57 protein-coding genes (2 of these 57 cut by a window edge) are annotated in these 55,544 nt (G+C 58.7%); 28 read left to right on the top strand and 29 right to left on the bottom strand.

The genetic code is table 11. The features are described from left to right. Both ABLU96_RS01795 and ABLU96_RS01790 read left to right on the top strand, forming a co-directional pair. Positions 1-1,522, top strand: partial view of a hypothetical protein gene (locus tag ABLU96_RS01795; RefSeq protein ID WP_217076745.1) — the 3' portion only. Its footprint begins 92 nt before the window's first position; the window shows 1,522 of its 1,614 coding nt (coding positions 93-1,614); the start codon falls outside the window, past its left edge; the stop codon is at positions 1,520-1,522. Continuing rightward, positions 1,491-2,195: a fimbria/pilus periplasmic chaperone gene (locus ABLU96_RS01790; protein ID WP_064405128.1), complete on the top strand. Its 705-nt coding sequence runs from the start codon at positions 1,491-1,493 to the stop codon at positions 2,193-2,195. Before ABLU96_RS01795 ends, ABLU96_RS01790 begins: the two co-directional genes overlap by 32 nt. 27 nt (positions 2,196-2,222) lie before the next feature. On the opposite strand, the gene ABLU96_RS01785 is transcribed toward ABLU96_RS01790, so the two are convergent. From ABLU96_RS01785 to ABLU96_RS01770, 4 genes are read right to left on the bottom strand one after another with little or no spacing between them, the layout of a single operon-like run. Next, the gene (locus ABLU96_RS01785) at positions 2,223-2,906 is read right to left on the bottom strand and encodes an amino acid ABC transporter permease (protein WP_025107213.1); all 684 of its coding nucleotides are present in this window, start codon (positions 2,904-2,906) and stop codon (positions 2,223-2,225) included. Then, positions 2,896-3,648, bottom strand: a complete 753-nt coding sequence (locus tag ABLU96_RS01780; RefSeq protein ID WP_014228108.1) for an amino acid ABC transporter permease — start codon at positions 3,646-3,648, stop codon at positions 2,896-2,898. Before ABLU96_RS01780 ends, ABLU96_RS01785 begins: the two co-directional genes overlap by 11 nt. Beyond that, positions 3,645-4,463, bottom strand: a complete 819-nt coding sequence (locus tag ABLU96_RS01775; RefSeq protein WP_014837542.1) for an amino acid ABC transporter ATP-binding protein — start codon at positions 4,461-4,463, stop codon at positions 3,645-3,647. Before ABLU96_RS01775 ends, ABLU96_RS01780 begins: the two co-directional genes overlap by 4 nt. A gap of 13 nt (positions 4,464-4,476) precedes the next feature. Next, on the bottom strand, positions 4,477-5,286 hold the full coding sequence (locus tag ABLU96_RS01770) for an ABC transporter substrate-binding protein (protein ID WP_014228110.1): 810 nt from the start codon (positions 5,284-5,286) through the stop codon (positions 4,477-4,479). A gap of 722 nt (positions 5,287-6,008) precedes the next feature. Here ABLU96_RS01770 and ABLU96_RS01765 point away from each other — a divergent pair. Continuing rightward, the gene (locus ABLU96_RS01765) at positions 6,009-6,191 is read left to right on the top strand and encodes a hypothetical protein (RefSeq protein WP_004129481.1); all 183 of its coding nucleotides are present in this window, start codon (positions 6,009-6,011) and stop codon (positions 6,189-6,191) included. Positions 6,192-6,298: 107 nt separating this feature from the next. On the opposite strand, the gene ABLU96_RS01760 is transcribed toward ABLU96_RS01765, so the two are convergent. From ABLU96_RS01760 to ABLU96_RS01740, 5 genes are read right to left on the bottom strand one after another with little or no spacing between them, the layout of a single operon-like run. After that, entirely contained in the window at positions 6,299-6,994 is a 696-nt protein-coding gene (locus ABLU96_RS01760; RefSeq protein ID WP_048261359.1) for an ABC transporter ATP-binding protein, read from the bottom strand. After that, on the bottom strand, positions 6,987-7,769 hold the full coding sequence (locus tag ABLU96_RS01755) for an ABC transporter ATP-binding protein (protein ID WP_014228113.1): 783 nt from the start codon (positions 7,767-7,769) through the stop codon (positions 6,987-6,989). Before ABLU96_RS01755 ends, ABLU96_RS01760 begins: the two co-directional genes overlap by 8 nt. Next, the gene (locus ABLU96_RS01750) at positions 7,756-8,805 is read right to left on the bottom strand and encodes a branched-chain amino acid ABC transporter permease (protein WP_048261361.1); all 1,050 of its coding nucleotides are present in this window, start codon (positions 8,803-8,805) and stop codon (positions 7,756-7,758) included. The genes ABLU96_RS01755 and ABLU96_RS01750 overlap by 14 nt, the downstream gene beginning before the upstream one ends. Beyond that, complete coding sequence (locus ABLU96_RS01745; RefSeq protein WP_004099333.1) at positions 8,805-9,704, bottom strand: branched-chain amino acid ABC transporter permease; 900 nt, start codon at positions 9,702-9,704, stop codon at positions 8,805-8,807. Before ABLU96_RS01745 ends, ABLU96_RS01750 begins: the two co-directional genes overlap by 1 nt. Before the next feature lie 20 nt (positions 9,705-9,724). After that, positions 9,725-10,831: an ABC transporter substrate-binding protein gene (locus ABLU96_RS01740; RefSeq protein WP_024359092.1), complete on the bottom strand. Its 1,107-nt coding sequence runs from the start codon at positions 10,829-10,831 to the stop codon at positions 9,725-9,727. On the opposite strand from ABLU96_RS01740, the gene ABLU96_RS01735 reads away from it, so the two are divergent. After that, positions 10,824-10,967, top strand: coding sequence for a hypothetical protein (locus tag ABLU96_RS01735; protein WP_163520509.1), 144 nt, complete (start codon positions 10,824-10,826; stop codon positions 10,965-10,967). The genes ABLU96_RS01740 and ABLU96_RS01735 overlap by 8 nt on opposite strands. A 260-nt stretch (positions 10,968-11,227) precedes the next feature. On the opposite strand, the gene eutC is transcribed toward ABLU96_RS01735, so the two are convergent. The 3 genes from eutC to eat are packed head-to-tail and all read right to left on the bottom strand — an operon-like array spanning position 11,228 to position 14,780. Further along, entirely contained in the window at positions 11,228-12,004 is a 777-nt protein-coding gene (gene eutC / locus ABLU96_RS01730; RefSeq protein ID WP_004099335.1) for an ethanolamine ammonia-lyase subunit EutC, read from the bottom strand. Further along, entirely contained in the window at positions 12,001-13,389 is a 1,389-nt protein-coding gene (locus ABLU96_RS01725) for an ethanolamine ammonia-lyase subunit EutB (RefSeq protein WP_032748165.1), read from the bottom strand. The genes eutC and ABLU96_RS01725 overlap by 4 nt, the downstream gene beginning before the upstream one ends. 11 nt (positions 13,390-13,400) lie before the next feature. Further along, positions 13,401-14,780 (bottom strand): ethanolamine permease, encoded by a 1,380-nt coding sequence (eat, locus tag ABLU96_RS01720; RefSeq protein WP_004129501.1) that lies wholly within the window; start codon positions 14,778-14,780, stop codon positions 13,401-13,403. A 290-nt stretch (positions 14,781-15,070) separates the two neighbouring features. Here eat and mmuP point away from each other — a divergent pair, with 290 nt between their 5' ends. Both mmuP and mmuM read left to right on the top strand, forming a co-directional pair. Continuing rightward, positions 15,071-16,477: an S-methylmethionine permease gene (gene mmuP / locus ABLU96_RS01715; RefSeq protein ID WP_032748168.1), complete on the top strand. Its 1,407-nt coding sequence runs from the start codon at positions 15,071-15,073 to the stop codon at positions 16,475-16,477. Continuing rightward, on the top strand, positions 16,464-17,396 hold the full coding sequence (mmuM, locus tag ABLU96_RS01710) for a homocysteine S-methyltransferase (protein WP_032748170.1): 933 nt from the start codon (positions 16,464-16,466) through the stop codon (positions 17,394-17,396). Before mmuP ends, mmuM begins: the two co-directional genes overlap by 14 nt. An 89-nt stretch (positions 17,397-17,485) precedes the next feature. Here the strand turns inward: mmuM and fbpC are convergent, their stop codons facing one another. The 6 genes from fbpC to ABLU96_RS01680 all read right to left on the bottom strand — a co-directional run bounded on the left by fbpC (position 17,486) and on the right by ABLU96_RS01680 (position 25,273). Further along, entirely contained in the window at positions 17,486-18,532 is a 1,047-nt protein-coding gene (gene fbpC / locus ABLU96_RS01705) for a ferric ABC transporter ATP-binding protein (RefSeq protein WP_064405127.1), read from the bottom strand. 11 nt (positions 18,533-18,543) lie between these two features. Next, positions 18,544-20,622 carry an iron ABC transporter permease gene (locus ABLU96_RS01700; protein WP_064405124.1) on the bottom strand — a complete coding sequence of 693 codons (2,079 nt, stop codon included), beginning with the start codon at positions 20,620-20,622 and terminating at the stop codon, positions 18,544-18,546. 69 nt (positions 20,623-20,691) lie between these two features. Next, positions 20,692-21,723 carry an ABC transporter substrate-binding protein gene (locus ABLU96_RS01695; protein WP_064405122.1) on the bottom strand — a complete coding sequence of 344 codons (1,032 nt, stop codon included), beginning with the start codon at positions 21,721-21,723 and terminating at the stop codon, positions 20,692-20,694. Then, positions 21,723-23,042 carry an MFS transporter family glucose-6-phosphate receptor UhpC gene (gene uhpC, locus ABLU96_RS01690; protein ID WP_223852531.1) on the bottom strand — a complete coding sequence of 440 codons (1,320 nt, stop codon included), beginning with the start codon at positions 23,040-23,042 and terminating at the stop codon, positions 21,723-21,725. The genes ABLU96_RS01695 and uhpC overlap by 1 nt, the downstream gene beginning before the upstream one ends. 60 nt (positions 23,043-23,102) lie before the next feature. Continuing rightward, positions 23,103-24,644, bottom strand: coding sequence for an MASE1 domain-containing protein (locus ABLU96_RS01685; protein WP_064405121.1), 1,542 nt, complete (start codon positions 24,642-24,644; stop codon positions 23,103-23,105). Continuing rightward, positions 24,644-25,273 carry a response regulator transcription factor gene (locus ABLU96_RS01680; protein ID WP_064405119.1) on the bottom strand — a complete coding sequence of 210 codons (630 nt, stop codon included), beginning with the start codon at positions 25,271-25,273 and terminating at the stop codon, positions 24,644-24,646. Before ABLU96_RS01680 ends, ABLU96_RS01685 begins: the two co-directional genes overlap by 1 nt. 341 nt (positions 25,274-25,614) lie before the next feature. Between ABLU96_RS01680 and tauA the strand changes: the two genes are divergently transcribed. Genes tauA through tauD form a run of 4 tightly spaced genes read left to right on the top strand, consistent with a single transcriptional unit; the run spans position 25,615 to position 29,028 of the window. Continuing rightward, positions 25,615-26,577 carry a taurine ABC transporter substrate-binding protein gene (gene tauA / locus ABLU96_RS01675; RefSeq protein WP_348862282.1) on the top strand — a complete coding sequence of 321 codons (963 nt, stop codon included), beginning with the start codon at positions 25,615-25,617 and terminating at the stop codon, positions 26,575-26,577. Between the two features lie 11 nt (positions 26,578-26,588). Then, complete coding sequence (tauB, locus tag ABLU96_RS01670; RefSeq protein ID WP_004848135.1) at positions 26,589-27,356, top strand: taurine ABC transporter ATP-binding subunit; 768 nt, start codon at positions 26,589-26,591, stop codon at positions 27,354-27,356. After that, positions 27,353-28,180 carry a taurine ABC transporter permease TauC gene (gene tauC / locus ABLU96_RS01665; RefSeq protein WP_004848136.1) on the top strand — a complete coding sequence of 276 codons (828 nt, stop codon included), beginning with the start codon at positions 27,353-27,355 and terminating at the stop codon, positions 28,178-28,180. Before tauB ends, tauC begins: the two co-directional genes overlap by 4 nt. Further along, positions 28,177-29,028: a taurine dioxygenase gene (tauD, locus tag ABLU96_RS01660; protein WP_032694131.1), complete on the top strand. Its 852-nt coding sequence runs from the start codon at positions 28,177-28,179 to the stop codon at positions 29,026-29,028. Before tauC ends, tauD begins: the two co-directional genes overlap by 4 nt. Positions 29,029-29,224: 196 nt before the next feature. Here the strand turns inward: tauD and ABLU96_RS01655 are convergent, their stop codons facing one another. The 4 genes from ABLU96_RS01655 to ampH all read right to left on the bottom strand — a co-directional run bounded on the left by ABLU96_RS01655 (position 29,225) and on the right by ampH (position 34,049). Further along, complete coding sequence (locus tag ABLU96_RS01655) at positions 29,225-30,943, bottom strand: lysophospholipid acyltransferase family protein (RefSeq protein WP_049079349.1); 1,719 nt, start codon at positions 30,941-30,943, stop codon at positions 29,225-29,227. 160 nt (positions 30,944-31,103) lie between these two features. After that, positions 31,104-31,595 carry a transposase gene (locus ABLU96_RS01650; RefSeq protein ID WP_032748194.1) on the bottom strand — a complete coding sequence of 164 codons (492 nt, stop codon included), beginning with the start codon at positions 31,593-31,595 and terminating at the stop codon, positions 31,104-31,106. Between the two features lie 212 nt (positions 31,596-31,807). Beyond that, the gene (gene hemB, locus ABLU96_RS01645) at positions 31,808-32,782 is read right to left on the bottom strand and encodes a porphobilinogen synthase (RefSeq protein WP_004848143.1); all 975 of its coding nucleotides are present in this window, start codon (positions 32,780-32,782) and stop codon (positions 31,808-31,810) included. 106 nt (positions 32,783-32,888) lie between these two features. Next, positions 32,889-34,049, bottom strand: coding sequence for a D-alanyl-D-alanine-carboxypeptidase/endopeptidase AmpH (gene ampH, locus ABLU96_RS01640; RefSeq protein WP_049070317.1), 1,161 nt, complete (start codon positions 34,047-34,049; stop codon positions 32,889-32,891). A 220-nt stretch (positions 34,050-34,269) separates the two neighbouring features. Here ampH and ABLU96_RS01635 point away from each other — a divergent pair, with 220 nt between their 5' ends. The 3 genes from ABLU96_RS01635 to ABLU96_RS01625 all read left to right on the top strand — a co-directional run bounded on the left by ABLU96_RS01635 (position 34,270) and on the right by ABLU96_RS01625 (position 37,245). After that, positions 34,270-34,782: an isochorismatase family protein gene (locus ABLU96_RS01635; protein ID WP_160741885.1), complete on the top strand. Its 513-nt coding sequence runs from the start codon at positions 34,270-34,272 to the stop codon at positions 34,780-34,782. 117 nt (positions 34,783-34,899) lie between these two features. Further along, positions 34,900-36,120 (top strand): peptide antibiotic transporter SbmA, encoded by a 1,221-nt coding sequence (sbmA, locus tag ABLU96_RS01630; RefSeq protein ID WP_348862291.1) that lies wholly within the window; start codon positions 34,900-34,902, stop codon positions 36,118-36,120. 18 nt (positions 36,121-36,138) lie between these two features. Continuing rightward, positions 36,139-37,245: a DUF1615 domain-containing protein gene (locus ABLU96_RS01625; protein ID WP_049083009.1), complete on the top strand. Its 1,107-nt coding sequence runs from the start codon at positions 36,139-36,141 to the stop codon at positions 37,243-37,245. Here the strand turns inward: ABLU96_RS01625 and ABLU96_RS01620 are convergent. After that, a complete protein-coding gene (locus tag ABLU96_RS01620) occupies positions 37,242-37,544 on the bottom strand; it encodes a DUF2755 family protein (RefSeq protein WP_009653569.1) in 303 nt (100 codons plus the stop codon). The two genes, ABLU96_RS01625 and ABLU96_RS01620, sit on opposite strands and share 4 nt — an antisense overlap. 255 nt (positions 37,545-37,799) lie before the next feature. On the opposite strand from ABLU96_RS01620, the gene ABLU96_RS01615 reads away from it, so the two are divergent. Further along, the gene (locus ABLU96_RS01615) at positions 37,800-38,003 is read left to right on the top strand and encodes a DUF2754 family protein (RefSeq protein WP_004132489.1); all 204 of its coding nucleotides are present in this window, start codon (positions 37,800-37,802) and stop codon (positions 38,001-38,003) included. A gap of 115 nt (positions 38,004-38,118) precedes the next feature. On the opposite strand, the gene ddlA is transcribed toward ABLU96_RS01615, so the two are convergent. Further along, positions 38,119-39,216, bottom strand: a complete 1,098-nt coding sequence (gene ddlA, locus ABLU96_RS01610) for a D-alanine--D-alanine ligase (RefSeq protein WP_048261558.1) — start codon at positions 39,214-39,216, stop codon at positions 38,119-38,121. Between the two features lie 101 nt (positions 39,217-39,317). Here ddlA and ABLU96_RS01605 point away from each other — a divergent pair, with 101 nt between their 5' ends. The 8 genes from ABLU96_RS01605 to psiF all read left to right on the top strand — a co-directional run bounded on the left by ABLU96_RS01605 (position 39,318) and on the right by psiF (position 47,170). Then, a complete protein-coding gene (locus ABLU96_RS01605) occupies positions 39,318-40,001 on the top strand; it encodes an extensin family protein (protein WP_014228135.1) in 684 nt (227 codons plus the stop codon). A gap of 169 nt (positions 40,002-40,170) precedes the next feature. Beyond that, positions 40,171-41,370 (top strand): multidrug efflux MFS transporter, encoded by a 1,200-nt coding sequence (locus ABLU96_RS01600; RefSeq protein ID WP_014228136.1) that lies wholly within the window; start codon positions 40,171-40,173, stop codon positions 41,368-41,370. A gap of 177 nt (positions 41,371-41,547) precedes the next feature. Continuing rightward, entirely contained in the window at positions 41,548-42,312 is a 765-nt protein-coding gene (gene idnO / locus ABLU96_RS01595) for a gluconate 5-dehydrogenase (protein WP_014228137.1), read from the top strand. A 94-nt stretch (positions 42,313-42,406) separates the two neighbouring features. Beyond that, a complete protein-coding gene (locus ABLU96_RS01590) occupies positions 42,407-43,693 on the top strand; it encodes an MFS transporter (protein ID WP_004848153.1) in 1,287 nt (428 codons plus the stop codon). A gap of 66 nt (positions 43,694-43,759) precedes the next feature. Next, on the top strand, positions 43,760-44,752 hold the full coding sequence (locus tag ABLU96_RS01585; RefSeq protein ID WP_014837560.1) for a substrate-binding domain-containing protein: 993 nt from the start codon (positions 43,760-43,762) through the stop codon (positions 44,750-44,752). Positions 44,753-44,979: 227 nt separating this feature from the next. After that, positions 44,980-45,240 (top strand): anti-adapter protein IraP, encoded by a 261-nt coding sequence (gene iraP / locus ABLU96_RS01580; protein ID WP_004848155.1) that lies wholly within the window; start codon positions 44,980-44,982, stop codon positions 45,238-45,240. A gap of 88 nt (positions 45,241-45,328) precedes the next feature. Next, the gene (gene phoA, locus ABLU96_RS01575) at positions 45,329-46,759 is read left to right on the top strand and encodes an alkaline phosphatase (RefSeq protein ID WP_025107196.1); all 1,431 of its coding nucleotides are present in this window, start codon (positions 45,329-45,331) and stop codon (positions 46,757-46,759) included. Between the two features lie 90 nt (positions 46,760-46,849). Next, positions 46,850-47,170: a phosphate starvation-inducible protein PsiF gene (gene psiF, locus ABLU96_RS01570; protein WP_004132478.1), complete on the top strand. Its 321-nt coding sequence runs from the start codon at positions 46,850-46,852 to the stop codon at positions 47,168-47,170. A gap of 46 nt (positions 47,171-47,216) precedes the next feature. Here the strand turns inward: psiF and proC are convergent, their stop codons facing one another. Beyond that, positions 47,217-48,026 carry a pyrroline-5-carboxylate reductase gene (gene proC / locus ABLU96_RS01565; protein WP_004848157.1) on the bottom strand — a complete coding sequence of 270 codons (810 nt, stop codon included), beginning with the start codon at positions 48,024-48,026 and terminating at the stop codon, positions 47,217-47,219. Positions 48,027-48,142: 116 nt separating this feature from the next. Here proC and ABLU96_RS01560 point away from each other — a divergent pair, with 116 nt between their 5' ends. Beyond that, positions 48,143-48,601, top strand: a complete 459-nt coding sequence (locus tag ABLU96_RS01560; protein WP_009653579.1) for a YaiI/YqxD family protein — start codon at positions 48,143-48,145, stop codon at positions 48,599-48,601. Here the strand turns inward: ABLU96_RS01560 and ABLU96_RS01555 are convergent. Continuing rightward, positions 48,598-49,296, bottom strand: a complete 699-nt coding sequence (locus tag ABLU96_RS01555) for a DUF2076 domain-containing protein (protein WP_048261381.1) — start codon at positions 49,294-49,296, stop codon at positions 48,598-48,600. The two genes, ABLU96_RS01560 and ABLU96_RS01555, sit on opposite strands and share 4 nt — an antisense overlap. 334 nt (positions 49,297-49,630) lie before the next feature. Between ABLU96_RS01555 and aroL the strand changes: the two genes are divergently transcribed. The 4 genes from aroL to ppnP all read left to right on the top strand — a co-directional run bounded on the left by aroL (position 49,631) and on the right by ppnP (position 51,726). Continuing rightward, positions 49,631-50,158 carry a shikimate kinase AroL gene (gene aroL / locus ABLU96_RS01550; protein WP_004848163.1) on the top strand — a complete coding sequence of 176 codons (528 nt, stop codon included), beginning with the start codon at positions 49,631-49,633 and terminating at the stop codon, positions 50,156-50,158. Positions 50,159-50,229: 71 nt separating this feature from the next. Next, positions 50,230-50,421 carry a YaiA family protein gene (locus ABLU96_RS01545; RefSeq protein ID WP_004129622.1) on the top strand — a complete coding sequence of 64 codons (192 nt, stop codon included), beginning with the start codon at positions 50,230-50,232 and terminating at the stop codon, positions 50,419-50,421. A gap of 252 nt (positions 50,422-50,673) precedes the next feature. Next, positions 50,674-51,354 carry an AroM family protein gene (locus ABLU96_RS01540; protein ID WP_165795123.1) on the top strand — a complete coding sequence of 227 codons (681 nt, stop codon included), beginning with the start codon at positions 50,674-50,676 and terminating at the stop codon, positions 51,352-51,354. Between the two features lie 87 nt (positions 51,355-51,441). After that, a complete protein-coding gene (gene ppnP / locus ABLU96_RS01535; RefSeq protein ID WP_004099395.1) occupies positions 51,442-51,726 on the top strand; it encodes a pyrimidine/purine nucleoside phosphorylase in 285 nt (94 codons plus the stop codon). A gap of 42 nt (positions 51,727-51,768) precedes the next feature. Here the strand turns inward: ppnP and rdgC are convergent, their stop codons facing one another. Further along, positions 51,769-52,680 (bottom strand): recombination-associated protein RdgC, encoded by a 912-nt coding sequence (gene rdgC / locus ABLU96_RS01530; RefSeq protein ID WP_348862278.1) that lies wholly within the window; start codon positions 52,678-52,680, stop codon positions 51,769-51,771. A gap of 90 nt (positions 52,681-52,770) precedes the next feature. On the opposite strand from rdgC, the gene mak reads away from it, so the two are divergent. Further along, on the top strand, positions 52,771-53,676 hold the full coding sequence (gene mak / locus ABLU96_RS01525; RefSeq protein ID WP_014228144.1) for a fructokinase: 906 nt from the start codon (positions 52,771-52,773) through the stop codon (positions 53,674-53,676). Between the two features lie 47 nt (positions 53,677-53,723). Here the strand turns inward: mak and ABLU96_RS01520 are convergent, their stop codons facing one another. Next, positions 53,724-54,086, bottom strand: a complete 363-nt coding sequence (locus ABLU96_RS01520) for an NUDIX hydrolase (protein ID WP_048261384.1) — start codon at positions 54,084-54,086, stop codon at positions 53,724-53,726. 289 nt (positions 54,087-54,375) lie between these two features. Beyond that, positions 54,376-55,544 carry the 3' portion of an exonuclease subunit SbcC gene (sbcC, locus tag ABLU96_RS01515; protein WP_348862275.1) on the bottom strand. Its footprint extends 1,966 nt past the window's final position, so only the last 1,169 of its 3,135 coding nucleotides appear in the window; its start codon lies off the right edge, out of view; it ends in the stop codon at positions 54,376-54,378.

The following is a 55,544-nucleotide window of genomic DNA, read 5'->3' as shown; positions in this document are numbered from 1 at the left end:
GGAAAACAACTCGGACGATAACTTCTTTGTCACCCCGGGCGGCGGGCTGGACCCGCGCATGACCGGGGCTAACCGCTGGACCGGGCTGAAATATAACGGCTCGGGCACCATTTATCAGCAGAGCCTGGGCTATATCGACAATGGCTATAACACCGGTCTGTACGCCAACTGGTTCTTCGATATGTGGCTGGATAACTCTCCCGCATCTCATCCGTTACAGGGGCTGCGCTGTATCAACTGGTATGCGGGCTGCGATATGGCCACCAGCCTGATTCTGCCGCAAACCAGCGATGCCAGCGGCTTCTACGGCGCGACGGTGACCCCCGGCGGACAAAAGTGGATGCACGGCATGATGTCCGACGCTTTCTACCAGTATCTGCAGCAGATGTCGGTGGGCAGCAGCTTCTCGATGACCATCAACTCCTGCATGACGTCGGTGAGCTACGACGCCAGCAGCGGCGCGCGCTGTAAAGATCAGGCTTCAGGTTACTGGTACGTGCGCAAAGTCACCCATACTAAAGCGGCAAACCTGAAGCTGATTAACACCCATGCGCTGGCGGAAGTCTTTATCAACAGCGACGGGGTCCCGACGCTGGGCGAGGGGAACGCCGACTGCCGCACCCAGACTATCGGCTCCCGTTCCGGTCTGAGCTGCAAAATGGTGAACTATAATTTGCAGCACAATGGCCTGAGTAATACCTCAATTCATATTTTTCCGGCAATCAGCAACTCGGCGCTGGCTTCCGCGGTCGGAAGTTATGATATGCAGTTCAGCCTGGATGGGAATTCATGGAAGCCGGTGAGCGGCATCTCCCAGTACTATACGTTTAATGAGATGAAATCATCTGACTCGGTTTACGTATTTTTCTCGAGCAACTTTTTTAAGCAGATGGTCACGCTGGGCATCAGCGACGTGAACACCAAAGACCTGTTTAATTTCCGTTTCTATAACACCACCTCGCCGGAGTCAGGCTGGTACGAGTTTTCGACCTCCAACACCCTGATTATTAAACCGCGCGACTTCAGCATCAGCATTATTTCCGATGAGTACATTTCGGCGCCGACGCGCGAAGGCTACGTGGGCAGCGGCGAGCCGTCGCTGGACTTTGGCTATATTGTCACCACCAGCGGCAAAACCGCCGCCGATGAAGTGCTCATTAAAGTGACCGGGCCAACGCAGGCGATCGGCGGACGTTCATACTGTATTTTTAGTTCACCCGACGGCACGTCGAGAGTACCGTTCCCGGCGACGCTGGCGTTTACCACCCAGACCGGGACCATCAAAACCTACGATGCCGGATGCGATGATACCTGGCGCGATATGACCGACGCCCTGTGGTTAACCACGCCGTGGACGGATATTTCCGGCGACGTCGGGCAGATGGACAAAACGACGGTGACGTTTTCCATTCCGATGGATAACCCGATATCGCTGCGCACGGTGGAAGATAACGGCTGGTTTGGTGAAGTGAGTGCTTCAGGAGAAATTCATGTTCAGGCGACGTGGCGTAACATTAACTAATTTGCTGCGGATGCTTATCTGCCTGCTGTCGCTCGGCTTCGCGACCGCGGCGCAGGCCATCTCGGTGGGTAATTTAACTTTCTCGCTGGCGGCGGAAGATAACTTCGCGTCTAAACGGGTGATTAATAACAATAAAAGCGCCCGGTTGTATCGGGTTTCTATTGTCGCTATCGACCGCCCCGGCGGCAAAGAGGTGCGTTCTCGCCCGGCGGACGGCGAGCTGCTGTTTGCCCCGCGTCAGCTTACCCTGCAGGCGGGGGAGAGCGAGTATTTTAAGTTTTACTACCACGGCCCGAAAGATGACCGTGAGCGCTATTACCGGGTCTCCTTTCGTGAAATACCCACCCGCAATTACGTGATGCGCAATAAAAGCGGTACCGAGGTGAGTATGGATCCGGTGGTGGTGATGGACACGATTCTGGTTGTGCGCCCGCGCGAGATACGGTTCAAGTGGGCCTACGATCGGGCGGCGGGCACCGTCAGCAATACCGGGAATACCTGGTTTAAGCTGCTGATCAAGCCCGGGTGCGATACGACGGAAGAGGAAGGGGATGCATGGTATTTACGGCCCGGGGACGTTGTTCGCCAGGCCTCGCTGCGCCAACCGGGGAACCATTACATCATCTATAACGATAAATTTATAAAAATGACCAAAGACTGCCCGGTGAACTAACCGGGCAGCTTTTTTCGCGCTTCGTCGCTAAACCGTACGCCCGGCATAGCGGCGGTTCGCCAGCAGGCTCAGGCCGCAGCACAGCAGATAATAAACCGCGCCGGTAAAGACAAATATCGCCAGCGGGTAAATCTGCACCCGGTTATTGACCTGCCCGGCGACGGTGGTCAGTTCCGGCACGTTGACGATAAACGCCAGCGACGTGTCTTTGAGCAGCCCGATAAATATCCCTACCAGCGAGGGCTGAACGTTGCGCAGAGCCTGCGGCAGCAGAATAAGGCGCAGCGTCTGTCCGGGGGCAAAACCCTGGGTCAGCGCCGCTTCGTACTGCCCGCGGGGCAGCGATTGCAGGCCCGCCAGCACCGAGTGCATCACCGACGCGGCGGTAAACCACGCCAGCGCCACCGTGACGGTGACCGCGCCCGGCAGGTCGCTGCCGGTGAGCATGGGGAGCAGATACCACAGCCAGAAAATGACGAAGATCAGCGGGATGCCGCGAATAATCTCCGCCCACAGGAAGAGCAACCGCCGCACGATCCCGTCGTAGCGCCAGGCGATGGCCGCCAGCAGCACGCCCCCCGGCAGCGCCAGCGCGGCGGCGCCGACTGCCATCAGCAGCGTCAGCACCACGCCGCCGGGAATACCGTCCGCCAGCCGTCCCCACAGCAGATAATCGAGGTTATCAACGATAACCGCCAGGTTAGCGTTCATAGCCGGCTCTCCTTTGCTGATCCCTTCCCGGACCGAGACGCGTCAGCGCCACGCCCATGAGCACTCCAAGCGCCAGATACAGCGCGGTGCCGACGGCAAACGCCTCCAGCGCATGCGCGTTGTAGCTCTCGATTTGCCGTACCTGATAGGTCAGTTCGGCGAAGCCGATACCGCTCGCCAGCGAGGAGAGCTTCATCAGGTTCAGATACTGGCCGATAATCGGCTGCCAGGCGTTAGCCAGCCCCTGCGGCAGCAGAATGTGGCGCAGCTCCTGCCACGGCGTAAACCCCTGCGACAGCGCCGCTTCCCGCTGGCCGTGGCTAACGGCGCGCAGCCCGGAGGCGATCTCTTCGATCAGAAACGCCGAAGTAAAGACCCCGAGTCCCCACATTGAGCAGAGAAACTCCGGCGTCAGCCACCAGACGTTGCCCGGCAGAATCGACCAGCTGTGGTCGTCGTTGATAAAATCTCGCGCCCCCAGCGGCAGCAGATTCCAGGCGGCAAAATACCAGAACAGCAGCTGGACCAGCAGCGGCGTATTGCGGAACAGTGAAACCCAGGCCGCCACCAGCCAGCGGCCGGGCCTGCCGCCCCCGAGACGCAGCGCCAGCAGCAGGACGGCCAGCACGGTCGCCAGAATCATCCCCGCGACGCTGACCCAGACGGTGGTGAGAAAACCGGAGATGATCCACTGCAGCGGCTGCCCGCTCAGCACGCCATGCCAGTCGAGATGTGGGATCACGCCTCACTCTCCTGGTGCAGCGGATCGAGCACCTTCTGCAGGAAACGGCGGGTGCGGGCGTGCTGCGGCCGGGCGAAAAACTCGGCCGGCGGCGCGACTTCGAGAATATCGCCGCCGTCGATAAACACCACCCGATCGGCAATCTCGCGGGCGAACTGCATCTCGTGGGTCACCACCACCATGGTGATCCCGCTGTGGGCGAGGGTTTTCATGACCTGCAGCACTTCGCCGATCATCTCCGGGTCCAGCGCCGACGTGGGTTCATCGAACAGAATGATCTGCGGCGAGGAGGCGAGGGCGCGGGCGATCGCCACCCGCTGCTGCTGACCGCCCGAGAGCTGGGCAGGCATCTGCCGGGCTTTATCCGCCAGGCCAACCTGGCTGAGCAGCGCCAGCGAGCGCTCGCGGGCGGCGCTTTTGCTCCAGCCGTGAACGCGTTCCAGCGCGAGGGTAATATTCTCCTGCGCCGTCAGGTGGGCGTAGAGATTAAACTGCTGAAAAACGAAGCCGACCCGGCTGCGCAGCTGGCGCAGGGCGCTGCCGGTAAGCTGGCGCGTCGGTTTGCCGTCGATCAGAATCTCGCCGCCGCTAAGGGATTCCAGCTGATTGATCAGGCGGATCAGGGTTGATTTGCCCGATCCCGAAGGGCCGAGGATCGCCACTACTTCGCCGGGTTCAACCTGTAAATTTACGCCGTTCAGCACCCGATGGTCGCCGTAGCTTTTGGCGACATCGCGAAACTCAATGCTGGCGCGCTGCAGATGCGAAAAATCCGCGGACGATGCCGCGGAGCGTGAAAATAGAGCCGATAACATCATCTTTCTCTGCTTATTTCGCTTCGATAGTAAAGGCGCGCGGCTGCGGGGTTTTGGTGCTCGGGCCAAACCAGACGTCGTAAATTTTGGCCGCTTCACCGGTTTTTTCCAGCTTGACCAGCTCGTCATTGACCGCTTTCAGCAGGGCCGGTTCGCCTTTCTTCACGCCGACGCCAATCTCTTCTTTGCTCAGCAGGTCGGGGATGATTTTGAAGTTTGCCTTGTCCGGCGCTTCCGCCAGCAGTCCGGCGAGGATGGTGCTGTCCTGGGTGATGGCCTGCACGTTGCCGTTGCGCAGGGCGGTCAGCGCCAGCGGAATATCGTCATAAGAGAGCACGCGCGACTGCGGGAAACGCTGATGCAGCGCCTGTTCGCCGGTGGTGCCTTTTACCGCGCCGATGCGCGCTTTGCTGTAATCATCGAGCTTATCCGGCGATTTTGCCGGGACGAGGAACTGCTGGCCGGTCACGAAGTAAGGCGTTGAGAAATCAATCACCTGGGCGCGTTCCGGGGTGATGGTGATATCGGCGACGATCAGGTCGGCCTTACCGGATTGCAGCAGCGGAATGCGGTTGGCCGGGTTGGTGGCGACCAGCTCCAGCTTGACGCCGAGCGATTTTGCCAGCGCTTCGGCGAAGTCCACGTCGTAGCCGACGATTTTATGCGTTTTCGGGTCTACCGAGCCGAACGGCGGGTTGGCGTCGAAGGTGGCGACTTTGACCACGCCGGCGGCTTTGATATCGGCTAGTTGATCGGCCTGAGCCTGCGCGGCGAGCACCAGCATGCCCAGCGCCAGCGCGATTTTTGTTTTTGCAATGCGCATTGTTATTCCCCTGAATCCCTGTTTTGTTTTGTGTTTATCACGCTCCCACAAATCGCCCGTCGGCGGCAAAGAAGAAAAAGTTCTTATCTATAACGAAAAAGAACTTAACAAAGTTGTGGATATTGTTTACCCGGCTCTGTGCCACCAAACTGGGGAGACATTCCGTCAGCTATTGGTATCTTTCTGAAATCACAAGACTCGCAGCGATGCCCTGGTGCCCGCTGAAATCGGCGAACCGGAGGTCGGAAGACAAGGGCTGGCCGCCAGGGATGGCGGCCAGAGGCGAATCGAGACAGCGATGTCGAGTTGAGCCGACCGCAGGCTGAGGACCGGGAGGTGAGCGCAGTGCGCAGCACCGATTTCTTTGCGGGACCGCGGGGATTGTAAAGGGGGAGACGGTTTTCTCCCCCCTTTACCCGTTCACGGGTAGCGGTGAGGCATTTTCTGCAGATTGCGAGTGAACGGAACCCTTACGCATAGAATTACAAATCAGGCTTCGGCAAACGCTGCGGGTCCTTCCCAGCCTGCGCTGCGCTTGGCTGGGCTACGGGGCCTCAGTCGTCTGGGGTCGTGTAGCCCGGATAAGACGTTTACGTCGCAATCCGGGAAAGGCCCCAATATGCATCCCACAGAATTACAAATCCGGAATTGATATTTCCTGCCCGCCGTCAACTGTGGTTGAAATAGACACAGGCAAAAATGCTTCCCGACGGAGGAGAAAAATGAAAGTGGCGCTGTGGCAACGCATAACGGGCTGGCTGGCTTCTTTATCTGGATCCGGCGGTGAAGCCGGTCAGCAGGATACCCAACGCATCATGGAGGCAATATTACCGGTCGCCAGTCTCTACGGAATTGAGCTCGGCAACGTTGAAACAAGGTGGTTTCGCCATGATAAAACATACTGAGCGGCGCAGGACGCGTGAAGCCTACTGGAACGAGGTGTGCTTTGTGTAGCGCGAGGCTGTTTGCGGTTGCGGCGACGCAGGAAGCGAAGCCGCAGCCCTGAACAGCTTTACCCCCCCAGATACATCCGTTTGATTTCCGGATTCGCCAGCACCTCCGGCGCCGGACCAGAGAGCATAATCTTCCCATTCTCCAGCACATAGGCGCGATCGGCGATGGTCAACGCCGCCGTGGCGTTCTGCTCTACCAGCAGCACGGTAATATTCTCTTCCCGCAGCTGCTTAATCGTCGCAAACAGCTCCCCGACAATTTTCGGCGCCAGGCCGAGGCTTGGCTCATCGAGCATCAGCAGTACCGGCTCGCTCATCAACGCTCTGGCGATCGCCAGCATCTGCTGCTCGCCGCCGCTCATGGTTCCCGCCATCTGGCCGCGCCGCTCTTTCAGCCGGGGAAACAGGCTGTACATGCGATCGCGCAGGCGGGTAAAGCCGGCGAGATTGTTGTAGGCCCCCATGCGCAGATTTTCTTCGATGGTCAGGTTGGTAAAGATGCGCCGTCCTTCTGGCACCAGCGCCAGCCCCTTACGCACAATCTGATGCGTCTGGCTGCGGGAAATATCCTCGTTGAGAAAATTGACCCGCCCCGTGGAACGCACCAGGTTGACGATCCCGTTGAGGGTGGAGGTTTTCCCGGCACCGTTGCTGCCGATAAGAGTCACAATCTCCCGATCGTGAATATCAATGTCCACCCCTTTCAGCCCCTGAATCACGCCGTAAAACACTTTTAACTCGCGCGCGCTAAGCATAACGAACGTCCCCCAGGTAGGCGGAAATCACGTCCGGATCCTGAATGGCTTCGGACATCAGGCCGCTAAACAGCGGTTTGCCGTACTCCAGCACCATCACCCGCTCGCACAGCTTGTTGACGAACGGCATATCGTGCTCGATCAGCAGTACGCTGAGCTGATAGTCGTTACGCATGCGGAAGATCAGATCCGCCAGATCCTCCGTCTCTTTCGGGTTCATCCCGGCGGCGGGCTCGTCGAGCAGCAGCAATTTTGGCGACGTCGCCAGCGCGCGGGCGATCTCCACCTTGCGCTGGTTGCCGTAGCTGAGGTTGGTGGCCTGCACGTCGGCGAAATGGGCGATACCGATATCGTCCAGAATCGCCATCGCTTTGGCCTTTGCCGCCCGCTCGGCGGGGAAGTAGCGGCCAATATGCAGCGCCGCTTCCAGCAGCGAATAGCGGCTGGCGCTGTCGAGGCCGACCATCACGTTTTCTAATACCGTCATCGAGTTGAACAGGCGGATATTCTGAAAGGTGCGGGCAATCCCGGCGTTGACCACCCGGTTCGGCTTCAGCCCCTTCAGCGACTTTCCCGCCAGGGTCACGCTGCCGCTGGTCGGCTTATAGTTGGCGGTGATGACGTTGAACATCGTGGTTTTGCCCGCGCCGTTGGGGCCAATCAGGCCAAAAATTTCCGCTTCGTCGACGTGGAAACTGACGCTGTCGATGGCCCGCAGGCCGCCGAACTGCATGGTCACGTCCTGCACCTGTAAAATGACCTTATTTTGCGCCATAGCCGCGGCCCCTTTTGCCCACTTGCCAAATCTCTTTTTTGCCCAGCAGACCTTCGCGGGCGAACAGCATGATGATCAGCAGCAGCAGCGAGAACACCACCATCCGCAGGCCCGGATACGCGCCGAGATCGTGACCGAAGAACTGGAGCGGCTGGTCGAGAAAGCGCAGCCACTCGCCGCTGCCGACCACCAGTACGGTGCCGAGCAGCGCGCCGGTGGTGCTGCCCAGGCCGCCGAGCACGATAATAATCAGCAGCTGGAAGGTGAGCATAAAGTCGAACAGACCCGGCGAGATGGTGGTCAGCAGCGAGGCCAGCAGGCCGCCGCCGATCCCTTCGAAGAAGGCGCTGGTGGCGAAGGCGTAGGTTTTAATGCGAAACGTGTTCACGCCCATGGCGATAGCGGCGTCTTCGTCGTCGCGCACCGCTTTCATCATTCGCCCGTACTTCGACCACACCAGCTGCAAAATCATCCCGGTCGCCAGCAGGGCGAACAGCCCGCACCAGAACAGGAGATGCGGCTGCTGCGGAATATCGTTGAGGCCAATCGCGCCGTTGGTGATCTGCGGATTGTTGATAGCGAGGATTTTAATGATAAAGCCGAAGCCGAGGGTCACAATCGCCAGGTAGTCGCCGCGCACGCGGAAGACCGGCAGGGCAAGGCAAACCGCCAGCGCCGCCGCGCACAGGCCGCTAATGAGCAGCGCGGGCAGGAACCCGGCGTGCAGCACGAGGATCCACGGGCTGGGGGCGGCCATCTCAAACATATCCAGCTTGCTGTCGCTGGGGAGGATCAGCAGGGCGGTGACGTAAGCACCGACCGCCACAAAGCCGTTGGGCTCCAGCGACAGCTGGCCGGTCACGCCGTTGATCAGGTTATAGCTGACCGCGAGGATCATAAAGACGAAAATGGTGCTGATGACGCGAATAATGTAGTCGTTGAAGACGACGTTGATCCCGGCCAGCAGCGCGACGCAGAGAGCAATAATGACCAGGTTGCGCAGCTGCGCCCCGGCGGTAGTCGTAGCGTTGAGCATCAGAAACGGCTCCTTTCCAGACGTTCATCGCCCATAATGCCAACCGGGCGGAACAAGAGGACCAGAATCAAGAACATAAAGGCAAAGGCGTCTTTGTAACCGCCCAGCTCGGGAAACAGAGCGACCGCCACCACCTCGGTAAAGCCGAGAATAAAGCCGCCGAGCACCGCGCCGGTGACGCTGCCGATTCCGCCGAGCACCGCGGCGGCGAAGGCCTTCAGGCCGATCAGCACGCCCATCAGCGGGTCGATGGTCGGGTAGCTGATGGAGTAGAAAACCCCGCCCAGCGCCGCGAGGCTGCTGCCGAGGGCGAACACCAGCGAGATAATGCGGTTGGCGTCGATGCCCATCAGGCGCACGGTATTAACGTCGAAGGCCACCGCGCGGATCGCCATCCCGTAGCGGGTGCGGTACAGCAGCCAGAGGATCGCCAGCAGCAGCAGGACGGTGATCAGCGGCACGATCCACGCCACGTTGGTGATAATCACGTCACCAAAGGCGCGGGTGTTGTTGAAAAATTCCGGTGCGGAAAAGAAGCGCGAGCTGCCGCCAAACAGCACGTTGAACAGGTTTTCGAGGAAGAAGCTGACGCCGATGGCGGTGATCAGCATGGAGATTTTTGATGCCTGACGCAGCGGGCGATAGGCCACCCGGTCGATCAGCATGCCGAACAGGCCGCACAGCGCGAGGGTCAGGAAAACGGCTACCCCGAAGGGTAGCCCAATGGAAGAAAACAAAAACAGGGTGGTAAACGCCCCGACCATCATTACGTCCGCATGGGCGAAGTTGATCAGGCGCAGCACCCCATAAACCATCGTATAACCGATGGCAATCAGGGCGTACATGCCCCCAAGGCTCATTCCATTGACCACTTGCTGGAGAAAAATGGCACCATCCATCTGATATCCCTTATAAAACCTTAAGGATTAACCACGGTACGAAACGCCAGCTTGCCATCCTTCACTTCGTTGATGACCGCGCTGCGGATAGCGTCGCCGTTTTGTAACGTCAGCGTGCCGGTTACGCCCTGGAAGTCCTTAGTGGCGCGAATTTTTTCGTTAACGCAAACCCGGTCGTGCGGGTCGCTGCACTGGTTCATGGCGTTGATAATGACGTTATAGGCGTCCGCAGCCATCGCGCCCCAGGTGTGGGTCGGCTGCTGGTATTTGGCTTCCCAGGCTTTGATAAACACCTCGCCCGCCGGCGTTTGCTCTTTGGCGTTCGGCGAGTAGTAGTCGGTGGTCATATAGCCGTTGACCGCGTCTTTGCCGACGTCAAAAAAGACCTGATCCGCCGCCAGCCCGTCGCCGCCGACCACCGGCTTGCTCAGCCCCAGCTGCTTCGCCTGTACGGCGATCAGCGCCCCTTCGGTGTAGTAGATCGGCATATAGATCATGTCGACGTTCTTCGCCTTCACGCTGGCCAGCTGGGCCTTAAAGTCTTTGCTGCCGCCGGGAGCCTGAACTTCGATAGGAATGGTGCCGCCGTTTTTCAGGAACTGCGTGCGAAAGGCCTTCGCCAGGCCGACGGAGTAGTCGTTGCTGCTGTCGAAGACGATGGCGGCGGTTTTGGCTTTCAGATCGCGCGAGGCGAGGTTAGCGCCGACCACGCCCTGGAAGCTGTCGGAGAAGCAGACCCGGCTGACGTAAGGGTGGTTGCGGGTAACGCGGTCGTTGGTCGCGGTTGAGGAGACCAGCGGCGTTTTGCTGTCGTCGGCGATTTTGGTCATCGCCAGGGTATTGGAGGAGGTGACTTCGCCGATCACCGCATCGACTTTATCGCTGGAAACCAGGCGCTGCATGGCGTTAGCGGCTTCGACCTTATCGCTCTTATCGTCGATCACGATAAGCTTCACGGTGTCGCCGTTTTTTAACGTCGGCGTAATGCTCTGGATAATATCCAGCCCTTTTTGCGAAGGCTGACCGTAGCCGCTCAGCGCGCCGCTCAGCGGTAAGACCACGCCGATTTTAATTTCAGCCGCCTGCGCGCTGCTGGCACCGACCCACGCGGCAACCAGCGTGGCCATTAAAGACGCTTTCCCGGAAAACTTGTTCATTGTTACCTCACCGTCGGTCGATTATTTATCTTTAACCATCAATGACTGCATAACATTGAGACATAATTCGCCAACGTATCCGGCGAATTATTGGCTGTTATGTTGAATAGATAACGAGATATATTTGGTATGCGGATTTACCTTACAACGTCCGTTTCGTTTTTACTCATGCAATATTCTTATTACCTCCAGGAGAGGGCATAAGGCTGATGTAAATACTGTTTTTGGTACGGTTAACGCATTTTGCCAGGTGGCGGCTGACGCCTTACCCGGCCTGGAAAACCCGCAATTTTAGCGCGCACCCGAATATAATATTCAGGTGCGCCAGATAATATTAAAAATCTATTCTGCTGCCTTCGTGACTTATTATTTTAACTGGCTCAACGGTTTTATTTTTCCATGCAGCGCCGGATTATCGCTTTCGTCTTTCAGGCGCACTCCGGTAAGCCGCCGCAAAAAGGCCTGCTCGAGTAGCCAGGCCAGTTTAAATGCGGCGGCATCAAAGCTCAGTCCTTCCGGACGGATATTAGAAATACAGTTGCGCTCCGACTCCAGCCGCTGACGATGCGGCTGCCAGGTTAAATACACCCCGAGGCTATCCGGCGAGGAGAGCCCGGGCCTTTCGCCAATCAATATCGCCACCGCTCTGGCCTTCAGCGTTTCGCCTATATCATCGCCCAGCGCGACCCGCGACTGGTGCGCCAGTACCACCGGGGCCAGGCTCAGGCCGAGGGTTTTCAGATAGGGCAGCAGGGCGCGAATCAGCGGCACCGCCTGGCGCTGCACGGCGTACGACGACAGCCCGTCGCCAATCACCAGCAGCAGGTCGGCGGGGCGCGCGCCGCTGGCGGCGAGGTCGGCGCGGCTCTCTTCGTTCAGCTGTCGCCCCAGATCCGGGCGATTCAGATAGACATGGCGATCGCTGGCGGCGCTGCGGACGGTCAGCGTCGACAGCCCCAGCTCCGCCAGCGGCTGGACTAACTGGTCGCTGGCGAAAGGCTGGTGAATGGCATCGCGCGCCCGGGCGTGGGCGAGGCCGAAATTCAGCACTTCGCGGGTCGGCAGGCTGGCGCCGCTGCGCCCCAGCGCAATCCGCGCATCGGTAAACTCACGCAGCGGGTTCCAGGCGTCGGGAGGATTCATACCGGTTCTCCTTGCGGCAGGACGGAAAGCAGCGGATGGCGGGCATCGGTCAGACGCAGCGCGCCGTGACGGTCAATAATTTGCATCTTCGTCAGCCAGTCGGCGAACTCAGGCGCATGCTGTAAACCCAGCAGTCGGCGGGCGTAAAGGGCATCGTGGAACGAGGTGCTTTGGTAGTTGAGCATAATATCGTCAGCCCCCGGAACGCCGATCAAAAAGGTCAGCCCGGCCGCGCAGAGCAGCGTCAGCAGGGTATCCATATCGTCCTGATCCGCTTCGGCGTGATTGGTGTAGCAAACGTCGCAGCCGATGGGCAGCCCCATCAGCTTGCCGCAGAAGTGATCTTCCAGCCCGGCGCGGATAATCTGCTTACCATCGTACAGATACTCCGGGCCGATAAAGCCCACCACCGTATTGACCAGCAGCGGCTCAAAATGGCGGGCGACGGCATAGGCCCGGGCTTCGCAGGTCTGCTGATCAACGCCGTGGTGGGCGTTGGCGGAAAGACAGCTGCCCTGGCCGGTTTCAAAATACATCACGTTGTTGCCCAGCGTGCCGCGGTTCAGGCTAAGCGCCGCTTCCCGCGCTTCCTGCAGCAGCGCCAGATTAATGCCGAAACCGCTGTTGGCGGCTTCGGTACCGGCCACCGACTGGAACACCAGATCCACCGGCGCGCCGCGCTCAATCAGCTGCAGGGTGTTGGTGACGTGGGTCAAAATGCACGACTGGGTGGGGATGGCGAAGCGCTGAATAATATCGTCAAGCATATGGTTCAGCTGCGCCAGCACCGGCAGGCTGTCGCTGGCCGGATTGATGCCGATCACCGCGTCCCCGGCGCCGTACAGCAGGCCGTCGAGCATGCTGGCGGCGATGCCTTTCATATCATCGGTCGGGTGATTGGGCTGCAGGCGCACGCTCAGGCGCCCCGGCAGGCCGATGGTATTGCGAAAACGGGTGACGACCCGGCATTTGCTGGCGGCGAGGATCAGATCCTGATTGCGCATCAGCTTGCTGACCGCGGCGGCCATCTCCGGGGTTATCGCGCGGGCGACCTGGCGCAGCGCCGCTTCATCGGTGGCGTCGTCGAGCAGCCAGTCGCGAAAATCGCCGACCGTAAGATGGCTAATCGCCGCGAAGCCCCGGGCGTCGTGGGTATCGAGGATCAGCCGGGTCACCTCATCCTGCTCGTAGGGAATCAGCGGATTATCGAGAATCTCCGTGAGCGGAACCTCCGCCAGCGCCATTTTTGCCGCCATCCGCTCTTCGGCGGAGCCGGCGATAACGCCCGCCAGCGCGTCGCCGGAACGCGCAGGGGAGGCCTTCGCCATCAAGGTTTTCAGACTATCAAAGCGCCATACCTGGCCCGATAGCGTGGTTTTATACATGTGTCGCCTCCTCAGGAGACCGTACGCAGCTGCGGATCCACCGCCGCGCGCTGGCGGGCCGCTGCGGTCTTGCGAAACCACAGGTAGCCGCCGAGCATCATGGCGGCGAAAATCAGCGCCAGCAGCGTGTTGTACCAGACCATCGCCACCAGGCAGAGTACCGCCATGGCCAGTGCGAAGGCCGGCGCCCACGGATAGAGCGGCGCGCGGAACGGTCGAATCAGCTTCGGCTCGCTGCGGCGCAGTTTAAACAGCGCCGCCATCGAGGTGATATACATAACAATAGCGCCAAATACCGACATCGTGACGATACAGGCGGTCAGCGGCATCCCGCTAATGGTGATCAGCGAATCGGAGAAAATGGCGGCGATGCCCACCACGCCCCCGGCGAGGATCGCCAGATGCGGCGTGCGGGTGCGGCGGTTCAGCGTCGCCAGGCTGGCGGGGAGATAGCCCGCGCGCGCCAGCGAGTAAATCTGCCGCGAGTAGCCCATGATAATCCCGTGGAACGAGGCCACCAGGCCGAAGAGCCCCAGCCACACCAGCATATGCAGCCAGCCGCTGCTGTTGCCGACCACCATTTTCATCGCCTGCGGCAGCGGGTCGTTAATATTGGCCAGGGTTCGCCAGTCGCCCACGCCGCCGGCAAAAATCATCACGCCAATCGCCAGCACGGTCAGGGTCAGGATGCCGCCGCCCAGCGCCCGGGGAATGGTGCGCTGCGGATCCTTCGCCTCTTCGGCGGCCATCGATGCGCCTTCAATCGCCAGAAAGAACCAGATAGCGAACGGGATGGCGGCAAACATCCCCGGCAGCGCCAGGCCGCTGAAGCTCTCCGCGCCCGCCCAGCCGTTAGCAGTAAAGTGGCTCCAGGAGAAGCCCGGCGCGACAACGCCCATAAACACCAGCAGTTCGAAAATCGCTAATAACGTCACCACCAGCTCAAAGGTCGCGGCGATACCCACGCCGAGAATATTCAGCGTCATAAAGATGATGTAGGCGCCGCAGGCCACCCATTTGGGGTCGAGCGCCGGAAACTGCACGTTAAGATAGGCGCCGATGGCCATGGCGATGGCGGGCGGGGCGAAGACGAATTCAATCAGGGTCGCGAAGCCGGCGATAAACCCGCCGGTCGGGCCAAAGGCGCGGTAGGCGTAGGCAAAAGGCCCGCCCGCATGCGGAATGGCGGTGGTCAGCTCGGTAAAGCTAAAAATAAAGGCGCAGTACATCGCGGCGATGGCCAGCGCGACGATCATAAAGCCCAGCGTCCCGGCCTGGGACCAGCCGTAGCTCCAGCCAAAATACTCTCCGGAAATAACCAGCCCAACGGCGATCCCCCATAAGCGGAAACTGCCGAGCGTTCTTTTTAGCGTTGTGGTTTGCTCTGTCATGTTCGTTGCCTCGCCAGATAAAGATATCGGGAGGGTTGCAAAGAGAATGCCAGGGCATACCACCGATAAACGCGGCGGTTTACGCCAACGAGGATCAAAAAAGGTGCAGACCGCGCCCGGCGGGAGAGTCGCGGTGGTGCAGCTGCCCGCAAATGTGGCGTTACTGGTGCATGAGGGCGCCAGCGTCTTTTTTGCGCCATCGCGCCAGGCCGCTTTGCAATTTGGCGATAGGCGGGGTATAAGGAATCTCTTATCTGGATGTTTAGATGTCTATACGCCCATGAGGTCAAATGCAAACAACACAACAACAAGGTGGGCAGCTTAAGCGCACCATGAAGACCCGCCACCTGATTATGCTGTCGCTGGGTGGCGTTATTGGCACAGGGCTATTTTTTAATACCGGCTATATCATCTCCACCACCGGAGCGGCGGGTACGCTGCTGGCCTATCTGATTGGCGCGCTGGTGGTCTGGCTGGTGATGCAGTGTCTGGGCGAACTGTCGGTGGCGATGCCGGAAACCGGGGCGTTTCACGTCTACGCCGCCCGCTATCTCGGCCCGGCGACCGGGTACACCGTCGCCTGGCTCTACTGGCTAACCTGGACCGTCGCGCTTGGCTCAAGCTTCACCGCCGCCGGATTCTGCATGCAGTACTGGTTCCCGCAGGTGCCGGTATGGGTCTGGTGCGTGGTGTTCTGCGCGGTGATTTTCGCCCTCAACGTTATCTCCACCCGCTTCTTTGCCGAAGGTGAATTCTGGTTCTCGCTGGTGAAGGTGGTCACCATTATTGCCTTTATTATTCTCGGCGGGGCGGCGATCTTCGGCATCATTCCGATGCAGGATGGCTCCCCGGCGCCGGGGCTGCGCAATATCACCGCCGAAGGCTGGTTCCCGCACGGCGGTCTGCCGATCCTGATGACCATGGTGGCGGTTAACTTCGCTTTCTCCGGCACCGAACTTATCGGCATCGCGGCGGGGGAAACGGAGAATCCGCACAAAGTCATTCCGGTGGCCATTCGCACCACCATCGCCCGGCTGATTATCTTTTTTATCGGCACCGTCTTCGTGCTGGCGGCGCTGATCCCGATGCAGCAGGCGGGAGTCGAAAAAAGCCCGTTTGTGCTGGTGTTCGAAAAGGTGGGGATCCCTTACGCGGCGGATATCTTTAACTTTGTGATCCTGACGGCGATTCTATCGGCGGCCAACTCTGGCCTCTACGCCTCCGGGCGGATGCTGTGGTCGCTCTCCAATGAAAAAACGCTGCCGGCCTGTTTTACTAAATTAACCAAGAACGGCGTGCCGCTGACGGCGATTTCGGTCAGCATGCTTGGCGGCGTGCTGGCGCTCTTCTCCAGCGTCGTGGCCCCGGATACGGTGTTTGTCGCGCTGTCGGCGATTTCCGGCTTCGCGGTGGTGGCGGTATGGCTGAGCATCTGCGCTTCGCACTTTATGTTCCGCCGTCGCCATCTGCAGCAGGGGAAGGCGCTAAGCGAACTGCACTACCGCGCGCCGTGGTATCCGCTGGTGCCGGCGCTGGGATTTGTGCTTTGCCTGGTGGCCTGCGTGGGTCTGGCGTTTGACCCGAGTCAGAGGATTGCGCTGTGGTGCGGGATCCCGTTCGTGGCACTGTGTTATGGTGCGTATTATCTGACTCGTTCACGGAAACTCACCCAGGAGCCTCAACATGTCGCAGAATAATCCGTTAACCGCCCTCCTTGACGCAAAGCCCTTTATCCTGCTGGACGGCGCGATGGCGACGGAGCTGGAAGCGCGCGGCTGCAATCTTGCCGACAGCCTGTGGTCGGCGAAAGTGCTGGTCGACAACCCGGAGCTTATCCGCGAAGTTCACCTCGACTATTTCCGCGCCGGCGCGCAGGTGGCGATCACCGCCAGCTATCAGGCGACGCCGGCGGGCTTTGCCGCCCGCGGCCTCGATGAAGCGCAGTCGAAAGCGCTGATCGGCAAAAGCGTTGAGCTGGCCCGCAAGGCGCGGGAGGCGTATCTGGCGGAAAACCCGCAGGCGGGGGCGCTGCTGGTTGCCGGTTCGGTCGGGCCGTACGGCGCCTTCCTGGCGGACGGTTCGGAGTATCGCGGCGATTATGTCCGCAGCCGTGAGGAATTTCAGGCGTTTCATCGTCCGCGCGTGGAAGCGCTGCTCGACGCCGGGGCCGATCTGCTGGCCTGCGAAACGATGCCGAATTTCGCCGAGATGAAGGCGCTGGCGGAGCTGCTGACCGCCTATCCGCGCGCGCGGGCGTGGTTCTCGTTTACCCTGCGCGATGCGCAGCATCTCAGCGACGGCACGCCGCTGCGGGAAGTGGTTGGTGTGCTGGCAAACTATCCGCAGGTGGTGGCGCTGGGCATTAACTGTATCGCGCTGGAGAACACCACCGCCGCGCTGGCGCATCTGCATAGCCTGACGGCGCTGCCGCTGGTGGTTTATCCTAATTCAGGGGAGCACTATGACCCGGTGTCCAAGACCTGGCATCACCACGGCGAAGCCTGTGCAACGCTGGCGGGATATTTACCCCAGTGGCTGGCGGCGGGGGCAAAGCTGATTGGCGGCTGCTGCCGCACGACGCCGAAGGATATTGCCGAACTGAACGCCCGGCGTTGAGTTTGCGCCGGGTGGCGGCTGATGCCTTACCCGGCGGACAACGTGCACGAATCGTAGGCCGGGTAAGCGTAAGCGCTACCCGGCATCAATCATCCGGCATCCGCTAACACAAACATCCCGTACGGGTGGATTTCGAGATAGTAATGCTCGCCGACGTCCGGCTGCAGCCGCGTCGCGTTCACCTGCAGCAAAATTTCCTGCCTGTGCCACTCTACCGTCACCTCGTACTGCGGCCCCATATAGGCCACGTGACGGATCGTGCAGCGCTGGCTCTCCTCGCCGCGATCGCTCAGGGTGATCGCCTCCGGGCGGACGCCGACGCTGCCCTCGCCGTGGGCGGCAAAATGCGGCGGCCTCGGCAGCCGATAGCCATAAATATCGACGAACCCCTCGCTGAAGGCGGCCGGGAACAGGTTGGCATCGCCCATAAAGCTCGCCATAAAGCGCGACGCGGGCTGGCGGTAAAGATCCTGCGGCGAGCCGATCTGCATGATATGCCCCTTATTCATCACCAGCACGGTATCGGAAACCGCAAAGGCTTCACTCTGATCGTGGGTCACGTACAGCGAGGTGATATCAAACTGCTTTTGCAGTTCGCGGATCTTATCGCGCATGCTGCGCCGCAGGTTGGCGTCGAGGTTGCTTAAGGGCTCATCAAACAGCAGCACCTTTGGCTTGAGGATCAGGGCGCGCGCCAGCGCTACGCGCTGCTGCTGGCCGCCGGAGATCTGATCGACATAGCGGTCTTCGAAGCCCTCCAGATCCACCATCGCCAGCGCCTCCTTCACCCGCGCTTTCACATCGCTGCGCGACGCGCCGAGCATCTTCAGACCGTAGCCGACGTTGTCCCCCAGCGACATATGCGGAAACAGGGCGTAAGACTGAAACACCATACAGATGTCGCGCTGCTGAATGGAGCGATGGGTCACGTCTTCGCCATCGATGAAAATCTGCCCTTCGCTCGGTTTTTCCAGCCCGGCGACCAGGCGCAGAATGGTGGTCTTACCGCAGCCGGAAGGGCCGAGCAGGGTCACCATTTGCCCCTGCGGGATGGTGAGATTGATATTGTCGATAACCGTGTTGCTGCCGAATCGCTTGGTGACGTTGCGCAGTTCAACAAAATTTTTCTGACTCATAGTGCGCTCCATTACGCCTGGTTTTTGGCTTTTGACCGGGAGATACGCGCTTCCCCGATCAGCCAGTCAAAGATAAAAATAATCGCCAGCATCACTACGATCAGAATCGATCCGTAGGCGATCGCCACGCCGTATTCGCCGTCTTCCACCCGGTTGAGGATATAGGCGGTAGCGACGCGGGTGTCCGGCGTCACGAGGAACACAATGGCGCTGACGGTGGTAATGGCGCGCACAAAGCTGTAGATCAGCGCCGAGAGGATCGCCGGGCGCAGCAGCGGCAGCAAGATATGCGTAATGGTGCGCAGGGAACCCGCGCGCAGGCTGAGCGACGCTTCGTCCAGCGATTTGTCGATCTGGCCTAAACCGGCAATGCCCGCCCGGATGCCCACCGGCACGTTACGCATCACCATCGAGATAATCACAATCGCCGCCGTTCCGGTGAGGTACACCGGCGCGCTGTTAAAGGCGAGAATATAGGAGACGCCTGCCACGGTGCCCGGTACCGCGAAGCACAGCATGGTGGTGAACTCGATGGTCTTTTTGCCTTTAAACTGCTGACGCACCACGATCCAGGCGATCAGCAGGCCGAAGGCGGCGGTGATCGGCGCGGCGATCCCGGCGTAGAGCAGGGTATCGAGCAGCGAAGGCCAGGCGCCGTCGCTCATCCCCTGGCCGAACAGCTTGATAAAGTTATCCAGCGTCAGGGTGTAGTCCACGCCCCAGTTAACGGTAAAGCTGCCGTAGAAAATGCTGCCGTAGAGCAGGGCGTTGAAGGCGATCCACACCGCCAGAATGGCGATCACGCTCCACACCAGGGTCACCGGCAGCGGCTGCACGTCGCCGCGATAGGACTTACCGGAAACCGTGACGTACGAGCGCTTGCCGATCCACATATACTGAATGCAGAACACCAGCAGCGAGAACAGCAGCAGGAACGCGCCCAGGGTACTGGCGGCCTGATAATCGAGCTGCGAACCGGTGATATAGAAGTAGATTTGCGTCGCCAGCACGTCGAAGTTGCCGCCGAGCACCAGCGGGTTGCTGAAGTCGGCCAGCGACTGGACGATGACAATTAAAAACGCGTTCGCCAGCGCCGGTTTCAGCAGCGGGACGAAGACGCCGTTAAAGGTCTGCCAGCGGCTGGCGCGCAGGGTGTACGACGCCTCCTCCAGCGACGGATGAATGGTTTTAATCGCGCCGTCGAGGATCATAAACGCCATCGGAGTGAACGCCAGCACCTGCGCCAGCCAGATGCCGGTAAACCCGTACAGCCAGTTGGTGTTGGTTAAGCCGAACCAGTCGACCATCAGCTCGGTGACGTAGCCGGAACGGCCCATCATCAGGGTAACGCCGAGGCCGACGACAAACGGCGGGGTGACGATCGGCAGAATCGAGAAAATGCGGCCAATAATCGCGCTGCGCTGGGCGATGCGGGTGGTGTAAATCGCCAGCACCAGGCCAAAGAAGGTGCAGCCGATGCCTACCGCAATCGACAGGGCGATGGAGTTGAGGATCACCTGGACAATATGCGCCTGCGACAGCACGGCCATAAACGCCAGCGGGGCAAACTCGCCGGCATCGTTGGTGAACATCGGGATGAAAATGGCGATGCTCGGCCAGACGATAAAGACGCCGATTAACGCCACGATGGTGACCAGCGAACCAATCACAAAGCGGTCGCCGCCCAGCCATTCCAGGCGGGTGAGCGCCAGGGTCATGATGGCGCCCAGCGCGACAAACAGCACGAGGGTGGCGTAGCCTAACCCGCGGCCTTCCACGGTGGCGCTGACGACGATAAACGCCATACAGAGGAGCGCCCAGCCGGCGTCGAGGTAGTGGCGGCTGCGCTGCTCCCGGCTGGCTTCCTGCCACGGACGAATCAGCAGCAGGCTCGGCAGGAGATACCACAGCCAGCTGATATTGAACTGTGACCAGCCGTAGGCCGCGAGAATTTCATCGCGCGTGGACTCCAGCAGACCGTAATCCAGGCTCCAGCTCGGCAGCAGGGCGAACGCCAGCCAGCCGAATAAAACCCAAAGGAATATCGCATCCCGCTTTTTCACGGGATGGAGTGCAAGTGTGTGTGACATAAGTTTTCCGGTGTCGTAGGCCGGGTAGGGCGTGGATGCCGCTACCCGGCAAATGAACGCAGTGCGGGCTTATTTACCCATCTTCACTTCGCTAACCCATTTATTGATGAGCGCTTTACGCACGTCCGTTGAGCCGTATTTATCCATGTCGTAGTTGATAAGCTTCAGGTCGTCGAGCTTCAGCGAGTTCGGCGAAGTTTCGGCGCTGGTGTTGGTCAGGATCTGATAGGACTTGCCTTTCTTCCACGCCAGCTCCTGGGCCTCTTTCGACAGCACCCAGTCGACGAAAAGTTTGGCGTTGTCGAGGTTGCGCGCGCCCTTCAGAATGCTCACGCCGCCAATTTCGTAGCCGGTGCCTTCGCACGGCGAGATCAGCTCCAGCGGCGCGCCCTGTTCTTTTTCCAGCGAATAGTCGTGCAGGAAGCCGATGCCGATGGCCGTTTCACCGCGGGCGGCGTTGCGCGCCGGGGCGATACCGGATTTCGTGTACTGGGAGACGTTAGCGTTGAGCTGTTTGAGAAAATCGAAAGCCTGATCGTCTCCCCACAGCTGGGCGAAGGTCGCCAGCGCGGTGTAGGCGGTGCCGGAGCTCTGCGGGTCGGCAATCTGGATTTCGCCTTTATATTCCGGTTTGGTCAGATCCTTCCAGCATTTTGGCACCGGCAGGTTTTTCTCTTTCAGGCGCTGGGTGTTCACGCCGAAGCCGAGAATGCCGACGTACACCGCCGAGGAGTAGTTGCCTTTCAGCTTCGCCGGATCGCGGAACTGCTCCATCACCTGCGTAAGATTCGGCGATTTATAGGGCTGCAGCAGGCCCATTTCGCCGGCCTGGGACTGCGGGTCGAGGGTGCCGCCGTACCAGACATCCGCCTGCGGGTTTTTCTTCTCGGCATCGACCTTCGCCAGCGTGCTGCCGGAGCCGTTGCGAATAAACGAGGTTTTTACGTCATATTTTTCGCCGAAGGCTTTAGTTTCCGCCTCACACATTTCGTTGGTGGCGCTGCAATAGACCACCAGACGACCTTTGGCGTGCGCCGCGCCGCTTAACGTCGCCAGCGCAATGCCGGAAGCAATCAGGGTAGTGACCAGCGTTTTTTTCATTATTTTATCCTTTGAGCAGCAGAGGTAGTAATGCTCGCCATCAGCAGCGGCATCAGCAATAAACCCATCAGAACTGCGGCGACCGAGAGTAAACTGAACATCCCCGACCAGCCGTAGCGTTCAATGACCAGCGACAGAGGCCAGCCCGCCAGCGCTGCCCCCAGATAGGCGAACAGGCCGAGAAATCCGCTGATTGACCCCGCCGCCGCTTTGTGTCCGCACTCCACCGCCGCGAGGCCAATCAGCATTTGCGGGCCAAAAACGAAGAAGCCCACCGTAAAGAAACACACCGCCAGCAGCGCGTAGTGGTGTACCGGCGCCAGCCAGAGCGCGGCGACGGAGACCATCAGCCCCAGCGTGAACAGTAAAATCATCGGAGCCCGCTGGCCGCTGAACAGCAGATCCGAGCCCCATCCGGCGAACAGCGCGCCGAGCAGGCCGCCCGCTTCAAACAGCATCACCGTGGCGTTGGCGCTGAGCAGATTGACGCCGTGGCTCTCCGTCAGCCAGATGTTGCCCCAGTCGTTGAGCGCGATGCGGATCAGGTAGACCAGCACATAAGAGACGCCCAGCAGCCAGATCATCGGGTTCTTCAGCATCGTGGTGCGCAGCATCTGCCACAGCCCCATCGGCGGGCTTTGCCGCTCCTGGCGCAGCTCCAGCGGGTCGTTACGCCAGGCGCCCACCGACGGCAATCCCTCTTCGCGGGGCGTTCCTTTCAGGTGCAGCGTTAACCAGATGCCTGATGCCATGCTGATCATCCCCGGTGCCAGCATCGCCGCCTGCCAGCCCCACCAGTGGGCGGCAAAGGCGCTAATCAGCGGGATAATCGCCCCGCCGATGTTGATCGACATATTCCAGCAGCCCCACCAGAAGCCGCGTTCGTTGCGCGAGTACCAGTGGGTCAGCAGGCGGGCGCAGGGAGGCCAGCCCCAGCCCTGAAAAAATCCGTTCAGCGTCCAGACCGCCAGCAGTAGCGTCAGCGACTCGCCGAAGGCGAACACCACGTTCAGCAGACCGGTGGCGAACAGGCCCGCGCCCATAAACCAGCGCTGCCCGTGGCTGTCGTGCCACAGCCCGGCGGTAAACTTCGACAGGCCGTAGGTCAGGTAAAATAGCGACCCCAGCAGGCCGATATCGCCTTTATCCAGGCCCAGATCCGTTTGCAGCGCCGGCAATACGTAGTTGACGCTTTTGCGCGTCAGGTAAAACGCCGCATACCCGATGACCATGTACATCAGCAGCTGCGGACGCAGCGTCCTGTAACGTTGATTAATGTCGGTTGCTGAGCGCATAGCCGTCTCCGTTTTGCTGACTATATGAAAGTGAAATCGAAAGGGGATGAGAGAAAGTCCGGAGTGACTAAGACTTTTTCCTGGTTAGCCGGCTGTTTGTTGCAAATTTGTGGGCAAGTTAACAATTACGCGTGTGCCGCGCTGCGACTCCAGAGTCAGCTCTCCGCCCAGGGCGCTGACCCGCTCACGCATGCCCTGAATGCCGAAGCCGGCCATTTTGTCGGGGCTGATGCCGATACCGTTGTCCTTCACCTCCAGGCGCAGCAGCGTCCCCTGCTGATACAGGGCAATGGCGACCTCGCTGGCGTCGGCGTGCTTACAGACGTTATTAAGCAGTTCCTGCAGCAGCCGATAGAGGGTGAAGCGCACCGTTTCGCTCTCCGGCGTGGCGATGAGCCGGTAGTCAAAGCGACAGCGGATACCGCGCTCGGCAAAGGCAAACTCATTGAGCAAATGGTGCAGCGCCTCTTTAAACGACAGCTCATCGAGGGCCGGCGGGCGTAGCTGGCGCAGCAGCTGGCGGGTGGAGTGGTGAATACGCCGGGCGAGATCGTTAATCTGGCTGGCGGCGGCCTGGGTTTGCGCCGGATCGCGCGCCCGCTTCACCAGCTGCGACTGGATCTGAATGGCGGTAATATTCTGGCCGATTTCGTCGTGCAGCTCGCGCGCCAGGCTTTTGCGCGTATCCTCTTCGGTATGGATCAGCTTTTCGGCCAGCGCCCGCCGGGCCGCCAGCTCCGCCTCCAGCCGCTGGCGATAGTGGTGCAGGTTTTGCGCCAGGTGCTGCTGGCGGCTGATGGCAATGCCCAGCCCGATGCCGAGCAGCGCCTGGGTGGCCAGAAAAATCTCCAGCTCCACCAGGTTGCTGAATCCAACGCCAACCTGGCGGGCGATGGTGATCATCATGCTACCCAGCAGGCCGGAAAGGACGCCGCCCTGCCAGCCGAACTTCCACGCCATCACCACGTTGGGCAGAAACACCACAATTAACAGCAGGCGCTCGATTTCCGGCGACAGTACCATCTGGGTGCCGATGCCGATGATAAAGAACAGGCTGCACCAGATGATCAGCGAGGTGCGCAGCGGTGGATTATTGGTATCCAGCCCCAGCAGATGGTAGCGGTGCTGCTGGCGCAGGAATTCAAAAATCAGATAGACAAACGGCGTCAGCAGCACCCCGCCGGTAAACGAGGCCAGGCCGAGCATCATCGCCGGGCTTTTCACAAACGGCGAGAGCAGCGCGGTGTTGAGCAGCGCGCTGGCGGTGACCGTAGCCAGCAGCAGCGTCAGCCGCTGCCAGTAAAGGGGAAAGCGGTGCCAGAACTGTTGGGCGATGCCGGCGGGAAGCAGGCCGATCAACGGCGCGGCCAGCAGAATATAGCCGTTCAGCAGCTGTTCGCCGTGCAGCCAGAGCAGCATCAGCACCGGAGGCAGCACCAGCGCGGGCCAGTAGCGGCGCGAAAGCAGGATCAGCAGCGCCAGATAGACGCCGTGCGGCAGGAACAGCGCCGCCTGCTGGCCGTTATGGGTCAGGTAAAACCCGAGCGTCCACAGCATCAGCCAGCCGCTTCCCCAGGCCAGCACGATGAACAGCGAGATGACGCTGTGGCGAAGGCTGCGCGACATTAATGACCCGCCAGCAGCTGGTGGTCGAGGGCGAAATGGACCAGATCAATGGTGCTGTGACACTGTAGTTTGCCCAGCACGTTGGCGCGATGGACGTGAACCGTTTTGTGGCTGAGCTCGAGCTTAAAGGCGATCTCCTTGACGCTGTCGCCTTTAACCAGCAAATCAAAGATTTCGCGTTCACGCGGGGTGAGCACTTCCAGCACCTGCGCCGGTTGTTCTCCGCCGCGCAGCGCCCGCAGCGCATCGGCGCACAGGTAGTGTCCGCCCATACCGACGGAACGCACCGCCTGGACCAACTCTTCCGGGCCGCAGCGTTTGGTCAGATAGCCGCTGGCGCCGGCATCGAGCGCGCTCTGCACGAAGGTGGGGGTGTCGTAAATACTGAGAATAATGGTGCGGAACTGCGGCTTTTGCGCGCGCAGGCGCTTTAGCAGGCTCAGGCCGTTCTCATCCGGCATGGCGATATCCATGACCGCCACGTCGACGTCGTCGCGCAGCAGCGCCGGCCAGGCTTCCGCCGCGCGGCTGAACTGGCCAACCACCTCGAGATCTTCTTCGAGGCTGAGTAACTGCGCAAAGCCTGAACGCACCACCACATGGTCATCGACCAGCACCACTCGAATCATGTTTCTTCTCTCTCAGCGCATCATGGTTCTATGATGCCTGCCGCCGCTGCGCTGGCAATCAATCAGGCGCAGTTATGCAACGAATGTAACAAAATCGCAATACACTTCATCCTTCAAGCTGCCTCTTTGTTGGCTTCGTTTGCCCGCCCCGGTCACTGACTTATGTCAGCTCCCGGGGACGAACAACCTTGCCGCCTCGATGCAGCATGAATGATTTTGTGTATAAGCATTGCCGCTTTTTTTCTAAAAACGCTTTGTTCTTAGCAAGATGTTTTAATTCCTTTATCAAATTCAGGCGCAACGAAATACTGCCCCCATAACAAGACAGGGGAGCAGACAACATGGTTTTTTCATCGCGTATCACACTCATTGCCGCGCTGGCGCTGGCGGCGTTCCAGGCCCAGGCGGTCAACGTTACCGTGGCGTATCAGACCTCCGCCGAGCCGGCGAAAGTCGCCCAGGCGGACAACACCTTCGCCAAAGCAAGCGGGGCGACCGTCGACTGGCGCAAGTTTGACAGCGGCGCGAGCATCGTGCGGGCGCTGGCTTCCGGCGACGTGCAGATCGGCAACCTCGGCTCCAGCCCGCTGGCGGTCGCCGCCACCCAGCAGGTGCCGATTGAAGTCTTTCTGCTGGCCTCAAAGCTCGGTAACTCCGAAGCGCTGGTAGTGAAAAAGAGCATCACCAAACCGCAGGACCTGATCGGCAAACGCATCGCCGTGCCATTTATCTCTACGACTCACTACAGCCTGCTGTCGGCGCTGAAGCACTGGGGGATTAAACCGGGTCAGGTGCAGATCCTCAACCTGCAGCCGCCGGCGATTATTGCCGCCTGGCAGCGTGGCGACATTAACGGCGCCTACGTCTGGGCGCCGGCGGTTAACGCGCTGGAAAAAGACGGCACGGTTCTCACCGACTCGTCGCAGGTGGGCGAGTGGGGCGCGCCGACGCTGGACGTGTGGGTGGTACGCAAAGACTTTGCCGAAAAGCATCCTGACATCGTCAAAGCCTTCGCCAAAAGCGCCATTGACGCGCAGCAGCCCTATATCGCCAACCCGGATGAGTGGCTGAAGCAGCCGGAGAACATCAGCAAGCTGGCGCGCTTAAGCGGCGTACCGGAAGCCGACGTCCCGGGGCTGGTGAAAGGCAATACCTACCTGACCGCCGCCCAGCAGGCGCAGGAGCTGAACGGGCCGGTGAATAAAGCCATCATCGACACCGCTAAATTCCTGAAAGAGCAGGGTAAAGTGCCCGCAGCGGGAAGCGACTACAGCCAGTACGTCACCGACCGTTTTGTGAAGTAAAGGAGGTCATGATGCTGCAAATCTCGCATCTTTCCGCCGATTACGGCGGTAAACCGGCGCTGGCGGATATCAACCTGACGCTGGACAGCGGCGAACTGCTGGTGGTCCTGGGGCCCTCCGGCTGCGGTAAAACCACGCTGCTGAACCTGATTGCCGGATTCGTGCCTTATCAGCACGGCAGCATCACCCTTGAAGGCCAGCGGGTTGAAGGGCCGGGCGCCGATCGCGGCGTGGTGTTTCAGCACGAAGGGCTGCTGCCGTGGCGCAACGTGCAGGATAACGTTGCGCTCGGGCTGCAGCTGGCCGGGGTCGACAAAACGCAGCGCCGGGCAACCGCCGCGCAGATGCTGAAAAAAGTGGGCCTCGAAGGGGCGGAAAAGCGCTTTATCTGGCAGCTCTCCGGCGGCCAGCGCCAGCGGGTAGGCATTGCCCGCGCGCTGGCGGCCAACCCGCAGCTGCTGCTGCTTGATGAACCGTTTGGCGCGCTGGATGCCTTTACCCGCGAGCAGATGCAAACCCTGTTGCTCAGCCTGTGGCACGAGACCGGTAAGAAGGTGCTGCTGATTACCCACGATATCGAAGAGGCGGTGTTTATGGCCACCGAACTGGTACTACTCTCGCCGGGGCCGGGCCGGGTGCTCGAACGGCTGCCGCTCGATTTTGGCCGCCGCTTCGTCGCCGGTGAATCCTGCCGCAGCATTAAATCGGACCCGCGGTTTATCGAACAGCGCGAATACGTCCTCAGCCGGGTATTTGAACAACGGGAGGCTTTCTCATGAGCGTGGTCATCAATGACAAACCGCGTCAGCGGGGGCTGAAGTGGCGCTGGCCGCTCTCGCGTCAGCTCAGCCTGAGCGTGGCGACCCTGGCGGTACTGCTGGCTATCTGGTGGGCCGTTGCCGCCCTGCAGCTGATTAGTCCGCTGTTTCTGCCGCCCCCGGGACAGGTATTGCAGAAACTTATCGCTATTGCCGGTCCGCAGGGTTTTATGGACGCCACCCTCTGGCAGCACCTGGCGGCGAGCCTGACGCGTATCGTTATCGCGCTGCTGGCGGCGGTACTGCTCGGCGTGCCGGTGGGGATCGCCATGGGGCTGAGCCCCACGGTACGCGGGATCCTCGACCCGCTGATCGAGCTTTATCGCCCGGTGCCCCCGCTGGCCTATTTACCGCTGATGGTGATCTGGTTCGGCATCGGCGAGACCTCGAAGATCCTGCTGATCTACCTGGCGATATTCGCGCCGGTGGCGATGTCGGCGCTGGCAGGGGTTAAGAGCGCTCAGCAGGTGCGCATTCGCGCCGCGCAATCTTTAGGGGCCAGCCGGGCGCAGGTGCTGTGGCTGGTGATCCTGCCCGGCGCGCTGCCGGAGATCCTCACCGGCCTGCGCATTGGGCTCGGCGTGGGCTGGTCGACGCTGGTGGCCGCGGAGCTGATTGCCGCCACTCGCGGGTTAGGTTTTATGGTGCAGTCCGCCGGTGAGTTCCTCGCCACCGACGTGGTGCTGGCCGGGATCGCGGTGATTGCCATCATCGCCTTTTTACTGGAACTGGGGCTGCGCGCGCTGCAGCGTCGCCTGACGCCCTGGCATGGAGAAGTACAATGAGCGAACGTTTAAGCATTACCCCGCTGGGGCCGTATATTGGCGCGCAGGTATCCGGGGTCGACATCACCCGCCCGCTGAGCGACAACCAGTTTGAGCAGCTGTATCACGCGGTGCTGCGTCACCAGGTGGTGTTCCTGCGTGAGCAAAACATCACTCCCGAGCAGCAGCGGGATCTCGCCCTGCGCTTTGGCGACCTGCATATTCATCCGGTCTATCCGCACGCGCCCGGCGTGGATGAGATTATCGTGCTTGATACCCATGACGATAATCCGCCGGATAATGATAACTGGCACACCGATGTCACCTTTATTGAGACGCCGCCCGCCGGGGCGATCCTCGCGGCAAAAGAGCTGCCGTCAACCGGCGGCGATACCCTGTGGACTAGCGGCATTGCGGCCTATGAGGCGCTCTCCGCGCCTTTGCGCCAGCTGTTAAGCGGCCTGCGCGCGGAGCATGATTTTCGCAAATCGTTTCAGGAGTACAAATACCGTAAAAGCGAAGAGGAGCATCAGCGCTGGCTGGAGGCGGTCGCGAAAAATCCGCCGCTGCTGCATCCGGTGGTGCGCACCCATCCGGTGACCGGGAAGCAGGCGCTGTTTGTCAATGAGGGCTTTACCACCCGCATCGTTGACGTCACGGAGAAAGAGAGCGAGGCGCTGCTCGGCTTCCTGTTTGCTCACGTTACTAAACCGGACTTCCAGGTGCGCTGGCGCTGGCAGCCGAACGACGTGGCGATTTGGGATAACCGCGTCACCCAGCACTACGCCAACGCCGATTACCTGCCGCAGCGGCGCATTATGCACCGGGCGACGATTCTCGGGGATAAACCCTATTACCGGGCGGGGTAATGCTTGTAGCCCGGCCGCGCGCCGTGGAGAACATCGGAAGCGGTATTGCGCGTGGCTTCCCGGAGGCGGCGCTTAACGCGCCTTGTCCGGGCTACTGGTCCGCAGAAAGCGGTAAACCCGTAGCCCGGCTAAGGCGCAATGCGCCGCAAGCCGGGAAACAACCTACGATAAACGCGCCGCCTCCGGGAAAAGGCTTTTATGCCGATTTTTGCGCGTCCAGATGTACCCCAATATAGCGCTGATAGCGGTTCGCCTTCAGGTAGGTCAAGTCCACCAGCACCAGACCATCCACGCAGTTGTTGAAATCCGGGTCGCTGCCGAAATCGATAAACTGTACGCCGCCCGGCTCGCAAACTTCCGAGTACTGCTTATACAGCGGCGGGATCGCGCAGCCGAGATTGCCGAGCAGGGACTTCAGCCGCGCCAGATCGTCGTTGTAATCTTCTCCGCCAAACTGCGCCAGCACATCGGGCAGCGAGGCCGGATAAGGGCGACGCGACTCCGCCAGCGGATGCGTCGCCGGGAACCACAGTCGATAGAACGCGACCAGCAGATCGCGCGCCGACGGCGGCAGCCCGCCGGAAATCGACACCGGGCCGAACAGATAGCGATAGTGCGGATAGCGCGCCAGATACGCGCCGATGCCGGACCACAGGTAGTCCAGTCCGCGGCGGCCCCAGTAGCGCGGCTGGATAAAGCTGCGCCCCAGCTCAATCCCGTGCTGCAGAATATCGTCCATGCGCGCGTCGTAATGGAACAGGCTGTAGCTATAGACGCCGTTCAGGCCGCGCTTTTCCAGCTGCATCGCGGTCGGCATAAAGCGGTAAGCGCCGACGATTTCCAGGTCTTCTTCATCCCACAGAATCAGATGCAGATAGTCGTCGTCGTAACCGTCAACGTCGCGACGTTTGCCGCTGCCTTCGCCCACCGCGCGGAAGGCGATTTCCCGCAGGCGGCCCAGTTCGCGCAGCACTGGCGCATCTTCCTGGCCGCGGCGCTGCCAGAGATAAATCACTTTGCCATCCGCCGTGCGCCCCAGCGTTTCCGCCCGTCCCAGTTCGCGCTTGAGCAGGGCGCGGTCTTCGGGCCGGGCGATAGCGCTTTCGCTTTTAAATACGCCGGGCTGCCCTTTTGCCAGCAGCTCCAGGTGGCAATAGCAGCGTTCGGTCAGCTCGCGAACAGAGCGCTGAGGATCGAACCAGCTTGACCAGGCAATCTGTTGGCCGAAATTAACCGGCAGGCTACCGTTGCGGCGGCGAAACATTTGCTGCATCAGCAGCAGCAGCGGCAGGCTATCGGAAATCAGCGTGCTGGCGTAAAACAGCGCGCTGTTGCGCGCGCGGATCCACGCCGGCAGCAGCGGGGCGCGGTATTTCGCCGCCAGCTTAATAAATCCGGAGTGCCATTTTTTATCGCGAATACCGCGCCGGGTGAGGCGTGAAACTTCACCCGCCGGGAAGAAAATCAGCACGCCGCCGTTTTGCAGCTGCTGGTCCATCTGCTGCAGCGCCGCTTTGGCGGTTCGGCCGTTGATATTATCGACCGGAATAAACAGCGAGCTCAGCGGCTCAAGGTGGGTCAGCATGCGGTTGGTGACCACTTTGACGTCGCGACGCACGCGGGACACCGCGTAGAGCAGGGCCAGGCCGTCAAGCGTACCGGTGGGGTGGTTGGCGATAATGACCAGCGGGCCATGTTCGGGGATTTGTTCGAGATCGTGCGCCGGGATAGCGCAGCGGATATTAAGATGTTCGAGCACCTGTTCGACCGTATCCAGTCCTTTCAGGTGATGATGACGCGCGGCAAACTGCTGAAACTCTTCCTCATGCAGGAGCTTTTTCAGCACCTTTTTCTGCCAGAGCGCTGGCTTTGCCTGAGGCCACAGGTCATCGATGACATTGTCGAGACTAAACATAGCGGCACCTCCTCCGTCCTGCCCAGACAGTAGAAGGCGCAGATGTCGCTCAGATTACAGTTGAGTGAAGATTTGGGATATTTCCCCGGGTTGCGGCTGGCGCCTTACCCGGGCTACCGGAGCAGATCGTAGCCCCGGTAAGCGTAGCGCGACCGGGGGGTTACTGGCGTTCGCCGCACAAAAAATCGTGAATTTCGCCACCCCAATTATCGGGATATAACCCGCGGCGTACATCCCGGTGAAAGGTTGAAAAAGGCCAATCACAAACCTGTCGTACCCAACCGTGTTTTACAGGATTAATGTAGGTGTAATCGATATGCCGGCGGTAGTCTTCTTCATCGCGGATTGCATGTTCCCAGAAACGCGGTTGCCAGACATTTTCTTGTTTTAATGCTTTGCTAAAGCAACCTTTTATGTCCCGCCATCTGGCGGAGAAATCGCTATCGTCTCCGGGTAATGTCCAGATGCAATGAAGATGTTCAGGAAGGATAACCCATGCATCAATGTAAAAGGGTTTTCGCCGTTTGATGGTGAGGATGGCGTGACGTAAAGTACCGATGTGCTCGGTCAGAAGTCTGCTTTTTCGGTTTCGCAAATTAACTGTAAAAAACCAGGTTCCACCCTTCAGGTAATAACGACGGTAGGCCACCATGCAGCGCTCCTTTGCAAAAGATAGCGTCTTAAGCGGCAGGGTAGAGTCGGGGTAACAGTCTGGCAAGAATCCAAAGATAATGGTGGAAAGAGTCTCGCAACTTTTTGCAGCAGAGAAATTCCCCGGGTTGCGGCTGACGCCTTACCCGGGCTACCGGAGCAGGTTTGTAGCCCCGGTAAGCGTAGCGCGACCGGGGAACGGTAATAGCCGAATTAACGCAGGATTTTCTTTTCGGCGAGATCGAGGGCGAAGTAGCTGAAGATCAGATCCGCGCCGGCGCGCTTGATTGCGCCGAGGCTTTCCAGCACCACTTTCTCTTCATCGATAGCGCCGGCCTGGGCGGCGAACTTAATCATCGCGTATTCACCGCTCACCTGGTACGCGCCGAGCGGCAGGTTGGTGCGCTCGCGCAGATCGCGCAGGATATCGAGATAGGGACCGGCCGGTTTGACCATCAGGCAGTCGGCGCCCTGGGCTTCGTCCAGCAGCGATTCGCGAATCGCTTCGCGGCGGTTCATAGGGCTCATCTGATAGGTTTTACGATCGCCTTTCAGCGCGGTACCCGCGGCTTCGCGGAACGGACCATAGAACGATGAAGCGAACTTAGTGGAGTAGGACATAATCGCCGTATCGGTAAATCCGGCGGCGTCCAGCGCCTGGCGAATGGCCTGCACCTGGCCGTCCATCGCGGCGGACGGGGCGATAAAATCCGCGCCTGCGGCAGCGGCGACCACCGCCTGCTTACCGAGGTTGGTAAGGGTTAAATCGTTATCGACACCGTGGTCGCACAGCACGCCGCAGTGGCCGTGGGAGGTGTATTCGCAGAAACAGGTGTCGGACATCACGATCATCTCCGGCACCGCCTCTTTACAGATGCGGGACATGCGCGCCACCAGGCCGTTTTCGTTCCAGGTATCGCTGCCTACGGCATCGGTATGATGGGAAATGCCGAAGGTCATCACCGAACGGATACCGGCGTTGGCAATGCGCTCGATTTCGCGCGCCAGGTGTCTTTCCGGAATACGCATCACGCCGGGCATCGCTTCGATGGCTTTGTAATCGTCGATTTCTTCTTCAACAAAGATCGGCAACACCAGGTCGTTCAAACTCAGTGTTGTCTCTTCAAACATGGCACGTAGCGAAGCGGACTTGCGCAGTCGGCGCGGGCGAGTGATTAAATCTGTCATGGTTTGCCTGATTTTGTGAAATGAAAAAAGCGAGTTTACCTCAATTGGCGGCGGGATGTTTCGCCAAAACGATCCTTATCTATCGTCGGCAAAACATCCCAACAGGTTACTGGCTGGCGGTCTCAATCCCTGGGCGGTCGCCGCTTAATTCGCTGACCAGCTCGTTGACGCCATCGCTCATGTTGTTGAAACGCGTCAATGAAGAGCGGGTGACCACCACGAAGGCGCCGACGTTAGCCTGCGGGTTCATCGCCATATAGGTGATAAAACCGCCGCCGCCGCCGGTCTTCTGAATAATGCCCGGCTGGCCGTTTTTCGGCTTCATGTAGACCCAGCCGAGACCCAGCGCATCGGCTTTGCCCGGCACGTCCATCCCGATCACCCTCGTCAGCTGGCTGCGTTGATAAATGAGCGTCTGCATCCGGTCCGCCTGCTGCCCGCGGGTGAAGAAATCGGAAGAGAGGAACTGCTGCATCCAGCGCATCATATCGCCAGGCGTGGAGTAAACGCCGCCGCTGCCGATGGCCGCCAGCGTATTGTTGCACGGGCTGGCCCCTTTCTCCGGGATCATCAGGCGCCGGCACTGATCGGGCGAAGGCGTAAAGGTGGTGTCTTTCATCCCCAGCGGACGGGTGATCTGCTCTTCAAACAGCTGCGGATAAGGCTTGCCCGCAGCGGTAGAGAGCGCATCGGCCAGTAAATCGAACGCCAGATTGGAGTAGGCGGCCTGGGTGCCCGGAGCGGTTTTCAGCGTTGCGGTGGATAACCAGTTCCAGCGCTGCTGGCGCGTCGGCCAGACGAACACCGGACGATGCGCCGCGCCGCCTGGCTGCTCGCGCGGCAGGGCGCTGGTATGGGTCGCCAGATTCACCAGCGTAATGGGCGCTCCCTGATATGTCGGCACGCGCGCGCCCGGCGGAGCGTATTTGCTCAGCGGATCGTTGAGCTTCACCACGCCCTGGTCGAGAAGTTTGACCAGCATTTCGCTGGTCATCAGCTTGCTCAGGGAGGCGATGCGAATCACCGAATCGAGCTGCGGGTGCTCATTATTGCCCGGGCGCGTCTCGCCGAAGCTGCGGAATACGCGCTGGTTACCATCGATAACCACCAGCGCCATGCCGATCGCGCCGCTGCCGTAGTAGATATGGTTAGCGTAACGGTCGACAACATCCGCAGCGAATTCCGGGTCGACGCTCGGCTGCGCGGCCTGGGCCGATGTCAACGACGCCGCGCACAGCGCAGCAAAAATGAGCAGACTACGTTTCAACGGGGGCATCCATCATGGTGAAGAAAAATATAGAGCGTATTTATACTACGAAGCGCCGCCGAGCAAAGCGCTAATAACGCCATTCTGTGCGGAAAAACGTAACCTGGCGTAAAAAATCCTTTTTTTGCTTTCGGATAGCGGCTTTCGCCTGCGGGCGCGTATGATATTCGTTTTGGCTAAACATGGGTGGCAAGAGACGATGGCGGCGAAACGGGTAGTGATGGTAGTGGATATGCAAAACGGCGTTTTCGCGACGCCGCGTATTGAACGCGAGCGCTGCGCGGCGCAAATTAACCGCCTGATAAACGCCGCGGATACCGTTATCTTCATTCAGCACTGCGAAGAGGGCGGTCTGGAAGAGGGGAGCGAAGGTTTTGCTTTGCTGCCTGAACTGCACCAGCCGGCAGGCGCGTTGTTCGTGACCAAGACCGCCTGCGACGCCTTTTACCGCACCCGCCTGGAAGAGGTGCTGCGCGAACATCACATCACGCAGTTTGTGATTTGCGGCTGCGCCACCGACTACTGCGTAGATACCACCATCAAAAACGGCGCCAGCCGGGGCTATGCGATTACCGTCGCTGAAGATGCCCATACCACAGCCAACCGCCCGGCGGCGCAGGCCGTCACGCTGATCGCCCACTACAACGAGGTGTGGCGTACGCTGACCGTTCCGGGCAATCCTTTACAGGTGAAATCGACAGAAACAATTCTGAACGGATGGTCGGCGAACTAAGCTGCTGATATCCGGTCTCATCATCCGCCCACTTTGCTTCGCTGCGACGGCTTTGCGGCGGGCGTCTTTGTGGTACACAGCACAGCAAAACGAAAAAGAAGTTAGCAGGAGAGCATGATGTTTAAATCCTTTTTCCCCAAACCGGGGCCGTTTTTTATTTCTGCCTTTATCTGGTCGCTGCTGGCGGTGATCTTTTGGCAGGCGGGCGGCGGCGACTGGCTGCTGCGGGTCACCGGCGCATCTCAGGATGTGGCGATTAGCGCGGCGCGCTTTTGGTCGCTCAACTACCTGGTGTTCTACGCGTTCTACGTATTCTGCGTGGGCGTTTTCGCCCTCTTTTGGTTTATTTACAGCCCCCACCGCTGGCAGTACTGGTCGATCCTCGGCACCTCGCTGATTATTTTCGTCACCTGGTTTCTGGTCGAGGTCGGGGTGGCGATAAACGCCTGGTACGCCCCGTTCTACGATCTTATTCAGGCCGCGCTGGCGACGCCGCATAAGGTCAGCATTAACCAGTTTTATCAGGAGATTGGCATCTTTCTCGGCATCGCGCTTATCGCGGTGGTCATCGGGGTGATGAACAACTTCTTCGTCAGCCACTACGTTTTCCGCTGGCGTACCGCCATGAACGAACACTATATGGCGCACTGGCAGCATCTGCGCCATATCGAAGGCGCCGCGCAGCGTGTGCAGGAAGATACCATGCGCTTTGCTTCCACCCTGGAGAGCATGGGCGTCAGCTTCCTTAACGCGGTGATGACCCTTATCGCCTTCCTGCCGGTGCTGGTGACGCTCTCCGCGCACGTCCCGGATTTACCGATTGTCGGCTACCTGCCTTACGGCCTGGTGATTGCCGCCATCATCTGGTCGTTAATGGGTACCGGCCTGCTGGCGGTGGTGGGGATCAAGCTGCCCGGCCTGGAGTTCAAAAACCAGCGCGTTGAGGCCGCCTATCGTAAAGAGCTGGTGTACGGCGAAGATGACGCCAACCGCGCGACGCCGCCGACGGTGCGTGAGCTGTTTGGCGCCGTGCGCCGCAACTATTTCCGCCTCTATTTCCACTACATGTATTTCAATATCGCCCGTATTCTGTATCTGCAGGTGGATAACGTTTTCGGTTTGTTCCTGCTGTTTCCGTCGATTGTTGCCGGTACGATTACGCTGGGCCTGATGACCCAGATCACCAACGTCTTTGGCCAGGTCCGCGGTTCATTCCAGTATCTGATTAGCTCATGGACTACACTGGTTGAGCTGATGTCTATCTACAAACGTCTGCGCAGCTTCGAGCGCGAGCTGGATGGCAAAGAGCTGCAGACCGTGACGCAAACATTAAGTTGATCAACGCAAGGATGAACCATGCCGGTAGCGCAATCCAGAATCACTTCTCTCACCCTGACGCTACTGGCAGGGATTGTCCTAAGCGCCTGCTCCAGCAAGCCGGAGCCGGAGCTGAAAAAGGGCGAAAAGGCGATTGATGTTGCCGCGGTGGTGCGGCAGAAAATGCCCGCCAGCGTGAAAGATCGCGAGGCATGGGCGCAGGCCATCGCCAAAACCTTTGCCAGCCAGAAGCTGGCGCCGACGGAAGAGAACGTCTGTTCGGTGCTGGCGGTGGCGCAGCAGGAGTCCAACTATCAGGCCGACCCGGCGGTGCCGGGGCTGAATAAAATCGCCTGGCAGGAGATTGACCGCCGGGCGGAGAAAATGCATATCCCGGTTTTTCTGGTGCATACCGCGCTGAAAATCAAATCGCCCAACGGCAAAAGCTATAGCGAACGCCTCGATAGCGTGAAAACCGAAAAGCAGCTGAGCGCGATTTTTGATGATTTTATCGGCATGGTGCCGATGGGGCAGAAGCTGTTCGGCTCGCTGAACCCGGTGCATACCGGTGGCCCGATGCAGGTCAGCATCGCCTTCGCCGAGCAGCATACCGACGGCTACCCGTGGAAAATCGACGGTACCGTACGCCAGGAGGTGTTCAGCCTGCGCGGCGGTCTGTGGTTCGGCACCTATCATCTGTTGAACTATCCGGCGAACTACAGCGTACCGCTGTACCGTTTTGCCGATTTCAACGCCGGATGGTACGCCAGCCGTAACGCCGCCTTCCAGAACGCCGTTGCAAAAGCGACGGGCGTGAAGCTGGCGCTGGATGGCGATTTGATTCGCTACGATAGCGACGAGGCCGGAACCACCGAACTGGCGGTGCGCCGGTTATCCTCACAGCTGGCAATGAGCGATGATGATATCCATCGTCAGTTAAAGAAGGGCGATACCCTGGCGTTTGAAGAGAGCGATCTCTATAAGCAGGTGTTTCGCATTGCCGATAAGAAAGCCGGCAAAACGCTCCCGCGGGAGGTGCTGCCGGGCATTCAGCTTGAGAGCCCGAAAATCACCCGTAACCTGACGACCGCCTGGTTTGCCAAACGCGTTGACGACCGGCGGGCCAGCTGTATGGCGCGCCGTTAGCGGCGGCTGCGCCAGCGGAATATCAGCCCAGGAATACCAATGAGCACGCAGCCCGCCAGGAAGGGAATCAGGCCGAACAGGGTACCGACCACCAGGCTAATCTCGACCCGCGGGCGGCTGCTGTCCTGCATTTGAATCAGATGCTCAAAAACGCCGGGCGCGTGGATCAGCATACTCAGCATTTGCGCACCGGCCCAGAAGCAAAACAGCACAAACAGAGCGTAAGCGATGTTGCTGCCGGTGAGAGAGCCCCTCTTTTTGCCGCCGTTGACGGTCTTTGCAAAGGTGAACTCTGCCATCTTGACCTCCGTACTTCACTTTCTTGCCGTTTTTTCCACGGCGACGTAGAGGGTAATTCTGGCAACGAAGGGGGGATTTCAGTATCAGATTGCTGGTAATTTCCGCCCAGGAATATTCCTGATTTCATCGGGTTGTGAGTTTGCTACAAATTTGTGAAATTTAGACCGATATCGCAATGTGCGACAATTCTCAACGCCGCTACAGACCCGCGGTGGCGGCTATGCGAAGATGCTTTTTTTGTTGTCGGAGTGGTTATGAAACTCACGGAAAAAATCCGCCGCGATTGGCACTACTACGCGGTAGCGCTGGGGTTAATTTTTATTATGAATGGCGTGGTCGGGCTGCTCGGGTATGAAACCGAAGGCTGGCGTTCTTACGCGGTTGGGCTGGTGACGTGGGTCATTAGCTTCTGGATTGCCGGGTTTATTATTCGCCGCCGCCCGGCAGAGGAAGCGTGAACCGGAGGTGGTGAACCCGTAGCCCGGCTAAGCGCAGCGCGAGCCGGGAATATGCCGGGCTGATACATCAACCCCGGCGCACTCCCCGGGTCGCGGCGTAAACGCTTACTCGGGCTTAATTCATCGATGTTTTCAGCGCCCGATCGGCGGCGTGACGCTCAAGCGCCAGCTCAATCAGGCGGCTAATCAGGCTGGTATAGTCCAGACCGCTGGCCTGCCAGAGCTTCGGATACATGCTGATATTGGTGAAGCCAGGCAGCGTATTGATTTCGTTAATCACCACGTCGTTATCGGCGGTCAGGAACACATCGACGCGCGCCATCCCGCAGCAGCCGAGGGTCTGATAGGCGCGAACGGCGATATCGCGAATTTTATCGTTTACATCGCTGTCGATGGCCGCCGGAACCACCACCTTCGCGCCCTGATCGTCAATGTACTTGGTGTCATAGGCGTAGAATTCGCTGTTGAGGACGATTTCACCGCAGGTGCTGGCCTGGGGATTATCGTTGCCCAATACCGCGCACTCGATCTCACGCCCTTTAATCCCCTGTTCAACCACCACTTTATGGTCAAATTCGAAGGCCAGGGCGACGGCCTGCTGATACTGCTCTTCGCTGTTGACCTTGCTGACGCCCACCGAGGAGCCCTGGTTCGCCGGTTTGACGAACAGCGGCAGGCCCAGCTTCGCCTGCACTTCGGCAAAGCTCACCTGATGACGGTTGGCGCGGGTCAGGGTAATAAAAGGCGCAATCGACAGCCCGGCATCGCGCAGCAGACGCTTGGTCACGTCTTTGTCCATGCAGGCGGCGGAGCCGAGGACGTCGGAGCCGACGAAGGGCAGGTTAGCCATCCGCAGCATACCCTGCAGAGAACCATCTTCCCCAAGGGTGCCGTGAACAATCGGGAAAATGACGTCGATGGCCGCCAGCGGCTGGCCGCTATCGGCGTTAATCAGCTGCTGCGCTTCGCGTCCGGGAATTTGTGCCAGGGTAATATCGGATGGGCGCAGGGCAATATGGGCGGGGTCCTGCGGATTGAGCAGATAGTTGCTGGCGTCGTTGATATGCCACTGCCCCTGCTTATCAATCCCCAGCAAAACGACGTCGAAGCGCGTTTTGTCGATGGCTTCCACGATATTTTTCGCTGACTGTAGCGATACTTCATGTTCTGCCGACTTACCGCCGAAAACGATCCCAACCCTCATCTTAGCCATTTCAACTTCCATCATGATTACATCAAAGGGCATAACATAGCATGTGAAACGGCCGCCTGGCTGCCATAATATTCACCGGGTAAAGCATTGGGAGGCAGCGCGTGAAAGGAAAAGGGCTTATCGTTCTGTTGGCGCTGCTGGCGGCCGGATATTACGGCTATCGTTATCTTCCCGCGCACTATAACCCGCTGGCGCCGCTGCGTCTGGAGGATCCGCCGGGGTTCATCACCCACTATAAGCTGCGGCGATTGACGCCCGGACAGTGCGCCAACCTGCTGAAGGAAGCGAATCAGCGAAATCTCATCACCAGCCGGGCGGTGGCCGATAGCGGGGGAGAGTGCCCCCTGCAAAACGTGGTTCGGGTACGCGATTTTGGCGCGGTAAAGCTTAGCAGCAGCTTCCTCGCCAGCTGCCCGCTGGCGTTAAGCAGCGCGCTGTATCTGCAACAGCAGGCGAAACCGCTGACTCGGCGGATGCTGGGGCAAGAGCTCCGCCAGGTCGACCATTTTGGCAGCTATGCCTGCCGTAATATTTACCATCGTCAGAACGCGCGGCGCAGCGAGCACGCTACCGCGGAGGCGCTGGATATCAGCGGCTTTCGTTTGGCCGATGGCCGACGCATCAGCGTGCTGAAAGGGTGGCCCGATGCGCAGTATCACCCCTGGCTACAGGCGTTACTGGCCGGCGGTTGCAGCTATTACGGCAACGCTTTAGGGCCGGACTATAACGCGGCCCATGCGAACCATTTTCACCTCGGTATGCGCGGCCAGGGGTTCTGTTTCTGAGCATAACTCGCTGTATACCACGCTTTTCACCATGAAATTATTCGCAACAGGGCAATCTGGTGTCATAAAACACTAAACTCGCCGTCAGCGCATCTCTGGTAGTACGTCGGACAGGGGAAATTGCTAAGCTAGTTAATAATTGCCAAAAAATTAATGAATACGCGTAGTTATGGAATCCTGGAAGGTTAATCTTATCTCCGTCTGGTTTGGCTGTTTTTTTACCGGCCTGGCCATCAGCCAAATTCTTCCCTTTTTGCCGCTGTACGTTTCCCAACTGGGCGTGACCTCGCATGAAGCGTTATCCATGTGGTCGGGCCTGACGTTTAGCGTCACTTTTCTGGTGTCGGCGATTGTCTCGCCGATGTGGGGGAGCCTCGCCGACCGCAAAGGGCGCAAGCTGATGCTGCTGCGCGCCTCGCTGGGGATGGCCATCGCCATTTTACTTCAGGCGTTCGCCACCAACGTCTGGCAGCTGTTTATCCTGCGCGCGGTGATGGGACTGACTTCCGGCTATATTCCCAACGCCATGGCGCTGGTGGCGTCTCAGGTTCCGCGCGAGCGTAGCGGCTGGGCGCTGAGCACGCTGTCGACGGCGCAGATCAGCGGCGTGATTGGCGGGCCGCTGCTCGGCGGTTTTCTGGCCGACCACGTCGGTTTGCGCGCCGTATTTATCATCACCGCGATTTTGCTGACCGTAAGCTTCCTGGTGACGCTGTTTCTGATTAAAGAGGGCGCCCGGCCGCAGGTCACGAGGGCGGAGCGGCTGAGCGGCAAGGCGGTATTTGCCTCGCTGCCCTATCCGGGACTGGTGATCAGCCTGTTTTTCACCACTCTGGTGATCCAACTGTGCAACGGCTCAATCGGCCCGATTCTGGCGCTGTTTATCAAGTCGATGGCGCCGGATAGCAATAACATCGCCTTTCTCGCCGGCATGATCGCCGCCGTGCCGGGCGTGTCGGCGCTGATTTCGGCTCCCCGTCTGGGGAAACTGGGCGACAGGATCGGCACCTCGCGGATCCTGCTGGCGACGCTGTGCTGCGCGGTGGTGATGTTCTTTGCCATGTCGTTCGTTACCACCCCATTCCAGCTTGGCGTCCTGCGTTTCCTGCTCGGTTTTGCCGATGGGGCGATGCTGCCGGCGGTGCAAACGCTTCTGCTCAAATACTGCAGCGACAGCGTCACCGGGCGTATTTTCGGCTATAACCAGTCGTTTATGTATCTTGGCAACGTGGCCGGGCCGCTGATCGGCGCGTCGGTCTCGGCCATGGCCGGCTTCCGCTGGGTGTTTATCGCGACGGCGGTTATTGTCCTGATCAATATCTGGCAGCTGGCCATCATGCTGCGCCGCAGCCGCCGTCCTGCGGCTTAATTCCGCTCTTTCTCCTCGGCCGCGATGGATGCGACAGCGTCAGTAGCGGCCTCGGTGTTCCTTAAGCTTTAAATGTATCACCGATCACAAAACGATCATTTTCCCCTCTCATCCTCTTCTATTCCTGACTGTTACGCGTATACAGTTACGCGTAACAGTTATTGAAAAAGAGGTTTTATGCGAAATTTATTTGATTTGTCAGGGAAGCGCGCGCTGATCACCGGATCCGCTCAGGGGATTGGCCATCTGCTGGCCGGCGGTCTGGCGGAGTACGGCGCGGAGATCATCATCAACGACCGCACCCAGGCGCGCGCGGACCAGGCGGCGCAGGCGCTGGTGGCGCAGGGTTTTCATGCGGTAGGGGTCGCCTTTGATGTCACCCGGGCGGCGCAGGTCGAGCAGGCGATAGCCCGCATCGAAGAGGAGATCGGCGCTATTGATATTTTAATTAATAACGCCGGGATCCAGCGGCGTTTCCCTTTTACCGAATTTCCGGAGGAGGAGTGGGATAACGTTATTGAGGTCAATCAGAAGGGCGTTTTCCTGGTTTCACAGCAGGTGGCGAAATATATGATGGGCCGCCGCGCGGGGAAAATAATTAATATTTGCTCAATGCAGAGCGAGCTGGGGCGTAAAACCATTACGCCTTATGCGGCCTCGAAAGGGGCGGTTAAAATGCTGACTCGCGGCATGTGCGTTGAGCTGGCCGAATATAATATTCAGGTTAATGGTATCGCGCCGGGATATTTTGCCACCGACATGACGGCCGCCCTGGTCAACGATGAGGCGTTTTCCGCCTGGCTGTACCAGCGTACCCCGGCGGCGCGCTGGGGAAAACCGGAAGAACTGATTGGTGCCGCGGTATATCTGGCCTCGTCGGCGGCAAACTTTGTTAACGGTCATTTGCTGTTTGTGGACGGCGGAATGCTTGCCGCTGTCTGAATCACTTCGCGTCCTTCGGGCAGCAGCGTGCCCGCACTACCTGAAGGACAGAGTATTAAACCCGTGTGATGATATTGATATCTGAGGAGTGCTTATGCACATGCTCGCGAAATTACCCGCGCGTCGCTGGTGGTATTTAATGCCGATTATATTTATTACCTATAGTCTGGCCTATCTTGACCGTGCGAATTATGGTTTTGCCGCTGCGGCGGGAATTGAAAGCGATTTGGGTATTACCAAAGGAACGGCATCGCTTATTGGCGCGCTATTTTTTCTCGGCTATTTCTTTTTCCAGGTACCCGGCGCGATATATGCGGTAAAACGCAGCGTGCGAAAAATGATTTTCTTTAGCCTGATTTTATGGGGATTCTGCGCGGCGGCGACCGGGTTCGTCAGCAATATTCCGATGCTGATGGCGATTCGCTTTACCCTTGGCGTGGTTGAGGCGGCGGTGATGCCGGCGATGCTGATTTATATCAGCAACTGGTTTACGAAAACCGAGCGTTCGCGCGCCAACACGTTCCTGATCCTCGGAAACCCGGTAACGGTGCTGTGGATGTCCATCGTTTCCGGCTACCTGATTCAGGCGTGGGGCTGGCGCGAAATGTTTATCATCGAAGGCATTCCGGCGGTACTGTGGGCGGTATGCTGGTGGATACTGGTGCGCGATAAACCGTCCGAGGTTTCCTGGCTGAACGAGCAGGAAAAAGAGACCCTGCAGAAGGTGATGGACAGCGAGCAGAGTCATATCAAGCCGGTGCGCAACTACGGTGAAGCGCTGCGCTCGCGCAATGTGATCATGCTCTGCGCCGTGCACGCGCTGTGGAGCATCGGCGTGTACGGCTTCATGATGTGGATGCCGTCGATTCTGAAGAACGCCGCGCAGATGGATATCGTGGCGGTGGGCTGGCTGGCGGCGGTGCCGTACCTGGCGGCAATTATCCTGATGCTGACGGTCTCCTGGCTGTCGGATAAGTTCCAGAATCGTAAACTGTTTATTTGGCCGTTATTGCTGATTGCCGCTATCGCTTTCTTTGGCTCCTGGCTGGTGGGCAACCAGGCGTTCTGGCTCTCCTATGCGCTACTGGTCATTGCCGCGGCCTGCATGTATGCGCCATATGGGCCGTTCTTCGCGCTTATTCCTGAACTGCTGCCGCGCAACGTTTCCGGCGTATCGATGGGCTTAATCAACAGCTTTGGCGCGCTCGGCGCTTTCCTTGGCGCGTGGCTGGTGGGGTACCTCAACGGGATTACCGGCGGGCCGGGGGTTTCCTATACCTTTATGGCTGTCGCGCTGCTGTCCTCCGTCGTGCTGATGTACAACGTGCGCGCTAACCCGCAACCCGTCTCCCCGGTGACGGCAAAAAAGGTTGCCGGCTAACATAAACCGCCGCTGCTGTGGTAAGGTTCTCTGCGAGCATAAAAGTCGCTTGTCGTAGAGAACCTGATGAAAAACAACCGGATGACATTGCAGGATATCGCCAACCTGGCGGGGCTGAATAAAATGACGGTCAGCCGTTATTTACGTGACCCCGGCCAGGTTTCTGAGCGCAGCCGTGAGCTGATTTCAAAGGTCATGGAAGAGAACAACTATATCCCTAACCGTGCCCCGGAAATCCTGCTTAACGCCCGGAGTAAAACGATTGGCGTGCTTATTCCCTCCTTCCGCAACCAGATTTTTGCCGATGTGCTGGCCGGCATTGAGTCGGTGACCTCGGCGCACCAATATCAGACCCTGATTGCCAACTACGAATATGACCCGCAGCGCGAAGAGCGCGAAGTGCTCAATCTGCTCTCTTATAATATCGATGGGCTGATTTTGACCGGGAAGCAGCACAGCGATCGCATGGTGCAGTACGTGCGCGCCAGCGGTATCCCCGTCGCTGAACTGATGGACTACGGCGGCCAGCAGCTGGATATCCAGGTGGGGTTCGATAACGAAAAGGCGGCGTGGGATATGACCCATGCTTTTCTTGAGAGCGGCAAACGGGCGATCGCCTTTTTTGGTTCAATGGACGATCCCCGCGATTTAAGCCGCTTCCGCGGCACCGAGCTGGCGCTGGCGGAGCACGGCCTGAAGGCGTATCACATGGCGCCGCGGACCATCTCCTCGGTTGCGCTTGGCCGGCAGATGTTCCTGCAGATGCAGCAGACGCGCCCGGATATTGACGCCATTTTTTGTACCAACGACGATCTGGCGGTGGGGGTGCTGCTCGAGTGCCAGGCGCAGGGGAAAGCCGTTCCGCAGGAGATCGCCATCGCCGGTTTTCACGGGCTGGAAATTGGCCGTGCGCGGCTGCAAAAAATAGCCAGCGTCATTACCCCACGTTATGAAATCGGTAAAACGGCGAGCGAAATACTTATTGCGCGCCTGGCCGGTAAAGACGCGCCGGACAGCGTGAATCTGGCCTACCAGATATATTATGGCGATACGTTATAGTTATCGATAGAATAGCGATATTCCATTTTATTCTTATTTGTTAAAGTTGGTTATGATGCTTATTAATCCGCATTGAGTAAATTCCTGGCGGGTGGCATGCAAAGAGCAAAACGTTTCGCTTGTTATTCACCGGCGTGGCCAACTTTTTTAAAAAATAATAGTGGCAACCGACGGCTAATGTATGACATAAATAGCAGACTACGGACCTCGCATAAGGATAAAGTGCTGTGAAGAATCTCATTGCTGAGCTACTGGTAAAACTCGCCCAAAAGGAAGAAGAATCGAAGGAGCTGACGGCCCAGGTTGAGGCGCTGGAAGTGGTGGTGACCGCTCTGCTACGTCACATGGAGCAGGATGCCCAGCAGGCGCTCATCACCGATATTGAGCAGGCAATCGATGAGGCCAGCCCCGGCCCGCTGGTGGATGACCGCGATACCCAGCTACTGCAGCAATATATAAAGAAGCTGTTACGGCATCCTCGTAGTTAGTTTTGTGACAGGGTATGGATGCTGTCATTTTACTGTCACATCGCTTTTATACAGTCTCCCTCGTTTTGTTTTTTAAAGTATTTTTTACATGGAGACGATAAAAGTGAAATTAAGCGCCCTGTTTATTGCCCTGCTGCCTCTGCTGGGCTCCCCGATTATTCACGCAGAAACAACAACCGCACCGGTTCTGGAAAATCGTGCCGCGCAGGGCGATATCACCACGCCGGGCGGCGCGCGTCGTTTAAGCGGTGACCAGACCGAGGCGCTGCGCGCTTCGTTAATCAATAAACCGGCTAAAAATATTATTTTGCTGATTGGCGACGGAATGGGCGATTCTGAAATCACCGCCGCGCGAAATTATGCAGAAGGGGCGGGCGGCTTCTTTAAAGGCATTGACGCGCTGCCGCTGACCGGCCAGTACACCCATTATTCTCTGGATAAGAAAACCGGCAAGCCGGATTATGTCACCGACTCCGCCGCTTCCGCAACGGCCTGGACCACCGGCGTGAAAAGCTATAACGGCGCGCTGGGCGTGGATATCCATGAAAAAGATCATCAGACCATCCTTGAGCTGGCGAAAGCGGCGGGCTTAGCCACCGGTAACGTCTCCACGGCGGAACTGCAGGACGCCACTCCCGCTGCGCTGGTGGCGCATGTGACGTCGCGTAAATGCTACGGCCCGAGCGTGACCAGCGAAAAATGCGCCAGCAACGCGCTGGAAAAGGGCGGTAAAGGTTCCATTACCGAACAACTGCTGAACGCCCGTCCCGACGTAACACTGGGCGGCGGCGCGAAAACCTTCGCGGAAAGCGCGACGGCCGGTGAATGGCAGGGCAAAACGCTGCACGATCAGGCGGTAGCCCGCGGCTACCAGATCGTCACCGACGCCAGCTCGCTGGCCGCCATTAGCCAGGCCAATCAGGACAAACCGCTGCTCGGTCTCTTCGCGGAAGGCAATATGCCGGTGCGTTGGGAAGGCCCAAAGGCGTCTTATCACGGCAATATCGATAAGGCGGCGGTGACCTGTACGCCGAACCCGAAACGCGATGCATCGGTGCCGACGCTGGCGCAGATGACCGAAAAAGCCATCGATCTGCTGAGCAGCAATGAGAAGGGGTTCTTCCTGCAGGTGGAAGGCGCTTCTATCGATAAACAGGATCACGCGGCGAATCCGTGCGGTCAGATTGGCGAGACCGTCGATCTGGACGAAGCGGTACAGAAGGCGCTGGAATTTGCCAAAAAAGAGGGCAATACCCTGGTTATCGTCACCGCCGACCACGCTCACGCCAGCCAGATTATCCCGGCAGATACCAAAGCGCCGGGCCTGACGCAGGCGCTGAACACCAAAGATGGTTCGGTGATGGTGATGAGCTACGGCAACTCTGAAGAAGAGTCGATGGAACATACCGGCACCCAGCTGCGTATTGCCGCCTACGGCCCGCACGCGGCCAACGTGGTGGGTTTAACCGACCAGACGGACCTGTTCTACACCATGAAAGCCGCACTTAATCTGAAATAACCGGGCGCCGGTGATGAATTTTCGTTACCGGCTGGTTTTTTCTCCATCAGCGACCAGACTTACAGAGATCCACTCATAGAGGATGGTGCGATGAAAATAACATTACTTGTGACCTTACTTTTTGGCCTGGTATTTATGACAGCGGTGAGTGCCGCGGAAAAAGAGTTGACCCCTCAGCAGCAAAAGATGAGCGTCTGCAATAAAGAAGCGTCATCGAAGTCGCTGAAAGGGGATGAGCGTAAAACGTTTATGAGTAGCTGCCTGAAGAAAGATGGCGCCGCGCAGGACGGTAAGGGGCTAACGCCTCAGCAGCAGAAAATGCGCGAGTGTAACGCTCAGGCGACCCAGCAGTCCCTGAAAGGGGACGATCGCAGCAAATTTATGAGCGCCTGCCTGAAAAAACAGGTGTAAGAAATGGGCGGGTGAGGGAAACCTCACCCGCTATTCGCTATTGCAATCAGGAACGGCTCAGCTTCTCTGATTTCTCCATGCATTTCACCATCGCTTCGATGACGGCGGAACGGAAGCCTTTCTCTTCCAGCACGCGCACGGCTTCGATGGTGGTGCCGCCGGGCGAACACACCATATCCTTCAGCGTTCCCGGATGCTCGCCGCTTTCGAGTACCATTTTGGCCGAGCCCATCACCGCCTGCGCCGCGAATTTATAAGCCTGCGCGCGGGGCATTCCGCCAAGCACAGCGGCGTCGGCCATCGCTTCGATAAACATAAAGACGTAAGCCGGCGCGGAGCCGCTGACGCCGACCACCGGATGAATCATCGGCTCAGCAATGATTTCCGCCTGACCAAAGCAGCGGAATATGGTCAGGATCTCCGCGGTTTCTTCGGCGCTGACCAGCGCATTCGGCGTGACCGACGTCATCCCCGCGTTGACCAGCGAAGGCGTGTTGGGCATCGCGCGGACTATTTTGCGGTCATGGCCTAAGGCGCGCGCCAGCTGGTCGAGCGTCACGCCCGCGGCGATAGAAACCACCAGAGAGTCTTTATTCAGGCTGGAGGCGACGTCGCTGAGCACTTTTACCATCACGCCCGGCTTTACGGCGCCAAAAACGATATCCGCCACCTGAGCCACTTCCTGCGCGCTTTGCGCCGCATTAATGCCGTATTGGTCGTGCAGGGCCGCCACTTTATCCGGCGACGGGGTATAGACCCAGATTTGACCCGGCTGCACCTGCCCGCTGGCGATCAGGCCGCCCAGGATGGCCTTGCCCATGTTGCCGCAGCCGATAAAGCCGATTTTCTTCTCCATCACCAATCCCCTTTGTTTGTTTTATCGTTAGCGATATAGCTTAACATCTTGTTGCTTTCGCGGAAGGCAAAAGCAGGCGACAATACGGCATCTCTTTTTCATCGACAGGAGCCGCAATGGCTATTTGGGTTGATGCGGACGCGTGTCCGAACGTCATTAAAGATATTTTGTTCCGCGCCGCCGAGCGCGCGCAAATCTCGTTGACGCTGGTTGCTAACCAGCCTCTGCGCGTCCCGCCGTCGCGCTTTATCCGCACGCTGCGCGTGGCGCAGGGGTTTGACGTGGCGGATAACGAAATCGTACGTTTATGCGAGCCGGGAGATCTGGTGATTACCGCCGATATCCCGCTGGCGGCGGAAGTGCTGGAGAAAGGCGGGGCGGCGCTGAATCCACGCGGTGAACGCTACAGCGAGGCGACCATTCGCGAACGCCTGACGATGCGCGACTTTATGGAAACGATGCGGGCCAGCGGCGTGCAGACCGGCGGCCCGGATAGCTTATCCCAGCGCGATCGGCAGCAGTTTGCCGCCGCGCTGGAGAAATGGCTGTTAGACGTTAAGCGCCAGCAGGGTTAAACCCAGCTGTCGTCGTCGCTGCCGAAATCATCATTGCCGAAACCGGCGTCAAAGTCGGCGTCATAATCGTTGTTGTCGGCGAGGAACTGCCCGTCATCCTGGCGGAAGGTATCGTCAGCGACGCTATTGTCCTGCGCCTGGCTGAGATCCGGCTGCGGTTTCTCTTCGATGATATTGACGATCTCCTGCGGATGCGAGCCGCTAAACATATTGGTCAACATGTTTCCCAGCACCACGCCGCCCGCGACGCCTGCCGCCGTTTGCAGCGCGCCGGCCATAAAACCGCCGCCGCTGCGCGACGCCTGAGGGGCGTAGTTCTGCTGCTGCGCCTGCGGAGCATACTGAGGCTGGGCGCCGGCCTGCGGTCGGCCATACTGCTCGGCGCCAGGAATCGGGTCGGAACCGCGCGACTGACCGCCGCCAAACAGGCCTGAGAGAAACCCGCCGCTGCTCGGCTTCGCGGCCTGAAGCTGGGTCACCTGGCTCTCCAGCGCCTGAATGCGGTCGTTGAGCTGTTTGATCGCCGCTTCCTGAATCAGAATCGTTTGCGCCATATAGTAAGGGGCGAACGGCTGCTCTTTAATGTGCCCGGCAATCCGCTCCTCAGCGCTGGTATCCCGTGATGCGCTGTGGCTCTCGGCCTCTTTTAATCGGGAAAACAGTCCATCGATAAGGCGTTGCTCTTCAGATTGCATACTACATACCTCTGTCATACTGATTGATTAGCTTCAGATTCGCTCCGAAGCACGCATCTTGTAAATATGCGGCAGCGTAAAGCTGTGCAGAAATGTGTTACTGTTTACGCCAGACTGCGAACAAAAAATAACTTCTGTACAAAAGTAAAGCTGGCATAACACAAAATGCAATGATAAGTTTACATTAAATGTCCTTTCTAATACTAAGGTGAAAGGGTTTGCAGATGGTGTGTAACGTTTATTTTACGATTTGCGTTGGGTAAGTTTGCGGTACCATTGTTTCTCTTTTCGCTTTCATTTATCCGCAAAATGCGGAACCAAGGGGTCTTCGGTAATGACACAGCTAATATTTCTTGTCGGGCCTCGCGGCTGCGGTAAAACGACCATCGGACACGCGCTGGCGAAAGCTCGCAGCTTTAAGTTCGCCGACACGGACCATGAGCTGCAGGAGCATGAGCAGCGCACGGTAGCGGCTATCGTCCAGCAGGAAGGCTGGGAACGCTTTCGTGCGCTGGAAACGCAGGCTTTAGAACGCGTCGCTCAACCCGCGACGATCATCGCCACCGGCGGCGGCATTATCCTCAGCGAATACAACCGACAGTTTATGCGGGAAAATGGCATCGTTATCTATCTCGAGGCATCGGTCTCCGCGCTGATTGACCGCCTTGAAGCCTATCCGAAGGCGGAACAGCGCCCGACGCTGACCGGAAAGCCCATCCGCGATGAAGTGGGTGAGGTGCTGGCGCAGAGGGAAGCGCTGTATCGCGCGGCCGCGCATCATATTATTAATGCGACCGCCACGCCGGATGAGGTCGTAGAACAGATTATGACCACCGTCTGCGGCGAGACCTATACCAGTTAAGACTTTGCCTGGGGTAAACGGATCGGCAGCGCCTATACTTTAAAGCTCTTAAGGTAAAAAAAGGAAACGCTATGCCGACCAGACCTCCATATCCAAGGGAAGCGCGTGTTGTCGCCGTTGAAAAGGGCCCGCAGGGCCAAACGGTCACCTGGTATGAACTGCGCGCCGATCACCCGACGCCAAACTCACTCATCAGCGAACATCCTACAGAACAGGAAGCGCTGGACGCCAAACGGCGTTACGAAGATCCTGATAAGTCTTAATTCCTCTTAAATGTCCGGGATTCGTTCTGAAAAGATCGCTACCGGACATGTATCACATTTTTAATCTATTAACGGTACTAATGATTACCTAAGGTACGGATTTTCAGGAGCGTTTTTGACGCTTCTGGAATCTTTACATTCCATATCAGCCGTAACCTGCTACGCTTCTCGACGGTTGCTTTGGGTCACCAGGGGGCAGAAGTTGTAAATAAAAGCCTGTTTTGAAACAGCGGTTGTGAAAAGGTAAACGATATGAGTAGTGCATCGATGGCAATCTTGACCATTGGGGTCGTACCCGTGGCGGAGATGCTGCCGCTTTTAACTGAACATATCAGGGAAGACGAGATCGCCCACATTAGCCTGCTCGGCAAAATGACGCGCGAAGACGTTATGCGGGACTACAGCATAGAGCCCGGCGATGAGATGCTATTGACCTTGCTTAACGATAATCAAATTGCGCAGGTCTCACGGCAGAAGGTTGAGCGTGATTTACGTAGCGTCATTGCGATGCTCGATAAACAAAATTACGACCTTATTTTACTCATGAGCACTCATCCCTTTAGCGGATTTACGGCGAATAATGCGATCCTGCTTGAGCCGCAAAGAATTATTCCGCCGCTGGTCGCGTCGATTGTCGACGGCCATCAGGTGGGGGTGATTGTTCCGGTTGAAGAGATTTTGCCGCTGCAGCGGAATAAATGGCAGGTATTAGAAAATACTCCGTTTTACGCCATTTCCAATCCGGTGAGCGGCGGTAAAGAGGAGTTAATCGCCGCGGGCAGGGAGTTGATTGAACAGGGCGCAGACGTATTAATGCTGGATTGCCTTTGCTACCACCAGCAGCATCGCGACATATTACAAAAGGCGCTGGATATTCCGGTTCTGTTGTCAAATGTGCTGGTTTCACGGCTGGCGGCAGAACTATTAGTTTAACCTGATGTAACGCGTTAATTTTACGTGACAGGGGCAAGGAGCGCCCCCTATATTGTGCCTTCAACACAAGATCATAAGGGCGAGTTTATGCTTCAAAGCAATGAATACTTTGACGGAAAAGTAAAATCAATCGGCTTCACCAGCAGCAGCACCGGTCGTGCGAGCGTGGGCGTGATGGCGGAAGGGGAATATACCTTTGGTACCGCGCAGCCGGAAGAGATGACCGTAGTCAGCGGCGCGCTGAACGTACTTTTGCCGGGAGAGACCGAGTGGAAAGTCTATGCCGCCGGGGAAGTATTCAACGTTCCGGGGAATAGCGAGTTTAATCTGCAGGTGGCTGAGCCGACCTCTTATCTGTGCCGCTACCTGTAATGTTCGTTTCCTTCCTGCGCTGGCAGGAAGGAATTCACGAGATTAGCGCTGCGCTTCGCCGCCTAACCCTTCCACCAGATTCTGAATCAGCGCGGCCAGCTCGCCGGTCATCAGAATAAAGTCCGCGCCAAAACGCTGGGCGAAATCTTCCCGATCGATATCTTCATTCCGATCGCGCAGTTCGTCGCAGAACTTCAGGCGTTTAATCGAACCATCATCGCACATTAAGAACTGAATGCGCTGCTGCCAGTCGAGCGCCAGCTTGGTGACGACCTTACCGGCTTCAATGTGCACGGCGATCTCGTCGCTCACCAGATCCTGTTTTTTCGCGCGGATCACGCCGCCGTCTTCCAGCATCGCTTTCAGCTCGGCTTCATCCAGCAGCTGGAAGCCCTGAGCCACGGTACCGGAACGCACCCACTCGGTCAGCGTCAGTTCGATCGGGGTTTCCAGCGCCAGCGGAACAACCGGCAGCGAGCCCAGGGTTTTACGCAGCAGCGCCAGCGTATCTTCCGCTTTTTTGGCGCTGGCGCAGTCCACCATGATCAACCCGTTGACGGTATCGATCCACATCATGGTCTGGCTGAAGCGGCTGAAGGCGCGCGGCAGCAGGGAATGCAGCACTTCATCTTTCAGAGAATCTTTTTCGGTTTTTTTCAGCTTACGGCCCTGCTCGGCTTCCAGCTTGAAGATCTTTGCTTCCAGCGCCTGTTTGATCACCGGAGACGGCAGGATCTTCTCTTCTTTACGCGCGCAGATAACGATCTGGCCATTTGCCGTATGCGTCAGCGCATCGCTGTGCGATCCCATCGGCGGTACCCAACCGGTTTTGGCCATATCCTGGCTGCCGCAAGGAGTAAAGGTCAGCTCGGCCAGCTGTTTTTCCATCTCCTCGGCGCGCAGGGAAATGTCGCGGCTGAGACGATAAACCATTAAATTTTTGAACCACAGCATGATAATTTCCACGGCTTAGTCGTTAAATCCAGCGGGCATGATAGCGAATTGTCGCTATGCTTGCATTGTTAATCGGGAGAGGAATTCACAGTGCGCATTGGCATTGATTTAGGCGGAACCAAAACGGAAGTCATCGCGCTGAGCGACCAGGGAGCGCAGCTATTTCGTCATCGCCTGCCTACGCCAGGGGGCGATTATCGCCAGACGATAGAGACGATAGCCTCGCTGGTCGAGATGGCCGAGCAGGCTACCGGGCAGAGCGGCACGGTCGGCATCGGCATCCCCGGGTCGATTTCGCCCTATACCGGCGTGGTCAAAAACGCTAACTCAACCTGGCTCAACGGTCAGCCGTTTGATAAAGACCTTAGCCAGCGTCTGCAACGGGAAGTGCGTCTGGCCAACGATGCCAACTGCCTCGCGGTGTCGGAAGCGGTAGACGGCGCGGCGGCCGGAGCGCAAACGGTATTTGCGGTGATTATCGGCACCGGCTGCGGTTCAGGCGTGGCGCTTAACGGACGCGCCCATATTGGCGGCAACGGTACGGCGGGCGAGTGGGGGCACAACCCGCTGCCGTGGATGGATGAAGATGAACTTCGCTATCGCGCTGAAGTACCGTGCTACTGCGGCAAGCAGGGCTGTATTGAAACCTTTATCTCCGGTACCGGCTTTGCGACCGATTACCGGCGGTTAAGCGGTCATTCGCTAAAAGGCAGCGAGATTATGCAGCGCGTGGGCGAGCGGGATCCGGTGGCGGAGCTGGCGCTGAGCCGCTATGAGATGCGGCTGGCGAAGTCGTTGGCTCACGTGGTTAACATCCTCGATCCGGACGTTATTGTGCTTGGCGGCGGAATGAGCAACGTTGACCGTCTCTACCAGACGGTGCCGAATCTGCTAAAACCATGGGTATTCGGCGGTGAATGCGAGACGCCGATTCGCCGGGCGGCGCACGGGGACTCCAGCGGCGTGCGCGGCGCGGCCTGGCTGTGGCCGCTGTAATCATCAACCGCTGCGCGGCCTGAACGGCGCAGCGGGTACCCCGCGGATTACCGGTCCGGGATCTCCTCCAGGCTGTAGTAAATCGACACCCCCCTTTTTTTACCCTCCTCAATATCCAGATCCGCTCCCCGGGATTCGCCCGGCATGCGCAATATAGCGTCGCAGCGGCTAATGACACGGTGAGCGACCGGATAGAGATATTCCTCGCTAATCGCATCGCCAATTTCCGTTGAACCCGCTGCTTTGGCGATGGGCAGAGCCAGCCATTCGCCGACCACGGGGATATGGCCTTTCTGGTAAACGCGTAGCGCAACCTGGGCCATATTGTTCAGGTTAGCGTCGATAAGTTCCGCTCGATTGTGGGTGCCGCTGCGTACCGGGCCGGCAATCAAAATAAGTAAGCTTTTCATGGTTAAGACCTTCTTAATGGGCCAGAGGGGATGGGACGATGCTGCCGGAGGCTGCAGCACGCCCTCAGAAAAAGTTATGAATGCACGTTTTTGCACGAAATGATGTGGTTAAAATAATAAGCACGGTTTTTATGCATTTTTTCGCCTGACGCTCATCGTTAAAGCAACGAATTTAAACTTATCATGCAAATTCGTGCAATATCAAGATTTATCGTGAATGCTGAGCCCGGGCAACGGCGCGACCTCTCCCGTGGGGGAGAGGCTTGAAGACAGGTGCGGAGGGGGAAATTTATTCGACGGCGAAAGCTTTATCGAGACGGCTATAGCCCAGCCCGTTGATTTTTTTAACTTTAATTTGCACAGGAATGCGCTCTTTCATCGCCTCAACGTGGCTGATGACGCCGATAATCTTGCCGCTGGCGTTGAGCGCGTCCAGCGCATCCAGAGCGGTATCCAGGGTTTCGCTGTCCAGAGTGCCGAAGCCCTCATCGAGAAACAGCGAGTCTATCCGCGTTTTATGGCTCACCAGATCGGAGAGCGCCAGCGCCAGCGCGAGGCTCACGAGGAAGCTCTCGCCGCCGGACAGCGTCCGGGTGTCGCGCACCGCGTCCGCCTGCCAGGTATCGACCACTTCCAGCTCCAGGGCGTCGCTGGCTTTGCGTTGCAGCAGATAGCGGCCGTGCAGGCGGTTGAGCTGATGGTTGGCCAGCCACACCAGGTTATCCAGCGTCAGGCCTTGCGCAAACTTACGGAATTTATCGCCCTCTCTGGAGCCGATAAGCGCGTTCAGCCATCCCCAGTCTTCCACTTCCTGCGCAGCGCGTTCCATCTGCTGGCGTAACGACTGCTGACGCTGCTGGTTTTCTGCATTCTGCTTCAGCTGCTGGCGAATCTCTCCCTGACGGGCGCTGTTTTCCCGCAGCAGCGTCGTCAGCTGCTGAAGCTGTTCCTGTACCCGCTCAAGAGGCTGGCTGATATCCGTTTCCGCCGGCGGCTGCTGGCGGTGGCTATCCAGCGCCTCGCGGGCCCGCATCGCCAGCGCCTGATTCTGCTGTAGCGTACTTTCCAGCGTCTGCTTCAGGCGTTCAAGGCGCCGGCGCGCCTCCTCATCGAGCAGCGCGGCGAGAAACGCCTGCTGGTCAGCGAACGGGCTGGCGGCCAGCGCCGCGCTGAACTGCGCTTCGCTCTCTTTCAGCTGAGCCTGCTGCTGGCTCTCCTGCTGCCCCAGGGTTTGCCACTGGCTCTGAAGCGCGAGGCAGTCGTCGTGCACCTGGCGCCAGCCGTCCAGCGGCGCGGGTTCCGCCGCTAAGTCCGTTTCCGGCAAGGACTCCAGCAGCGGGGTCAACTGCTGAAGCTGTTCCTGCAGGGCGATCAGTTCGTTCTGTTTGGCCTGCCAGCCGCGGGTCTCGTCTTCCCGCTGCGCCAGCCAGCCTGCGGCCTGCTCTGCTGCCGGTAAAC

The sequence above is a fragment of the Klebsiella sp. CN_Kp106 genome (assembly GCF_040064575.1).
GTDB lineage: Bacteria > Pseudomonadota > Gammaproteobacteria > Enterobacterales > Enterobacteriaceae > Klebsiella > Klebsiella michiganensis.
This window is presented reverse-complemented; position numbering and strand designations above follow the sequence as displayed.

Excerpts from the sequence above, each read along its gene's own strand:
- hemB (WP_004848143.1), bottom strand. The coding sequence starts at position 32,782 with ATGACAGATTTAATCACTCGCCCGCGCCGACTGCGCAAGTCCGCTTCG.
- ABLU96_RS01655 (WP_049079349.1), bottom strand. The coding sequence starts at position 30,943 with ATGTTTAGTCTCGACAATGTCATCGATGACCTGTGGCCTCAGGCAAAG.
- ABLU96_RS01785 (WP_025107213.1), bottom strand. The coding sequence starts at position 2,906 with ATGAACGCTAACCTGGCGGTTATCGTTGATAACCTCGATTATCTGCTG.
- ABLU96_RS01540 (WP_165795123.1), top strand. The coding sequence starts at position 50,674 with ATGAGTAGTGCATCGATGGCAATCTTGACCATTGGGGTCGTACCCGTG.
- sbmA (WP_348862291.1), top strand. The coding sequence starts at position 34,900 with ATGTTTAAATCCTTTTTCCCCAAACCGGGGCCGTTTTTTATTTCTGCC.
- ABLU96_RS01745 (WP_004099333.1), bottom strand. The coding sequence starts at position 9,704 with ATGGATGGTGCCATTTTTCTCCAGCAAGTGGTCAATGGAATGAGCCTT.
- ABLU96_RS01545 (WP_004129622.1), top strand. The coding sequence starts at position 50,230 with ATGCCGACCAGACCTCCATATCCAAGGGAAGCGCGTGTTGTCGCCGTT.
- ABLU96_RS01765 (WP_004129481.1), top strand. The coding sequence starts at position 6,009 with ATGAAAGTGGCGCTGTGGCAACGCATAACGGGCTGGCTGGCTTCTTTA.
- ABLU96_RS01680 (WP_064405119.1), bottom strand. The coding sequence starts at position 25,273 with ATGATTCGAGTGGTGCTGGTCGATGACCATGTGGTGGTGCGTTCAGGC.
- ABLU96_RS01600 (WP_014228136.1), top strand. The coding sequence starts at position 40,171 with ATGGAATCCTGGAAGGTTAATCTTATCTCCGTCTGGTTTGGCTGTTTT.
- ABLU96_RS01560 (WP_009653579.1), top strand. The coding sequence starts at position 48,143 with ATGGCTATTTGGGTTGATGCGGACGCGTGTCCGAACGTCATTAAAGAT.
- idnO (WP_014228137.1), top strand. The coding sequence starts at position 41,548 with ATGCGAAATTTATTTGATTTGTCAGGGAAGCGCGCGCTGATCACCGGA.
- proC (WP_004848157.1), bottom strand. The coding sequence starts at position 48,026 with ATGGAGAAGAAAATCGGCTTTATCGGCTGCGGCAACATGGGCAAGGCC.
- ABLU96_RS01790 (WP_064405128.1), top strand. The coding sequence starts at position 1,491 with ATGTTCAGGCGACGTGGCGTAACATTAACTAATTTGCTGCGGATGCTT.
- ABLU96_RS01685 (WP_064405121.1), bottom strand. The coding sequence starts at position 24,644 with ATGTCGCGCAGCCTTCGCCACAGCGTCATCTCGCTGTTCATCGTGCTG.
- fbpC (WP_064405127.1), bottom strand. The coding sequence starts at position 18,532 with ATGAGTCAGAAAAATTTTGTTGAACTGCGCAACGTCACCAAGCGATTC.
- rdgC (WP_348862278.1), bottom strand. The coding sequence starts at position 52,680 with ATGCTGTGGTTCAAAAATTTAATGGTTTATCGTCTCAGCCGCGACATT.
- ABLU96_RS01650 (WP_032748194.1), bottom strand. The coding sequence starts at position 31,595 with ATGGTGGCCTACCGTCGTTATTACCTGAAGGGTGGAACCTGGTTTTTT.
- mmuP (WP_032748168.1), top strand. The coding sequence starts at position 15,071 with ATGCAAACAACACAACAACAAGGTGGGCAGCTTAAGCGCACCATGAAG.
- psiF (WP_004132478.1), top strand. The coding sequence starts at position 46,850 with ATGAAAATAACATTACTTGTGACCTTACTTTTTGGCCTGGTATTTATG.
- ddlA (WP_048261558.1), bottom strand. The coding sequence starts at position 39,216 with ATGGCTAAGATGAGGGTTGGGATCGTTTTCGGCGGTAAGTCGGCAGAA.
- tauA (WP_348862282.1), top strand. The coding sequence starts at position 25,615 with ATGGTTTTTTCATCGCGTATCACACTCATTGCCGCGCTGGCGCTGGCG.
- ABLU96_RS01695 (WP_064405122.1), bottom strand. The coding sequence starts at position 21,723 with ATGAAAAAAACGCTGGTCACTACCCTGATTGCTTCCGGCATTGCGCTG.
- eutC (WP_004099335.1), bottom strand. The coding sequence starts at position 12,004 with ATGAATCCTCCCGACGCCTGGAACCCGCTGCGTGAGTTTACCGATGCG.
- ABLU96_RS01625 (WP_049083009.1), top strand. The coding sequence starts at position 36,139 with ATGCCGGTAGCGCAATCCAGAATCACTTCTCTCACCCTGACGCTACTG.
- ABLU96_RS01760 (WP_048261359.1), bottom strand. The coding sequence starts at position 6,994 with ATGCTTAGCGCGCGCGAGTTAAAAGTGTTTTACGGCGTGATTCAGGGG.
- ABLU96_RS01615 (WP_004132489.1), top strand. The coding sequence starts at position 37,800 with ATGAAACTCACGGAAAAAATCCGCCGCGATTGGCACTACTACGCGGTA.
- ABLU96_RS01700 (WP_064405124.1), bottom strand. The coding sequence starts at position 20,622 with ATGTCACACACACTTGCACTCCATCCCGTGAAAAAGCGGGATGCGATA.
- tauC (WP_004848136.1), top strand. The coding sequence starts at position 27,353 with ATGAGCGTGGTCATCAATGACAAACCGCGTCAGCGGGGGCTGAAGTGG.
- ppnP (WP_004099395.1), top strand. The coding sequence starts at position 51,442 with ATGCTTCAAAGCAATGAATACTTTGACGGAAAAGTAAAATCAATCGGC.
- ABLU96_RS01755 (WP_014228113.1), bottom strand. The coding sequence starts at position 7,769 with ATGGCGCAAAATAAGGTCATTTTACAGGTGCAGGACGTGACCATGCAG.
- ABLU96_RS01555 (WP_048261381.1), bottom strand. The coding sequence starts at position 49,296 with ATGCAATCTGAAGAGCAACGCCTTATCGATGGACTGTTTTCCCGATTA.
- ABLU96_RS01590 (WP_004848153.1), top strand. The coding sequence starts at position 42,407 with ATGCACATGCTCGCGAAATTACCCGCGCGTCGCTGGTGGTATTTAATG.
- aroL (WP_004848163.1), top strand. The coding sequence starts at position 49,631 with ATGACACAGCTAATATTTCTTGTCGGGCCTCGCGGCTGCGGTAAAACG.
- ABLU96_RS01775 (WP_014837542.1), bottom strand. The coding sequence starts at position 4,463 with ATGTTATCGGCTCTATTTTCACGCTCCGCGGCATCGTCCGCGGATTTT.
- ABLU96_RS01520 (WP_048261384.1), bottom strand. The coding sequence starts at position 54,086 with ATGAAAAGCTTACTTATTTTGATTGCCGGCCCGGTACGCAGCGGCACC.
- ABLU96_RS01585 (WP_014837560.1), top strand. The coding sequence starts at position 43,760 with ATGAAAAACAACCGGATGACATTGCAGGATATCGCCAACCTGGCGGGG.
- ABLU96_RS01740 (WP_024359092.1), bottom strand. The coding sequence starts at position 10,831 with ATGGCCACGCTGGTTGCCGCGTGGGTCGGTGCCAGCAGCGCGCAGGCG.
- tauD (WP_032694131.1), top strand. The coding sequence starts at position 28,177 with ATGAGCGAACGTTTAAGCATTACCCCGCTGGGGCCGTATATTGGCGCG.
- eat (WP_004129501.1), bottom strand. The coding sequence starts at position 14,780 with ATGACAGAGCAAACCACAACGCTAAAAAGAACGCTCGGCAGTTTCCGC.
- ABLU96_RS01770 (WP_014228110.1), bottom strand. The coding sequence starts at position 5,286 with ATGCGCATTGCAAAAACAAAAATCGCGCTGGCGCTGGGCATGCTGGTG.
- mmuM (WP_032748170.1), top strand. The coding sequence starts at position 16,464 with ATGTCGCAGAATAATCCGTTAACCGCCCTCCTTGACGCAAAGCCCTTT.
- phoA (WP_025107196.1), top strand. The coding sequence starts at position 45,329 with ATGGAGACGATAAAAGTGAAATTAAGCGCCCTGTTTATTGCCCTGCTG.
- ABLU96_RS01635 (WP_160741885.1), top strand. The coding sequence starts at position 34,270 with ATGGTAGTGGATATGCAAAACGGCGTTTTCGCGACGCCGCGTATTGAA.
- ABLU96_RS01725 (WP_032748165.1), bottom strand. The coding sequence starts at position 13,389 with ATGTATAAAACCACGCTATCGGGCCAGGTATGGCGCTTTGATAGTCTG.
- ABLU96_RS01620 (WP_009653569.1), bottom strand. The coding sequence starts at position 37,544 with ATGGCAGAGTTCACCTTTGCAAAGACCGTCAACGGCGGCAAAAAGAGG.
- ABLU96_RS01750 (WP_048261361.1), bottom strand. The coding sequence starts at position 8,805 with ATGCTCAACGCTACGACTACCGCCGGGGCGCAGCTGCGCAACCTGGTC.
- tauB (WP_004848135.1), top strand. The coding sequence starts at position 26,589 with ATGCTGCAAATCTCGCATCTTTCCGCCGATTACGGCGGTAAACCGGCG.